Here is a 57,671-nt window from a genome sequence, read left to right as displayed (position 1 = left end):
CTCACGCTCGGCCCGATCCCCCTAAATCCCCCTTAAGAAGGGGGACTTCGATGTGTTTTAGGTTCCCCCTGATAGTCGGGGGACTTTGATACTCTTGTCCCCCCCTTATTAAGGGGGGTTAGGGGGGATCGAAGGCCTAATCGTCAGATAGCAAACTCATGCTACAATCGCCTAAAATTATTTTTATCTCTCGTTTCTCACGCTCGGCCCGATCCCCCTAAATCCCCCTTAATAAGGGGGACTTTGATGCTGTTGTTCCCCCTTAAGAAGGGGGAACTTTGATGCTGTTCCCGAATCGTTGCGGGGAGCCCAAGACGCTCTTGTCCCCCCCTTCTTAAGGGGGGTTAGGGGGGATCGAAGGCCTAATCGTCAGACAGCAGACTCATGCTACATTTGACGTATTTGTTGACACTAATAGCTGGTGCGTGCACCTTACATTGAGAATTTTTGGGCAAGTCTTACATATTATCTTGCAAGGCGATCGTCCTATGAGCCTTCCCCGACAAAAAATCTATCCTTGAGGTTTCCAGACAGTCTCCGAGTCTTGGCCCCAAAAACCCTGATATTTTGTCACCTTAATATCGCCCAAAACCTTAGTCTGACAGGACAAACGACGGTTTGATGCCGCAGAATGGGGAGGAAGCGAAAGCCGCGCTTTTTCGCGCCACTCGGAGTCAGAAACTTCGCCCTCGATGGTGACGGCGCAGGTGCCACAAGTCCCCAAACCGTGACAGTTGATGACTTTGGCGTTGCCGTTGTAGAGATCGATGCCGTTTTTGAGCAAGACTTCACGGAGATTCGATCCGCGATCGCACTCAAATGTTTTTCCTTGCGCTTGTACCTTGACCACAGTAATTTACCCCGATTACATTTATGTTAATTTTCCTATATATTATCGCATTTATTTCAAATAATTTCATCTAATATGATAAGTGATATATTACCAATTGAGAATTGAGAATTCCCCATGAAAAATCGGCTCTGGATCTACGATACCACGCTGCGAGACGGCGCTCAGTGCGAGGGACTCTGCTTATCTCTCGAAGACAAAGTGCGAATTGCTCGACAGCTAGACAGTTTAGGAATTCCGTTTATTGAAGGTGGCTGGCCGGGAGCAAATCCTAAGGACGTACAATTTTTTTGGCAGCTCAAAGAACAGCCATTAATTCAAGCAGAAGTAGTCGCTTTTTGTTCGACCAGACGACCGGGAAAAACGGCAGCTAATGATGAAATGTTGCAGCCTATCTTGTCGGCGGGAACTCGCTGGGTAACGCTGTTTGGCAAGTCGTGGGATTTGCACGTAATTGAAAGTTTGAAGACAACGCTAGAAGAAAATCTGGCGATGATTCGAGATACTATTGAATATTTACGGAGTCAGGGAAGGCGCGTTATTTACGATGCCGAACACTGGTTTGACGGCTACAAACACAATCCCGAGTATGCGATTAAAACTTTAATGGCAGCGGCGAATGCTGGTGCAGAATGGCTGGTGTTGTGCGATACTAACGGCGGTACTTTGCCTGACGAAGTTAGTCAAGTTGTGCGTGATGTGGCAGGAATAATAGAAACTTGGGATATTTCGGAATCGGAAATTCACCCCCCCCAACCCCCCCTTATTAAGGAGGGGAGAAAGTCTAAAATTCAGTTAGGAATTCACACTCACAACGACTCTGGAGTTGCCGTTGCTAATGCTCTGGCTGGTGTGCGGGAAGGGGTGACGATGGTACAGGGAACTATTAACGGTTATGGCGAACGCTGCGGTAATGCTAATTTGTGTTCCTTGATTCCTAATTTTCAGCTCAAGTTGGGTTATGATTGCATTCAAGATGAGCAATTAGCGAAATTAACTCAAGTCAGTCGCTCCGTCAGCGAAATTGTTAATCTTGCTCCCGATGACCACGCTCCTTTTGTCGGTCTTTCCGCTTTTGCTCACAAGGGCGGAATTCACGTATCGGCGGTTGCAAAAAATCCGTTAACTTACGAACACTTGGAACCGGAAAAAATTGGCAACATCCGACGAATTGTGATTTCGGATCAATCGGGTTTGAGCAATGTTTTGGCGAAGGCTAAGACTTTTGGTATTGAACTCGATCGCAAAAATCCTGCTTGCCGCCAAATTCTGGAAAAGTTGAAAGATTTGGAAAGTCAGGGATATCAATTTGAGGGTGCTGAGGCGTCTTTTGAATTGTTAATGCGGGAAGCTTTGGAAAAGCGGCAGCGGTGGTTTGAAATTCATGGATTTCAAGTTCACTGCGATAAAGTTGGCGAAGATTGTACGGCTTTAGCCACTGTGAAATTGTCAGTCAACGGTACAAATATTCTGGAATGCGCGGAAGGAAACGGCCCGGTTTCGGCTTTGGATGCGGCTTTGCGGAAAGCTTTGGTGAATTTTTATCCGGCGATAGCCCATTTTTACTTGACAGATTACAAGGTGCGAATTCTGGATTCCGGTGCGGGTACTGGTGCTAAAACTCGCGTGTTGGTGGAATCGAGCAACCATCAGCAGCGGTGGACTACTGTGGGGGTTTCTACTAATATTTTGGATGCTTCTTGTCAGGCTGTGGTTGAGGGTTTGGAGTACGGTTTGGTGTTGGAAAATCAAGAGGCGATTCCTCTAGTTTGTCGCGTACATTAATTAAGAAGACTGGGCGGGGAGATAAAATACCGGGCGGTTGGAAACCGCGTCTATACAAACCAAACCCGCCGCCGCGGGTTGAAAAAGACCAGGCGGTTAGAAACCGCGTCTATACAAACCAAACCCGCGACTCGATTTCGCGCCGAACACCTCCGCGGGTTGAAGAAGACCGGGCGGTTAGAAACCGCGTCTATACAAACCAAACCCGCCGCCGCGGGTTGAAGATAAAAATACCGGGCGGTTGGAAACCGCGTCTATACAAACCAAACCCGCCGCCGCGGGTTGAAGAGTGCGCGGTTAAAATTACCTTATTCTCTTCAGTCCCTCTGAGCTCGGACTTCGTTTGTGTAGGCGCGGTTTCTAACCGCCGTCTTATCTTATTCAACCGTATTGATTCTCAAGTAACTACAATTTTGTTTAAGGTTCCAAAAAGTCTAAGTGATCTCCGGGAATCGATCGCAATTTTGCAGCAGATCCTTGCAGTTTTAACCTGCCACGCTCTAACATAATAATCCAATCTGCGCGATCGATCACTCGGGGCCTGTGACTGATGAAAATCGTGGTTTTCCCCTGCCGGTACATCAACAGATTTTCCAAGACTTCCGCTTCGCTGGCGGGATCTAGCCCTGCGGTAGACTCGTCTAAAATCAACACGGGCGGGTTATTGAGAATGGCACGGGCGATCGCCAATCTCTGTCTTTGTCCCCCAGAAATATTTGCCCCAAACTCCCCTAAAACAGTTTGATATTTATCCGGTAATTGGCTGATAAATTCATCCGCCCCGGCAATTTTGCAAGCTTTCACAATCTGTTCAAAAGTGACATCGGGACTCCCCAACTGAAAATTATCGAGAATCGAACGGCTCCAGAAATGAGCTTCTTGGGGAACAAGAACCACCTGCTGTCTGAGACAATCGAGAGACAAATCCTGCAAATTGTAACCACCAATTCTCACATTACCAGATTGGAGCGGATACAGACCAGCAATTACCTTAGCTAGGGTACTTTTTCCACAACCAGAATAACCGATTAAAGCAATTGCGTGACCGCCAGGAAATGTCACAGAAAAATTTTCTAACAAGTCAAGTCTGCCTGGGTAGTGAAAATTCACACTCTTGCAAACAATTTCGTCGCGGTCTTGAAGCGTTACCACAGGTTTATTAATATCACTTTTACTTTCTGGTTCGGCGTCTATGACTTCCGAAAGCCGTTGAGTTGCTGTCTGCACGCGAGCCATTTCATCAGTACATTCAACCAAGGAAGTTACCCAAGTAGTAACGTTTTGATTCATGCTAATAAATGCTAGCAACTGACCGATACTCAATGCTTTGTCAATCACTAAGCTGCTGCCCAACCACAGCAGGGTAATGCTGCCCGCTGAAGCAACAAAGCCAGAAAAGATATTATTGAGAATGCCAATTTGTGTAGTGCGAAAAGTAAGACTCGCTAAGCGACCGAAGCGACCTTGAAATTCTTCCCAAAGTTGCTGGGCGCTGCTAGTGGTTTTGACGGTCAGTGCGCCTTTAAAGGTTTCTACTAAAACACCTTGAGTTTCTGCTTCCAGTACAAATAAATTCCGCGTTTTTTGCTGCAATACGGGCAGAAAAACTATTGTAGAGGCAGTCATGAACAAAGCGATGACTGTAGCTGCCAGCGTCAGTTCCTTGCTGTAAAACAACATGACAACAAAAGAAACTACGGCTATAAAAAATTGACTGGGTAAGCTGATCGCAAATTGAGAAACTAATTTATTGATTTCTTGGATATCTTGTAATCTACTGACGATTTCGCCGCTGCGTCTGGTTTCGTAAAAGCTTAAAGGCAATCGCAGGAATTTACGCCCGAATTCCATGACCAATCCCAACTCTAAACGCTGGGAAAATTGAGCAATCAAGTTCGACTGTACCAATCCTAAACTGCTGCTAAATAGATTCATAACTATAACTGCGATCGCCACACTTGCCAAAAGTTGCGTGTCGCCCCGCACCAGAATGTCGTCGGTGAGCAGTTGTACCAGAAAAGGCGAAGCAATCGACAGCAAACCCAACACCACATTCAGCAACAGTGCTTCCATTAAAAGCTGGCGGTAAATCCAAACCCGGCGCATCCATTTTTGTAAGGAATTAGCGGGCGGTTGACCGTCTGCTTCGGCAAAAAATCGATCGGGATCTGGGTCTACTAGCAAGCACAGCCAATCTGTCCAACCTGCCGCTAATTCTTCTTTGGAAATATAGCGCATACCGACAGCCGGATCGCCGATCGCATATTTGTCGCCCTGCTTTCCGTACAAAACAACCCAGTGGTAACCGCTCCAGTGAATAATCGCCGGTAAAGGTGCTTCGTCAATTTTGTCTAAAATAGCAGCCGCTGCTCGCACGGATCGAGCATTAAAGCCCACCGCCTCAGCGCCTTGTTTCAAGCCCAGCAGAGTCGTCCCCTTTTGGCCTGTACCCGCAGATTCTCGCAAACGGCTAATGGCAAAATTCTGTCCGTAAAATTTGGCGATCGAAGCCAAACAAGCCGCCCCGCAGTCTTCTTCGCTCTGCTGGAGTACAACCTGATATTTCTTAAACCTGTTAACTTGTCCGAATAATGGCATTTTGCCGATCAAAGGGATGTTCTTTAACATTTTGGAAAATGAATAATGGTAGAGCATAAAGAAGATTACTCATCACCAACTACCCAATCAGCAAAAAGCACCCATAAAGTTATGGGTGCTTTCTCGATTCCACAGTTATAGAGCTAAATTGACAGCACTAAACTTTATCAGTAGCCGTAGCGAACTACTCTTCTGTATGAACCGTCGCAATTGCGGCGGTACACGACCCAACGGCGCCGGCGGCCACAGTCGCCGCGGCCATAATAGCTATCGCGATAGTAGTAACCGCCGTTGACGCTAGCTGATTCTTCAGAGGTGAGTTCAGTAAACAATGAGTTGTCCTGTGTTTCTTGCATGATGATTTGACTCCATTTACGTTGATGAGATTGAACGAAAACTAGAAATTTTATCTAATTTCGATAGCCTCGTGTAATTACTGACTAATACTTCTCAATGCCTGTGCGCTCATCCGGAATACCACTGAGAAGTTTTGAAAATTCACCCGATCGCACTACCTAACTCACCTATCTAGACTATTAGGCAATACGGTTCACTTAACACTATTTATGGGCCGGAGATCCCCATCGCATCCCCCGCATCGTTGCGGGGACGAAAGAGAGCATTCTTGTCCCCGCCTTTTTTAAGGGGGGTTAGGGGGGATCTGTCTTAAGTGAACCGTATTGGACTATTAGGGTTTTGTAATAAGGGCGATCGCGGCATTCACACCACTAAACTTTATCAGTAGCCGTAGCGAACGACTCTTCTGTATGAACCGTCGCAATTGCGGCGGTACACGACCCAACGGCGCCGGCGGTGACAGTTGTCGCGATCGCCATAGTAGCGTTCGGAATAGTAGTAACCACCGTTGACGCTAGCTGATTCTTCAGGGGTGAGTTCAGCAAACAATGAGTTGTCCTTTGTTTCTTGCATGATGATTTGACTCCATTTAAGTTGATGATATTGAACGAAAACTAGAAACTTTATATAATTTCGATAGCCTCGTTTCAACAGTTGACAGTTGACAGTTGACAGTTGACAGTTTGAGAGCGACTTCTACCTAGGAGGAAGAGGATTGGAGTAATGAATAGTCGGATTTTAATTGCTCCCGAGCAGGCTTGGGGCTTTCAACCAAGTCTTTCTGGTAATTACTGACTAATACTTCTCAATCCCTGTGCAAAGTCAGGAATACCACTGAGAAGTTTTGAAAATTCACCCGATCGCACTACCTGACTCACCTATCTAGACTATTGAGGTTTTGTAATAAGGGCGATCGTGGCATTCACGGCACTAAACTTTACCAGTAGCGGGAAACTGCTCTGAAGGAACCGTCGCAATTCCGGCGGTACACGACGTGACGGCGCCGGCGAGGGCGATCGCAGTCGTATCGATCGTATCGATCGTAATTGTAGCGACGCTCGGAATAAGAGTAGCAACCGCCGTTAACGCTAGCTGATTCTTCAGGGGAGAGTTCAGCAAACAGTGAATTTTGCTTTGTTTCTTGCATGATAATTTGACTCCATTTAAGTTGATAATATTGAACGAAAACTAGAAACTTTATATAATTTCTATAGCCTCGTATGATTACTAACTAATACTTCTCCATGCCTCTGCGATCGCCCGGAATATTACTGAGAAAATTTTAAGATTTATCCGATCGCACTACTTTACTCAGCTATCTAGACCACAAGGGTTTTGTAAGGGCGATTGCGAATCGGATCGTACAGAAAAAGCTGGCTCGGCTGTGGCACGAAAAACAGCGTATTGACGCCATTGCTGCTGCTGTTCTTGGTATCGCTGTTACTGTTATAACTGCTGAAACCGCTGGTAGTGCTGCCACCGCTGACAGTTCCAGATTCTCGATCGGTTAATTCGGTAAACAATGAATTTTGTTGATTGTCCGGCATAAGGAACTCCTATTAAGACATATATAGTGACTTACGTACACATCCCAGAAAAACCGGGTAACAGCGCCAAAAATCATTGCTGAAACGCTCTATTTTCACGACAGTTGCCCGCTGGCTGCACCATTCTTGGTGTTTGAGGAAATTTCCGGGTGGCGAAGGCAAAGCTGTGCGGATTTTGACCTTAACCCTGTGAATTTTGATTTAGACTTCTAAACTTATGCTTGGTGTCCGGAAAGCTCAAAAATAAATGTGACCAAAGAAATAAGCGATCGCTCTCTCTGTTCCAAGTCATACCATTTGAGATTTGAGATTTGAAGTTAGGAAATGACTGATTTAATCAGGGTTTGGAGTTTGCTGAGAGTTGCATTCTTTATTTGAACTGGTATTAAAACTTAACAGCCAAACTCAACAGCCAAACTCAAAAGCCTCCTCCTGGGCCCAACTCAAAACTCAAAATTCACAACGATTCCTCTCACCCCCAATAGCCGCCATGCCTCGCACTACCGAACCCATGCCCGCAGAAACCTTTGATAACGACCAGTTTTTGCCCCCTGTCAGCCGCTGGACGACTTTGGGGGGAATTTTGATGGTGGCAACCTTTGGCGGGGCGATCGCCCTTGCAAGCGTCACCAAATACAGTGCTACAGTCAAAGCAGACGCGATCGTCCGTCCCGCCGGAGAGGTGCGCGTCGTGCAAGCAGCAACCGAAGGAACCATCGAAAGCATTGCTGTCAGCGAAAATCAGACAGTAAAAGCCGGAGATGCGATCGCAGTTGTCAACGCCTCGCGTTTGGGAACTCAAAAAAAGCAGTTCCAAGACACAGTCAATCAGTCTCAAACAGCAGCACAGCAAATCAACCAGCAACTGCGGGACTTGGAAAATCAAATTTTAGCCAGCGGCCAATTTCAAACCATCCAAAATCAAAATTCCGCCGCCCAAGAAGTAGTCGAGTCTGCTCTTGTCAAAATCGCCACATCGCAGCCGGATGTCGCCGAGAGGCTGGGCAGAAGTCGGCGAGTTTTGCTTGTCAAGCGATCGTCCATTCAACAACAATTAATTCAAGCTAAAAAAGAGCTCAATCAAATTCAGTCACAACTCGAAAATAGCGTCATCCGCGCGCCGGCTGATGGTACAATTCTGAGATTGGAAGTACAAAGTACCGGTCAAACAATACAAGCCGGAAGTGCGATCGCCCAAATCGTCCCCAGCGACGTACCCCTGGTAGTCAAAGCCAAAGTGACATCCCAAGACATCGCCCGCATCCAAATCGGCCAACCCGTGCAGATGAGGATTTCCGCGTTACCCTTCCCAGATTACGGGACACTAAAAGGAACAGTCAGCGCGATCGCCCCAGATGCGATCGCCTCTCAAAATCCCGCTAATAATTTAGGTGGATCGTATTACGAAGTTTCGATTAAGCCCGAACAAACCTATTTAACAAAACTCGAATCCGGCAGCCGTCAATTCTCAGGAAAGTCCGAGGCAAATGTCCCCCGCCAGTATTCAATTCAAGCGGGAATGGATGGTAGGGCTGATATTATTACCGGGGAAGAAACCGTCTTGACATTTGTGTTGCGGAAGGCAAGGTTGCTGACAGATTGGTAATCAGTCAGTTGTTATTTTGAGACGGCGGTTTAAACCGCGTCTACACAAACTAAACCCGCCTTCGCGGGTTGAAGAGTGTGCGATTTAAACCGCCGAGTGTAATTATATCTATACTAAATACATAACATCGATCGCCAATATGAAAATCAACGATAAACTCAAGACCATTTTAGCTGAATTGCGATCGCTAATATCAATTAAACACTCCAAATCTTTATAAACCAAAACAGTAACGAACCGCCGATTCAACTTCTAACATTTTTTCTGCGGAAAGTTCCCCTGCTGAATCCGTAGGGAATCGCTCTTTATCCAAAGATCGAATCTGAAAACAGAGGAAAACTGTTTCTATTTCCAAACCACTTTCAGACGCAGAAACACGCACATTTGTTCTATATTCGCGGTGAATATTAGTTCCTTTAGTGCCGACAATGACAGTAACAACTAAGGGTGACTGGTTAATAGTATCAATGGAAAGCACCAAAACAGGTCGCATTCCAGCTTGTTCTCTTCCATGAACTGGGTTAAGATTGACAAAATAAATTTTTCCTCGCTGAATGCTCATAGTCCTTCTAAACCATCCATTTCTGCCACAATAAACTCCTGATCGATCGCAGCAATCTCAACTTGAATATCTGGATCGTTAGCCATCTCTGCTATCTCTACTTCCAGGTATTTAGCATTAGCGAGTTTATTAGCTATGTAAGTTTTCTCCCGCACTCGGCAAGCGATACGTTCCAGCAGCCAAAGTTGTTCTTCTATCGACAGGGAACTAATAGAACGTTCAATTTCTACTAAAGTTTGTGAAATCATTTTAGTTTCCTCTTGTTTTTTGCCCCATCGCAAATCATCGAGATTTTTTTGAATGAGACCGGGCCCATTCCGAATAGATTCATTATTGCGATCGCTTACTTATCTTGTATCTATATTATACGACATAGTGGCGTAGCAGCTTATGACGCACACTCCAACGACTCCAGACGATTCAGCAAGTCGGGTTTCCCCCTTGTTTTCCACTGGCAAAGAATGTAAAATACTAAAAACATGGGTTGTCAGCAATGAACGAACCGCGCCGCGAAGCCTATCAAAATCTGATTGAATCTCTCCTCGCCTGTCCCAGTGAGGAAGAAATTGAGATCCTGCAAGCTAACCTAGAATTAATAGATGATGGTTTTGCTCAATATTTGCGAGAGTGGGCAAATCAAACTATGTCAAAGTTAGATGCAAAGCGAAAATACAATCTTGCTAATATTTTATACAATTTGAATATTACATTCTCAAGTCTTCAACAAGGGAGTAGGGCAAGTAACTTAGAAATTGCTATTGCTTGTCTGGATATAGGATTAACTGTTTTTACCCGCGAAGGTTACTCAGAAGATTGGGTAACAAATCAACAGTGTCTGGGAATTAAATATTTCGAGAGAATCAGGGGAGAAAAGGCGGATAATCTAGAAAGGTCAATCGAATTTTATCAAGCAGCATTGTCCGTTCTCACTTTCACCTGCAAGGTATTTCCTCAAGAATGGGCAACCAATAAAAATGGTTTGGGGGCTGCCTACAGCTACAGAATCAGGGGAGAAAAGGCGGATAATCTAGAAAGGTCAATCGAATTTTATCAAGCAGCTTTGTCTGTTTACACCCGCGACGCATTTCCTGAAGAATGGGCAATAACTCAAAATAATTTGGGGGAAGCTTACCGCAACAGAATCAGGGCAAAAAAGGCGGATAATCTAGAAAGGGCGATCGAGTTTTATCAAGCAGCTTTATCCGTTCGTACCCACGACGTATTTCCTCAAGATTGGGCAGGGACTAACCATAATTTGGCGAATGCCTACCGCGATAGAATCAGGGGCGAAAAGACGGATAATCTAGAAAGATCGATCGCATTTTATGAAGCAGCTTTGTTCGTTTATACCCGCGACACATTTCCTGAACAATGGGCAATAACTCAAAATAATTTGGGGCTTGCCTACAGCTACAGAATCAAGGGCAAAAAGGCAGATAATCTCGAAAGGACGATCGAGTTTTATGAAGCAGCTTTGTTCGTTTATACCCGCGACGCATTTCCTGAACAATGGGCAATAACTCAAAATAATTTGGGGCTTGCCTACAGCTACAGAGTCAAGGGCAAAAAAGTAGATAATCTCGAAAGGACGATCGAGTTTTATCAAGGAGCTTTGTTGATTAGAAACCGCGACGCATTTCCCATCGATCATGCTAAAACCTTATTTAATCTAGGACTTGCCTACCAGAGAAAATCCCAACTCCCAGAAGCTTACAATACCTTTGCCTCCGTCATTGAGATAGTCGAATTAATGCGCGGTGAAATCCTTATCGGTGACGAAACAGACAGGCAGAAACTAGCTGAAGAATGGAATGACCTTTATCAGTCAATGGTAGAAGTTTGCCTAGACAGGAAAAACTCCACTGCCGCGCTAGAATACGTCGAACGCAGCAAAACCAGGAACCTAGTAGAATTGTTTCACAAGGCCCGTAGCCTCCCGGAAAATGTGCAGCGGATTAGTTTTCAGGAAATTCGCAGTCTATTAGGTGAAGATCAGGCAATTTTGGAATGGTACATTACTTTGAACGGCTTTAAAGTTTTTATTGTTACCCGCGACTCCACCCAACCCGATGTCTGGGAATCTTCACTTGAAGACTTGCAAGCCTTAGAGAAGTTTCAGCAGGAGTATATCGACGACTACATCAATCAACCTGAAAATTGGAGAAATCAGCTAGAAACCCGCCTGGAAAAATTAGCTAAAATCTTGCACATCGATAAAATAATTTCTCACCTCCCGAAAAAATGCCAGCGATTGATATTAGTTCCCTTCCGATATTTGCACTTGTTGCCACTTCACGCATTAACCAGCCGAAGGCTAAGGCAGAATGTAGAAGAAACTGGAAGTCTCCTCGAACTTTTCCCAGGCGGTGTGAGATATACTCCCAGTTGTCAGCTATTACAATTATCTCAGCGGGTAAATTCGACTGGGGAAGAGTCATCACCCACAAGATTGTTTGCCATTCAAAACCCGACAGAAGATTTAGACTTCACCGATATCGAAGTTGAAGCAATTGCCAAATCCTTTAATCCTGCCGAAGTTTTGATTCGGGAAAAGGCAAGCAAGACAGGATTGCAGCAACAGCTTGAAGCATTGCATAATGCCGACATCGCCCACTTTTCCTGTCACGGATTTTTCGACTTTCTCGATCCCCGGAAATCAGCCTTAATCTTAGCTGGGGCGAAAATTTCCACCGATAATGTTGACTCGGAGAACAAAAGTTATATTCGTTCTCCCCAAGACGAATTGCTGGACATTGAAAAATGCCTGACGCTGGAAGAAATCTTTGATTTGCCGCTGAGTAAGTGCCGTTTAGTTACGCTTTCCGCCTGCGAAACTGGGTTAACTGATATCCAGAATACCACAGATGAATATATTGGATTGCCTAGCGGTTTTTTATATGCCGGGGCGACGAATATAATTAGCACTTTGTGGGCTGTCAATGATGTATCTACGGCGATTTTGATGATTAAGTTTTACGAACTTTTGCTGTCTGAAACTCGCCCACCCGTAGCGATTGCTTTGCGGGAGTCTCAGTTGTGGCTGCGGAGTGTGACTGTCAAAGGTTTGCTAGAATGGGTGGAAGCGTCGCAGTTGCTGAGTCGCGAACATAAACAGAAAATTCAAGACAGATACAGTCGCGGTTACAAACAGGATTATCAACCTTATCAGTCTCCCGTATACTGGGCGGCTTTCTGTGCAGTTGGACAATAAGCGTTGGTATCAGAAACCGGGTTTCTTCCGAGATTTTCTGTTCCAATTGAGATTTATGATAGAAACCCGGTTTCTTTGACCTTAATAAGTGTTAGTATCAGAAACCGGGTTTCTTCCGAGATTTTCTGTTCCAATTGAGATTTATGATAGAAACCCGGTTTCTTTGACCTTAGTATAATCAACGGAGAAATTAGCAATGACAGATGAACAATTTATTTCTGGTTTCCTAGCAGTCTTTGAAACTCAACCCGAAGTATTTGAACAAGCCGGGGCGGTTGACGATTTAGCAAATCTCAGCAATACAATATCTCAGATGGCGGATAAATCTAACAATGAAATAGCTAACGCCCTTGGCGATTGGTGTGCAAACTATCCTAAAATAACAGATGAAATCAATAAAATCGAGAGAAAACCAGAACCGCAACCTACCAAAAAAGAAGAGCAAGAACCAAGGCTATTAGACCGCTATCCAGAGTTACCCGAAAACCTCAAAAAACGCCTTTCCAACTCACAGCCACCACGCCAATAATATGAGCGATCGCATTTCTGCACCCAATGTTTATTTATACGCTTTCCAACTGCAAAATGACAGTAAGGGCAGCAATAATCCTCTGTGGAAACACTGCGACAAAATCCTCGCCAGCTTCACCAACGAAACGGTGACACCCAATCTAGTTTTCCCGCCAAATTCTCCCAGCTACCGCGAGGATTTGTTACCAAATGTCTTACTGGAATTCAACAGCAATCCACCCATAGAAGGTTTTGCCCAACCGCTGGAAATTCAAGACAGCTATGCTTTATGCTTAAATATAGGTTGCCCGGAAGATGGCACGGCTGATAATGTAGATGTCGATCGCATCCAGCAATTCAACCCAAATCAAGTCTTACTCATCAACGGCGATGACAACTTTTTAGGTCAAACTCTCCTAATTACCGCGTGGCTTCCCGCAAACTCACCAGATAACTTAGATTCCCTCAAACCCCTCGCCGATAAATGTCGCAATGCTTTATTCCAAGGCGACTCGCCACCTGTATTCGATCGATCGAGTAAACTGTTCGGTAGTCCGATTTTTGAATACGGTTCAATTAGCGATATTGCCAATTACCCCCACCTGCTTGTCTGGCTGCTGGCTGACAAACAAACTGACAAGGATTTTAACACTTGCCAAGCAGAAATACTCAACCTGCTATTTCACCGCCACAAAATTATCAAAGCTTTTCAAGACAGCCGCCTGATTTACGACGAACTCGATCGCGAATACCGCATTATTGAGAAAAATATGGAGATATTGCAAGCTCAATTTTCCAGAGGAACCGTCTTAACTGCCGTCCAATTGCAGGAATTTCAGGAACAGCTAAAGCAACTCTTCAGCAAAGCTGTAACTTATACTCACCTGCTGCGGAAACTCGAAGATTATGACAATACAATTGCCCTAAATCTTAACAATTACACTGACATTTTGTCGAAAATTTGTGATATACTAGGAATCGATAAGGAAGAACTATCAATATTAAATAACTTCAGTAGAAAAACGGCTCCTTACGTGCGATCGCAAATAGCAGGCGACTTAGGATATTTCCGCCACGGCACAAACTTAATCGACCAGGCGATCGCCTCAATCCGCGGCATAGTAGAAATAGAACAAGCCAGATGCGATCGCACCAACCAAATCGAACTCCGCAAAAGCGAGGACAAAGAGAAATATCGGGACGATCGCCTAGAGAGCACAGTACAGGCGATCGGTGTCGGTTTAGCAGCCGGTGGTATCGCAGCATCCAGCGGCACAGACAAAGTATTCCAGACAGTCCAAAACCATCAAATCCCAGTGTTAATGCAGTGGCATCCCTTTGTATTTTCCTTTGCTTTGAGTTTTGCGATCGCCCTTTTCGCAGCCGGCATCACTTGGTGGCGCACCAAACCCAAAAACAATTGACAGTTGACAGTTGACAGTTGACAGTTGACAGTTGACAGTTGACAGCGAGATTTTTAAGACGGAGATTTAACCAGATTTATAAAAACAATCCACCTCAAATACCCCGTTAATTCTTCAGTCCGCGAAGGCGGACTTTGTTTTTGTAGAAGCGGTTTCAACCGCCGAGTCTTAATTTTTGTAGACGCGGTTTCAACCGCCCAGTGAATTTCTTTGTTTTTGTAGACGTGGTTTCAACCGCCGAGTGAATTTCTTTGTTTTTGTAGACGCGGTTTCAACCGCCGAGTGAATTTGAACAAAAAGCATCTGAGATCCAAATAACGTGTCAATATAGAGAATGTGACTTCAATTCTATTCTTTCCTCATGGGCAAACAGCGCGTTCTTTCTGGAGTTCAGCCAACCGGCAACCTACACCTCGGCAATTATCTCGGTGCCATTCGCAACTGGGTAGAAGGTCAAAGCGAGTACGAAAACTACTTTTGCGTAGTCGATTTGCACGCCATCACCGCACCGCACAATCCCGCCACCCTAGCCTCCGACACCTACACCATCGCCGCCCTCTACTTAGCTTGCGGCATCGATTTAGAATATTCTACTATTTTTGTCCAATCCCACGTCTCGGCCCACACAGAACTAGCATGGTTGCTCAACTGCATTACGCCGATTAACTGGCTCGAAGATATGATTCAATTTAAAGAAAAAGCAGTTAAACAAGGAGAAAATGTTAACGCCGGCTTGCTAAATTATCCCGTGTTAATGGCAGCAGATATCTTGCTTTACGATGCCGACAAAGTGCCCGTAGGAGAAGACCAAAAACAGCATTTGGAACTCACCCGCGATATTGTTATCAGATTAAACCACCAATTCGGCACGCCTGAAAAACCAGTTTTGAAACTTCCCGAACCGTTAATTCGGACTGAGGGCGCGAGGGTGATGAGTTTGACAGACGGCACCCGCAAAATGTCAAAATCCGACCCTTCCGAACAAAGTAGAATTAATCTGTTAGATTCGCCAGATACAATTAGCAAAAAAATCAAGCGCTGCAAAACCGATGCCGTGCGCGGCTTAACTTTCGACGACCCCGATCGCCCCGAAGCGAGAAACTTGCTGACGCTTTATCTCCTGCTTTCCGGCAAATCGAAGGAAGAAGTAGCAGCCGAATGTGAAAATATGGGTTGGGGAGATTTCAAACCATTGTTGACAGAGAGGACAATTAATGCGCTCAAACCGATTCAGGATAAATACAAAGAAATAATGGACGAACCGGGATATTTAGAATCTGTACTCCGTCAAGGAAGAGAACAAGCAGAAATTATTGCCAACCAAACCTTGAATAAGGTTAAAACTGCTTTTGGTTATTCTCTACCTAATTAGTCAGTAGTTATTAGTTATTGGTTATTGGTTATTGGGAATATTCAAAAATAACAAATAACAAATAACACATAACACATAACAACTGTCAACTGTCAACTGTCAACTGTCAACTGTCAACTAACTATGAACCGTTTTCGCACAGCCTGTACAACTCCCGGAGAATTCATAATTACCGCCGAAGTTGCGCCGCCAAAAGGTGGCGACATGACTCATACGATCGCAATGGCTGAACTTCTCAAAAACAGAGTGCACGCCATTAACATCACAGACGGAAGCCGCGCAGTGCTGCGAATGTGTCCCCTAGCAGTTTCCGCAATTCTATTGCAGCGGGGAATTGAGCCGATTTGTCAAGTTGCTTGTCGCGATCGCAATCAAATAGGCCTGCAAGCCGATCTCATGGGAGCCCACGCCTTAGGCATCCATAATATCTTGGCACTCACCGGCGATCCAGTCAAAGCCGGCGACCATCCCAAAGCCAAAAGTGTATTCGACTTAGAATCAGTGCGGCTGCTGCAAGTCATTCAAAAAATGAACGGCGGCTTTGACTGGAATGACAAAGCTTTAACAGACGGAGTTACCGATTTATTTGTCGGTGCCGCTGTCGATCCGCAAAGCCCCAGTTGGTCGGGTTTACAAAGCCGATTTGAGAAAAAAGTCGAAGCTGGAGCCCAGTTTTTTCAGAGCCAATTAATTACAGATTTTGACGTTTTAGATAAGTTTATGCAGCAAATTGCGATCGGCTGCAACAAACCAATTTTAGCAGGAATCTTTTTGTTTAAATCAGCTAAAAATGCTGAATTTATCAAAAAATACGTACCGGGAGTTCACATACCGCAAGAGACGATCGACCGTTTGGCAAACTCCCCAAAACCTTTGCAGGAAGGCATAAAAATTGCAGCCGAACAAGTCAAACTAGCGCGGCAATTGTGTCAAGGAGTCCACATGATGGCCGTCAAACGAGAAGATTTGATTCCGCAAATATTGGATTTGGCGGGTATCGATCCGCTGAGCTAAAATTGAGTTACTGCTAGCATTTTAAAATCCACAGGAAAGTCATGGTTCGGGAGCATCTCAGTTTTGCATTTACAGTGCAAGCTGTAGCGAACTCGCGCGTACAAGCACGCGAGGGGGGGCAGTACGGAAGATAAAAAATGCTTCTTGCAAAACAGAGATGCTCCCCATGATTCGCACGACCTCAGTCAATATGAGATTATCACTAATATCCGATCGCGATTCGCCCTCTTTAAAAGTGAGCTCCAGCCCTCCGGGAGAAGTCGCACCACAATGATAAAACCGTAGTACCAGCCATTTATACCAGTTTTAAACGAAATAACAGTATTCTTGTCCCCCCCCTTTACAAGGGGGGGCTAGGGGGGGTAGAAGGGTGTTGCACAATTTTATAAAAATGGTATTACTTGCAACAAAGGCGATCGCATTTCTCACTCTCAACTCACAGAATCCCGTTTGCAGCACTGAAATTCTAGGAGTGTCACTCAAATGAGTGTCACTCAAATGAGTGTCACTCGAAAATGCGACTGGGCGATGCTCGGTGCGATCGCTACAACAGTTGTAGATGCTTGGAAACAAAGGGATTGAGATATTCAGGCTTTGTTTATTTGGTACATCAATCAAAAAAAAGCTTCTTTATGGAAAAAATCAAAAATAGATTGAGGAAATATCTTAATAGTAACTTGTAAAAAAGTACAACAGACAATGAATGATTAAACAATTAACCCAAAAGGCTTAGTTGCTCACCTCCTAATATATAATCGTCGAAACTACATTCAAATTAAGGACTTAAGTTATGCCGCGCCCCATAGTTCTCATACATGGTTACTCAGCTAATTCAACGGCTTTTAGTGAGTGGGGAAAAATTCTTGAAGCTCACTACAAAAACAGAGAGATTATAGTCCTCCATACAGCTAGCTATAAATCTCTTACTAATGAGATAACCATCAAAGATATTGCTGAAGCATTTGACCGAGTGCTTCGATCCTATATTGAAGATGAAGAATTTGATGCCATTGTTCATTCAACTGGAATGCTGGTTATTCGCGCTTGGTTAACTACTTACGCCTATGCTGCTAATGTCAATCGTCGCAGTCGCCTCAAACACTTGATTGGATTAGCACCAGCAACTTTTGGATCTCCTTTAGCCCATAAAGGAAGAAGTTGGTTGGGTTCGGTTATAACCGGACATAAAATACTTGGGCCTGATTTTCTCGAAGCTGGAAATCTGATTTTGGATAATCTTGAATTAGGTAGTCGTTTCACTTGGGATCTTGCTCATCTTGACTTAATTGGCTCTGCCCAAAATAAACCCAAAAATGAGCCCTACTATGGCGAAGATAACAAGACGCCTTATGTGTTTATTTTCTGTGGAAATCAGGGATATGACGGATTGAGGGGATTAGCTAATACTGCTGGATCTGATGGTACTGTGAGATGGGCAGGTTGCGCTCTTAACAGCCGCAAATTAATTCTTGATTTGACGCAAGATCCATCTCAAAATAAAGACAAGCCTGTAGAAGAACGAGGCAAACCCGACGAACATCCAGAACACCAGATTGATATTCCACTGGTGCTAGTTGATGGTCACAATCACAATACAATTGTGCATAATCCTAGAAAAAATCCAGATTTTATTGAGTTGGTTCTAGAAGCTTTAGATGTTTCTGATAAAGACAGTTTTGGTAGCTGGACAGCTAAGGCTCAAGCTCATATGGAGAACATGAAAAATACAAAAGGAGAGCAATGGGAAGAATGGCAACAGTTTATTATTCGTGTTGTAGATGAGCGTCTCGATCCAGTTACAGATTGGAATGTTCAGTTTTTGATGAAGGATAAAGACGGCAAACAATTTTGGTTAGATGACAAGTCATATTTAGATGTTCATACCTACACTAAGGACAAAAGTTTGCGATGTTTTCATGTCAATTTAAGTAAACTGAAGCCGGAAAGCCTTTCTGAATTATGTATGAAGTTGATTGTTTCATCTGGAACTAGCCTTGTGGCGTATTACGGTTGTGGAAGTGGAAAAATTACTCTAGAGGGCGAGCCACAACAGTCAGATGGAAGATGGGATGCAGAATTGAACTTAGATCATCTTCTAAATGCAAAAGTTAAATTTTTCTGTCCTTTTACAACTACTCTTATTGAGATTCGTCTGAATCGCGAACCAATGCCAATAAACAGAGCGAAAGAAAATTCTATTTTAACTTTTGTAGAGAAGCCAAAGTAAGGTTTGTAGAGCAAGAAAGCGAGGCTGTCCCGTTACTCTGGTTCTTACCGCAAATATAACGGGACTGCTATTGGTATAATAGACCTTTTGCAAAAGTCCTTCGATCGGGTTCGTAGTGAGGACTTTAGTCCTTGACAAAAGAAGGACTAAAGTCCTCACTACGAACCTTTTTTACTATGGTAATCGATAGGTATTTTTGCAAGAGGTATAATTCAGAAAACTTTAAGCAGCATTTTTTATAGCTTTTGTAAAAATTATATTTGGAATCTGTCCAAATGGCAACAGTATTATTAAATGAAAAATTCGTACTCCGGACGATATTGCATCGGCTCGGAAAAGGTTTTGTCAACTCCGTAGTTGCAGAATTGAGTTGAGTAGAAACCAAAGAAGTAGAATAAAAGATGATGGCGTTGGGTGAAACTATTGAGCAATCGCTTTCCTTATTTACAGAGGAACAAAAGGCCGACGATCGCTTAGCCCACGATCTTCGGGACTCATGAATAAAATTAGCGAATTTGGATGAGGTAACAGTTGATAATAAGTAGGTAAACAGGCAGGAAAATTTATCGTGGAAACAAGGCAGATGGCCGAAGGGAGATGGCCGAAGGGTTTTAGTTAAGTTTACTTTTCGTTACATATTTCTATTTATTGGGGCGTTTCTACTGATGAGGGAATTGCTAGCAGCGAATTGCTGCCTGAGTTAGACTTATCTTTATGGAAGCGCTACATTTTGTTGGCGCCGCCATTGGAACCATTAAAAGAGTTTCGTAAAGGCATTAGTAGCAATGACTGATTCAAATTTGCTCGATCGCGATAATATCAAAATAGTAGAATCGCAAATTTCAGAAGTTACTGTGTACACCGATCGCGCTTTGATAACCCGCCGCGGCACAGTAGCCTTGACGGGAAACGAGCGCGAATTAACTGTAGCCTCTCTCCCCACAACCCTCGAAACCGAGTCAGTGAGGGCTACCGGTGCGGGTACAGTCGCCGTGCGATTGCTGGGAGTGCACACCGAAACCGTGTTTCACAGCGAACCTACGGGCGATCGCATCGCCGAATTAACCGCACAAATCCAAGAGTTAGAAACCCAAAAACGCGCCATAAAAGACCAAATCGCCTCCCGAAAAATTCAACTCAACTTTGTGGAAAATTTGAGCGAAAAAAGCGTCGGTTCCTTTGCTAGCAGCATTTCCAAGCAGCAGATCGGTTTGAACGAAGCCGGCGAATTGCTCAATTTTTTAGGCAGTAATTATAAAAAGTACATAAGTGCGATCGCCCAACACGAAAGACAGCAGCGAGACTTAGACAAGCAAATAGAAGCTTTGCGCCAGCAGTTGCGCCAAGTACAAACTCCCTATTCCCAGCAAAGTTTTAACATCATTGTGGCGATCGAACCCAGCGGCAGCGGCAATTTTGAACTAGAAGTTTCCTATGTAGTAACGCGAGCCCGTTGGACTCCCCTGTACGACTTGCGAGTCAATACTACCAACAATCAAATCAATCTCAATTACCTAGCCGAAGTCAATCAAAACACAGGCGAAGATTGGACAGGAGTAGCACTGACTTTATCCACAGCTAAACCCGGAATGGGAACTTTGCCACCAAAACTCCAACCCTGGTTTATCGATATTGTTCACCCACAATCTCTTCAAAAGCAAAGCTCGATCAGAGCACGGATGCAACGAAGTGCGGAACCAGAAACCTCAGGAGAGTATGACTATGCCGAATCTCTGATGGAAGACGAGGTGCAATTAGCAATGATGGCCGTTGGTGGCAGCGCACCCGAACCCATAGCAGCTCAAACTGCCACAGCAAGAGTATCTAAAGAAGGTAGCACCGTCTCATTTCAAGTAGGAGGAAATACCAATATTCCCAGCGACGGCACGCCCCACAAAGTCACTATTTTCAGCGACAATTATCCCTCTAAACCTGAATACATCGCCATTCCGCATTTAGTCAGTTTCGCTTATTTGCAAGCAATTGTCACCAATCCGACGACAGGTGCAACTCTACTGCCCGGTAAAGCAAATATTTTTCGCGACAATACTTTCGTCGGTAATGTGCAGCTAGAAAATGTTTCCCCAGGTGAAGAATTTAAGCTTAATCTAGGAATAGATGAAAGCTTAAAAATAGAGCGGGAATTAGTGGAAAGACAAGTCGATAAAAAACTGATCGGCAATCAGCGGCGCACGACTTACGCCTATCGGTTAATTTTGAGCAACTTGCAGCAATTGCCTGCTAAGTTGACACTAAAAGAGCAACTTCCAGTCAGTCGAAAAGAGCAAATAAAAGTGCGGTTGACTCAGACTAATCCAAAGATAGTAGCAGGTGAACTCGGACTCTTGGAATGGATAATTTCTCTGCCACCGCAAGCCAAGCAAGAGTTATATTACCAGTTTGTCGTCGAACATCCTCCCGAGTTAACAGTCATCGGTTTAGATATTTAATTAGGATTTACACTGTGGCAATTCTAAAGCATTTGTGTAATTTTTGTAGGAACTTTTTGCCCCGCCTGAAGGAAACCCCAAGCGTAGAGAATCGCCCGATAGATATGGGGTAGGCTTTCGTGGTACTACTCCTACAAATTTTGTGAATCATTTAGGATTGCTGTAGCACTATTTTTCAGAATTGGTATTGGTTAACGAGCAAGCAGCTAATTTTTGCTCAGTACACAACTGCTGAAACAATAAATCTGCGATTGATTCATAGGCTGGGGCTGTGGGGTGTACGCCATCCCGAAAATAACTTTCTACCGTGGTTTTAGGCAATTTTGACCAGGCTGCGTGAGTGTCTGTGAGTGGAATTTTCAAAGCTTTTAGCCGATCGACAAACTGGGATTTAAACCTCGGCTGATTCGGTACCGGCAGTAAATCAGAGCGATCGCAAGTATACAACACAAACAACGGAATATTCGACTCTCGCACCAAAGCCACTATTTGCTCAAATCGCTGCATATTTTCCCTAAACCGTTGCGCTTCCGGCACCGGCACACCCGCCACAGGGGAATTCGGCACAAAAACACTGGAAAGTCGGGGCATAACGTATCTGTCAAACACTTCTTGCATTGCCAATAACGGTTGGCGATTCGGCATCAGGGGGTTATTTTTGACCCCCGCCCTGGTACTTGAAGGTTGTAGCAAATCGTGAGTACCAATTTGCAAAATCACAGCATCGCTTTCAAAAGTGCCAAACTTGCGAATATATCCCAATTGATTGCCAATTCCCCAAGATCCCGCAGAAGCATTGAGCACTTCAACTCGTTTTTTTATGCCCAACAAACGCGCTGCCAACAATTCTGTAATAGTTTCTGCCTGATCCGTGGTATTATTGCCATTGAGAACCGAGTCTCCTGTCATCAAAATTCTGATAGTACCTTCAGGCTTGGCTGAATCAATTTGTTCAGACCGTTGAGAAAATTGATTGTACTGAAGTCTATTGCCAAAACGATATACAAGTTGATTTGGTGCAAATATATACCCAACCTCAGCATCAGCTTGCAGCAAAGCAGGATTTCCGAATCCCAGCAAGCGCAACGCAAGTTCTATCGCACTCAAAAATGCGATCGCACAACTGGGAATCCAATATCTAGCTTTCACAAATCTACCTGTAATTGGTAAACTGCAAAGCCACGGGATAATCTTCTTGCTTCAAGCGCTGAATTACCAACTGCAAATCATCTTTATCTTTTGCCGAAACCCGCACTGCATCGCCTTGAATCGAACCTTGAATCTTTTTGAACTCATCGCGGATTAATTTAGTAATCTGTTTGGCGATTTCCTGAGTGAGTCCTTTTTTAAGTTTAATTTCTTGACGGACGCGACTGCCGCTCGCAGCTTCAATTTTGCCGTAATCAAAAATTTTCAGAGATAAATTCCGCTTGGCGGCTTTTGTTTGCAAAACGGTGTGAATTGCATCGAGAGTAAATTCGCTGTCCGTATTGACAGTAATTGATTCTTCGCCCAATTCCACGGTGGTTTTGGTATCTTTCAAGTCGTAGCGGCTTTGAATTTCCCGCACTGTTTGGTCAACAGCGTTAACTAATTCTTGTCGATCGAACTCGCTGACAACATCAAATGAATAATTAGCAGCCATAAAATTAGTAATTGGTAAATTGGTAATTGGTAATATCATGTCCGTCAATTACCATTATAATAAAGGTTCGTAGTGAGGACTTTAGTCCTTTTTCAATGCGGACTAAAGTCCTCACTACGAACCAATTTTATTGCGATAATTCGAGCGGACATCATATAATTGGAGATTGAGAATCTTTGTTATTAGTCATTAATTAAAGGTTGTTTAACTAATGACTAATGACTAATGACTAATGACTAATAAGAATTAGCCATTAACAGTCATCAAACTGAAATAGAATAAAGAGACTGTGCAAGAAGAACTAATCGCAAACATGAGCGATCGCCCCAGAGGCACATTCAGAATATAGAAAACCGAAAACAACAACCGGGCTACAGGAAAAGCGATCGCCGCCCAGCCTGCCGCCTCCGAATCTACTCCTGTCACAAAAGCCATCAAAGCCGCCGCTGAAAACAGCATAAACGTCTCAAACGAATTTTGGTGAGCCCAAGTTGCCCGCTGAGCGTAACCAGGCAACCTCTCAAACATAGCGCGAGGGGCTGCTTGGTCGTAACCTAGCTGCAAGCGGGCGAGGGCAACCACCAAAAACGGTGCGTAAACCAGCGCAGCCGCCGCCGCAATAGAATCAAGCAGAATAACCGACACAGGCAATCCCAACAGCATCATCAGCCTCGCATTTCAATCAAAATAGAACAGAGTAACAACTTTGCGCTGTTCCTCCGCATCCTGGCAAGTTTTCAGCAAAGTGTGGCTTTCGTGAAAAGCAAAACAGATCAGTTGCTGGCAGCGAGAAATAATCTCCTGATTGCACATGGCGCTGGCTTCCGGGAGAGACAAGCTGTCATTTTTGGGATTTTCTACCAAATGTATGACTTGTTCGAGCTGCTCGCGGGACTCCCGAGGCTGGCGGCTCATGCTTTGTGGCAAAATCACCGTCAGCAGATTAGGATCTGCTCGCATTGCTCCCCGAATTGCGGCTGAATTGGTGCCTGTAGCCCCGGATGTGATGAGCTGGTTGCCTCCCAGAACTAAGGCGTAGCTCAGCATCTCAATTAGCTGCTGGTGGGTAATAGGAACGTGGCGAGAACCCAAAAGAGCAACCCGCTTGGAGCTTGTTTGCTGGATCGCCGCAAGTTCTTGTAAAAAATCATCAACTCTGGGTAGCTCAATTGATTGACTCAAAGAATTTATTAAATTAAATAAAACTACGTTGTGGATTCTAGCAGACTAACTAGCAATTGCCACCAAAAAGAAGTTAAGAATTGCTGATTTACGGTATCTGACTAGAGGAGCGGGAGATTTGAGGAACCCAGAAGGCAGAATGTCTAAAAGCATTCGGCAGCCAGAGCAGAAGGTACGATTCAATAGAAATTGAGAATTTAAGAATTTTGAGTTTTTATTTTATAAACCAAAAATCCTCTCTGCCTTCCTGCCTCTGCCGAATATGTTGTTCGCTGAGTTCCGCCTGCCGAATACCTTCAGCTCCGGTGCCCTTGTTAATGAACTCGATCGCCCAAACCCAATGATCCCATCATGGCCTTAAGGTCAAAGTGTTCTGCCATTAGCTGACTAACGCATTCCACCTTGATCGGCTCGTGCAGGCGGACATTGCCAAAGGTGCTGTCGATAATTTCCACCGTGGTTAAGGTATCCAAATCAACAGATAAAACTGGAATTTCCATTTCTTCTGCTCTGCCGATTACCAAAGGAGAAGGAGGCAAGTGGCCTGTGAGAATTAAGCACTGAGTCGAGCTTTCCAGAGCCGCGAGCTGAATGTCCGTGCGATCGCCCCCGGTGACTACCGCCATATTTCTGGCTTTGCGGAAATACTTCATAGCAGAGCTAACATTCATCGCACCAATTGTCAATGTTTCCACCATCAAATCCAAGCGGTCTCGACGGCAGAGGACATCAGCTTTCAATTGGTGGACTAATTCTTTGACGCTGACACTTCGCAGCAAAGCGCTTCTCGGCAGCATTCCCAAAACTGGAATACCGCTAGCTTCCAGAAAAGGGCGCACAGTCGCGGTTACAGATTCAAGTTTGTCGGAGGGAACGTCGTTGAGCACGACGCCTAGCAAGCGCGAGCCCAAGCGCCGCTTCGCTGAGAGCAAATCGTCTATATAAAGTTCGATCGGGCGCACTACCAGCAGCACAGAGGCATCAACGGCATCAGCGATTTGAGACAAAGACAAGTCAAACAGACTGCCTTCCTCCAAATTAGCAGGGCCCTCCAACAGCACCAAATCTCCGTTGGGATTTTGCAAATATTGCGCCAGAGACTGGCGGTAATCTGTCTTGTCTTCTTGGCGCAAACGCTTGTGAACCGTCTCTTCGTCCAAATACAGCAGTGTTGACGGCATCTGACTTTCTGAGAGTTTAAGCGTCTCTACCGCGAACCGCACATCTTCCTCCGCCACTCCAGCTCCCTCCGAGCTGAAACAGGTTCCCAGCGGTTTGCCGTAGGCGATTGCCATTCCTTGTTCCCGGAGTGCGAGGGCCATCCCCAGGGCGATCGCGGACTTACCGCTGTAAGCTTTTGTCGAACCGATCAGTAAATATTTAGTCAATTTGGGTACGCCTTCTCTCCTCAATTTGGACCTGTCTATTCAAATAAATTTAGTTTATCAGAAAACTGGGTCTAAAACCCCGTCCTTATAGGACGGCTTTAATTCTTCAAAAAATCCCGGATTGATGTCAAATATATGGTAGCATGAGATCGCAGCCAAAAGGTCGAAACAATGCTAGTTTTAGAGTACAAAGTCAAGGCGAAATCAACTCAATATCTGGCGATCGATGAAGCTATTCGCACGGTGCAATTCATCCGCAACAAATCGATCCGTTACTGGATGGACGCGGCCCGGGAAGACAAAATCGATCGGTTTGCTTTGAACAAGTATTCGACAAAACTGCGCCACGAATTCGCCTTTGTTAAAGAGCTTAACGCGATGGCGGTACAAGCTGCTGCCGAGCGGGGATGGCTGTCTATATCTCGGTTCTACGACAACTGTAAAAAAAACCGACCGGGCAAAAAAGGCTATCCCAGATTTGTGCGCTCCAACCGCTCTGTTGAGTACAAAACAAGTGGGTGGTCGCTTCATCCAATCAAGCGGCGCATCACTTTTACCGACAAAAAAGGTATTGGGGAGCTAAAGCTGCTAGGTAAATGGGACATCCATACTTACCCAGTGGCAGCCATCAAGCGAGTGAGGTTAGTGCGCCGTGCTGATGGATATTACTGTCAGTTTTGCGTCGATGTTGAGTGCCGAGATATTCAGCCAAAAACGGGGAAAGAGCTTGGTTTAGATGTTGGTCTGGAGTCTTTCTATACAGATTCTAACGGACATCACGAACCCAATCCGAAATTCTTGAGAAAGTCTGAACCGAGTATCAAGCACGCCCAGCGTCTAATCTACAAGAAACAGAAAGGATCGAACAATCGCCGTAAAGCAAGGATTAAATATTCCAGAAAACATTTAAGAGTAAGTAGGCAGCGGAACGAACACGCCAAAGGGTTGGCGCGCCAGCTATGCAAGTCTAACGACTTAGTAGCCTATGAAGACTTAAAGGTTAGCAATATGCAGAAAAACCACTGCCTAGCTAAGTCTATTGCGGATGCTAGCTGGTATCTGTTTAGGATGTGGATCGACTATTTTGCTGCTAAGTTTGGGAAATTAGCTGTTGCCGTCCCCCCTCACTACACCAGCCAGACGTGCAGTCAGTGCAAGCGAAGGGTCAAAAAGTCTCTGAGTGTTAGGACTCATACCTGTCAGTGCGGTTGCACCTTGCACCGAGATACAAACGCGGCAATTAACATTTTGCTCAAAGCAAGATCTAGGGACGGGCAGTCCCGAAGTAACGCTAATGGAGTTGGAACCTCTACTCTGCTTGGTGAAAGCCTGGTTGAGCAAGTTCTGACGTTGAAATTAGAATCCCCGCGCCTTTAAGGCCGGGGAGTGTCAATCAACAGTATTTCAGCATTGCGAGTCAATTTCGCAATATGCTTATACTTGATTTTGTCACTTTTGCGCCGATTGTTTTTTTGAGGCAAACTTTTATTCATTTATTCGCCACCCTTTTGTTAGCTTTTTTGACATCTTTATTTTCATATTTTTTGCGACTTTAGCCGATAGATCTGCTTTTTATTTCTCCCGATCGCAGTTCTCGCTTTAAACCCATGCTTTCTAGTAACTCCTCAAAATAGAAATAGCGCACCAATAATATAATCTCGCCGTCCCAATGGCATTACATTTAGTGCGCATTGCTTAGGGCCGCAATCAATTACAAACTTTTGGGAGCGCGGGTGCGGTGAAAATTAGTCATCAATTAGTCATCCATACGCATCAGCTTGCGGTAAAACGTTTTAGAAAAATCGACGGTACGAGTCCGCTGAAAAGTCAGGAGTACCTCAATTAAGCAACTGACAAACTCAGAACTTTGCATAGTCACTTCGTAGCTGAGTTCAGCATTACCGTCAAACAACACCCGACAGCGGGTCAAATCCATCGGCAGCGACGAGATATTCCAACTAGCGACAAAGGGTATATCTTCACCTCCGTCAATTTTTCTTGCCCCCTCCAAGCTTTTGAGCTTGTAGAGGCCAATAGCGATCGGCAAGAACTTGCGCCTGGGCTCTTGATAGAAAGGCGAATAAACTTTCACTTCTTTGTCGTCGGCTGGTTTAATTTGAGGAAGAGACATATTTCCGCATCCTGACAGTGGGTTGAGATCATCTGCAAAAACTAGCAGATATTCCTGGTCGATCGCAAGCAAAACTCAGTCTATTTTGGATTTGGGGATTTTAGATTTTAGATTTTAGATTTACAGGAACAGATGAATCTGCTGAAGTGGCGAGTTTGAACAGGAGTCTAAAATTTGGCGTGGCGAATGACTTAAGTCGCTGGCTGGTATCCGTTTTTGGATGAATCATCCCCAATACTCTATGCAATTCCAGTTTAGCAGTGCCGTACTCTTGGGCGATCGCGCACAAACGAGTTCCGGTCAGATTTCGACAAAAGCCCAGAAACTGGTACAGTGGATACTTATCTCTAAAATCAAAAACTATTGGTGGTTGAATCAAGTAACTTATGCAGGAGAGTTCTTGGCCGGAAAACGACGCTCGCAGCGAGCTTAAGTTGGACATCCCCGATCTAGCTCAAGAAGAGCTCAAGAGTTTGACCTCGAACTCCAAGCTCGGCAAAATATTTGCCATACCAGACATTGGCGACAGGGTGTTTGACGCGGAAACTTCATCAGAGCTCCCGGTGGCGGTGTCTGTGCCGGGATCTCCCTCTTTTCCTCAAAATCTGTATCGGGGACGGCGGGGAAAAGCCGCTGCGTTGCTAACTGCAATTTGGGGTGGGACGATCGCCCTACACTTGATTTCTTGGGGTGCGTGGGTAGTGTGGGGTTTGACGGGACTGCTGTGGATGCAAGCATTTCGAGTGTTGTTTGCCCATCCCAACCCCGCACTGCCGCCTCTGGCCGATGAAAATCGAGAGGATTGGCCCTACGTGTCGCTGCTGGTGGCGGCGAAAAATGAGGAAGCGGTGATTGCCCGATTCGTACAATCAATCTGCAATCTAGATTACCCGATCGACCGTTACGAAGTTTGGGCGATCGACGATCGCAGCAGCGACGGCACAGCCCTAGTATTGGAACAGCTAACCAAACAGTACCCGCAGCTCAAAGTATTTAGCAGGGGAGCAAATGCCAGCGGTGGCAAGTCGGGAGCCCTGAATGAAGTTTTGCCGCTGACTCGCGGGGAATTTGTGGGAATATTTGACGCCGACGCGACGGTAACGCCGGATTTGCTGCGCCGGGTGCTGCCGGTGTTCGAGAGAGAAAAGGTGGGGGCGGTGCAAGTCAGAAAAGCGATCGCCAATGCAGCAGTAAATGTGTGGACTCGCGGCCAAGAAGCAGAAATGGCTCTCGATAGTTTTTTCCAACAGCAGCGGATTGCGATCGGCGGCATTGGAGAATTGCGCGGCAACGGCCAATTCATGCGCCGCACTGCCTTAGAAAGCTGTGGCGGCTGGAACGAGGAAACCATTACCGACGACTTGGATTTGACCGTGAGGCTGCACCTAGACCAGTGGGACATTGAATTTCTGGCTTTCCCAGCCGTGTCAGAAGAAGGAGTTACCAACGCTCGCGCCCTGTGGCACCAGCGCAATCGGTGGGCAGAAGGTGGCTATCAGCGTTATCTTGACTACTGGCAGCTAATTTTACGCAACCGGATGGGAACGGGGAAAACTTGGGATTTATTTGGATTTTGGGTATCTCAATATTTCTTGCCGACAGTAGCGCTACCTGACTTTTTGATGTCAATTGCCCTGCGCCGGATGCCGATCGCCAGTCCCATAACTGTAATGACTCTTACCTTGTCAGTGGTGGGAATGTTTGTCGGTTTGCGCCGCACTCGCAAAGAGACTAAATTTGACATTAAAAGAGTTTTTGTCACCTTGCTGCAAACGCTGCGGGGTACTGTGTATATGTTGCACTGGCTGCTGGTAGGGATTGTGACGGCTCGGATTTCGGTGCGTCCCAAGCGGCTGAAATGGGTTAAAACTGTCCATCAAGGCACTGCTAAGTTGACAGTTGACAGTTGACAGTTGACAGTTGACAGTTGACAGTTGACAGTTGACAGTTGACAGTTGACAGTTGACAGAAGGAAGGAGTCAGTTGAGAGTTGAGAGTTGGCAGTTGGCAGTTGTCAGAAGGAAGGAGTCATTAGTCATTATTTATTTGGAAGGAGTTATTTGTTATCCGGAAAAAAGGATAAAATACACGTGACAAGCTTGAAAGCAAGTCGTATTTAATGCTTGATTAGATTAATTTAATTGGAATCAATTGATAATTAGCTCCCAGAAATATCTAGAAACAGTATTGCCAAAACTCCGAAGAAAAAACAACTATAGCGGTTCTCAAGCGTGGTGAAGTATGCCCTATACCCCATGCCCTATGCCCATGAGTACCTCATATGAGAGCTTGAAAGGCTATACTAACCATCTCCCTACTCTGTCCCGCCCGAGCCAGTCAAATCTGGCAATTGTCGATCGCAAAAAAAAAGTACAAACACAGCATAGGCAATAAGTGATATAGCCTTTATCAAAAAGATGAGGTACTCATGGGGATAGGGCATAGGCCAAACCGGGCATAGGGCATAGGGCATACCTCACTTTTCTGAGAAGCGCTATATGCCAGCAATACCAAATAAGTAATCGGCAATATAAAAGTTGAGAATCAAAAGATAAAAGCCATAAATTTTAACTTTCAACTTGACATAAAGCCAATTATTATCTATTAATAATGAATCGCCAAAAACGACGAATTGCTTGTTGCCAAATACCCGTCACCCGTTATTAAAAATGGATTTGTTAGAGTACCAAGCCAAATCTTTATTTCGTCAGATGGCAATTCCGATTTTGCCGTCGCAGCGGATTGACAAACCCGCCGACCTCAAAGGGCTGAAAATTCCTTACCCAGTTGTACTGAAGTCGCAAGTGCGGGCTGGGGGACGAGGCCGGGCGGGTGGCATTAAATTTGTGGAAAATACGATCGACGCAGTTGCTGCGGCTCAAACAATTTTTAATTTGCCGATCGAGGATGAATATCCGCAAGTCCTGTTAGCAGAAGCAAAGTACAATGCTGACCAAGAATTGTACCTAGCCGTACTCCTAGACCCGATCGCCCGCCGCCCGGTACTTCTGGGTTCCAGACAAGGAGGTATGGATGTCGAAGGGTCGATCGACCAAATGCAGCAAGTTGCCGTAGATCAGGAATTTTCGCCTTTCTACGCGAGGCGTCTGATGTTGAAAATGGGATTGCAAGGAGATTTGATTCAATCGGTGAGTACAATTGTCGAGAAAATGTATCGGTTGTTTGTCCAAAAGGATTTAGATTTAGTAGAAATCAATCCTCTCGGCATCAGTCCAACAGGAGAGTTAATGGCTTTAGACGGTAAAGTCAGCGCCAACGACGATGCCTTGGGGCGGCATCCAGACTTGATACCACTTTCGGGTAAAAAGCAAAGCAGTTGGTTGGGAGAGGAGAGGAGAAGTGCCTCTGGGGGCGATCGCCGGAATTCCAACTCAAAGTCGCAGCAGTCGCCGTCGCAGTTTGACTCCAAACCTCAATCCCCAATCTCGAATTCCGCATCTCTGGAATTAGTGGAACTAGAGGGGAATGTCGGGATTTTGTGCAACGGAGTGGGCCTGACAATGGCAACTCTGGATGCTGTAGCTCACCAACGAGGAAAACCGGCTAATTTTGTCAACCTGGGTTCTTTAGATCGTTACCATGCAGTAAATGCCCTGCGCGAGCGCACCGAGTTGGGTCTGGAGTTGGTCGCTCAGGATAAAAGCGTTAAGGTGATACTTGTAAATATTTTGGACAGTGCTTCCAAGAGCGAGGAAATCATCACAGCCATAGCGGGCTATTTGGAACGAAAAGCTCGCGCCAACCGGCACATTCAAGTTGTGCTGCGCCTGGTAGAGATCGATGCTGATGCTGTTAAAAAGCGTTTCGGACAGTTGCCCGTGCAGCTAGCTAGCACTTTAGATGAAGCTGCGACTCAAGCTGTATCATCTGCCAAGTAGCGACAGTCGATCGGCAAAACGAGAACTCTGGACAAAATTATGAAAGCCTTCTGCTTTTGAAAGATTGAGTGTTAACTAGGAAAAAATGAATTTAACTCCTGAAAGCAAAGTCCTAGTACAGGGCATTACAGAATCTCCCGCCTCAACCCGCGCCGCCCTGATGATGAAAGCATACGGCACTAATGTAGTCGCCGGTGTCAGTCCCGGTAGGGGAGGGGAGGAGTTGGAGGGAATTCCTATTTTTGATTTGGTAGAAGAAGCTGTGGCGGCAGTGGGTCATGTTGACACTACGGTAATTTTGGTAGACGCTTACTGGGTGCTGGATGCGGCTCTAGAAGCGATCGCGGCAGGAATTCGGCAAATCGCGATCGTCACTGAGGGAGTGCCTCCTCTGGATATGGTGCGCTTAGTCAGAAAGGCAGAGGCCACAGAAACTTTAGTGATCGGGCCCAACAGTCCGGGGATTATTGTCCCTGACAAACTGCTGCTGGGAACTCACCCCAAGGAATTCTACACTCCCGGCTCGATCGGGGTAATCAGCCGCAGCAGCACTTTGACTTACGAAGTTGCTCTCGAATTGACTGAGGCTGGTTTGGGACAGTCGATGGCGGTTTGTATTGGCTGCGACGCGATTGTGGGTTCTTCTTTTATGCAGTGGCTGCAACTTTTGGACGAAGATGACAGTACGGAGGCGATGGTTTTGATTGGGGAAGTTGGCGGTTGGAGCGAACAAGCTGCTGCTTCTTACATCGCTTCGGCGATCGACAAACCTGTGGTTGCTTATTTGGCAGGCCGCTACGCTCCCAAGGGCCCGTCCTTGGGCCATGCCGGCATCCTGATCAGTTCTCGCGCTGCTGCCCAGAAAGCCTTTGGTGTTACGGTAGAGAACAAAATGGCTGCTTTTGAAGAGGCGGAAATACCCGTAGCTGCTCGGCCTTCGGAGGTTCCCAAATTGCTCAAAAAGTTGCTCAAGAAACATTAATTGCATCTTGGTTTGTAGTGAGGACTTTAGTCCGCAAAAAAAGTCTGAGGACTTTAGTCCTCACTACAAACTTCTTGGTTTGTAGTGAGGACTTTAGTCCGCAAAAAAAGTCTGAGGACTTTAGTCCTCACTACAAACCTGCTATTTTGTCGGAGTTTTATTCGTTGTGTCGCCCTTGGAATCTTGCAGCAGGGTGCTCAGATTTCCAGCCAAACCCTGAATTTTCCCAACAGTCGCAGCAATGGTAGCAACATCTACGTAAACCTCCGGCAGAGGATACTTTTTCAAAATTTCCAGCAGCGACACCTTACCATCGTCGCCGGCTGCCAGAATCAGCGCAGCCCGCATGGCTTTGCCACCTTCTGTGCGGCGCTGAGTCCGAATTGCCTGACCGATTTCGTCAGTAATTTTTTCGCCTGGAGTGCTGTAAACTACCCGGGCGAGATTAGCTGGCTTTAAACCGATTTGTAAACCCATTAACCCCTGGAGTGTTTTTGGATCCATTTTGGAGAACCCGATAATTTGTTTGAGGGTTGGCGTCGTCGTGCCATCTTTAGCAAAGTCTTCCAAGTCGCTGATATTGACGGTTTGCCTGATCGGGCCAAAGGTGAGCACAACTTTTTCGGCCCCGAATGCTCTGCTGCCAGACAATACGCTGGCACTTGTTCCTAAAACTAGGGCAATGCCGATCGATACAAATTTGTTTAACTTCATATTCAGTTTCTGCGATCGATTTGAGCGATCGATTAAAATTATTTTTTCGAGATTTGTACATTATAGATGCAGCAGTTATATTCTACAAGGTCGCGAGTGTAAGTTATTCCCCCCCTCGCACCAAGCATCTTGACCCAGATTTTTTCGCCCTCTGGACTTCAAGAATAACTAACCACATCTACCGCAATATTTTTTCTGATATACATTCTGCCTTCTACATTCTGCATAAGATCCCCTTCTACTTCCGAGTGCCTTCTGCCTTCTACATATAGCCTTTCTCAAAAAAAGTGAGGTATGCCCGCTAGTCTTATGCCCTATGCCCCATGCCCCATGCCCTATGCCCCATCCCTCCGCTTCGCTTCGCCCATGAGTACCTCATCTTTCTGAGCAAGGCTATAAGTGCCTTTTAGAAGTTATGTTTAAAACCAAGCGCAAATCTAAGAAGTCCAAACAAAAGCCCAGCGAAAAAACAACAACGCCCAGCAAAAAAGAACTAGCCGCACAAAAACGCAAAACTTCACAAAAACGCAATGAATTAGTGCAGAGGATCGTCATAAGCTGCTTAATCAGTGTTGCTGTCAGCATCGCCCTGTTGTTCGTGGTTCGCGCTAAGATTGCTATTGCCGGAGGCGCCGCCGTAGCCATTTTGCTGCTTTCCTACAAATACCCCCGTCAAGCTTTCTGGGCTTTTTTTATTTACCTGCCTCTCAGCGGTACTGTCACCTACGCAATTGGCGGCGGGAATGCTGCATTTCAAGTAGCCAAAGACGCTTTCTACATACCAGCCCTCATCGCCCTCATTCAAAGCTGCAAAAAGAAACAGTTGCCTTTGTTCATTCCCAAACAAATGCTTTCTACCTTCAGCATCCTGTTGATGATGGCAATGCTGACTTTAATTTTTGTCAACGGGGAGATGCAGCTCAACCCGATGAAGGGTGACAAACCAATTCTACAAGGAATTCTCGGCTTAAAAGTATTGATAGGTTACATACCGCTGATTGCTTGTACCTATTATCTGCTCCGCACCAAGAAGGATTTGGTATTTTTTGGTAGAATGCACGTAGTTTTGGCGATCGTTTGCTGCGTTCTCGGTTTGATTCAGTACCTCTTGCTGCAAAGTGGAAAATGCGCGGGTACCCGAGGCATGACTGGAGAAGAATTATATAAAGCAACTCTGCAAGCTAGATGTTTTGTCGGCGGTTCTTTAGTATTCAGTCCAGAAGTCAAGTTTATCCGCTTACCGGGAACATTTGTGGCGCCTTGGCAGTGGGCGTGGTTTTTAATTGCTAATGCTTTCTTAACCTTTGCCTCTGCCTTTTGTGACCCTTCCTTCTGGTGGAGAGTTATTGGTTTATTTGGCATGGCATTAGTATTTGCCAATGCAGTTATTTCCGGTCAAAGAGCTGCTTTAGTTATGGTTCCAGTTGCCACGGTAATCCTGCTAATTCTTACAGGTCAATTAGTTAATTTAAAAAGATTTATTCCTGTCGGTGCAGGACTGGCGATTCTGCTATTTGTGGGTGCGGCAGTTAACCCAGGAATTATCGAGCAGCGGTGGGAGAGTTTTGTTAACCGCTGGAATGCTGCACCGCCCCAGCAGTTTTTCTTGAATCAGTTGGAGCAGAGCAACAATTTTATCATTGATAGACCTCTCGGCAGAGGTGTGGGACGAGCGACTAATTCAACGCGAATATTTGGCACCACGCAGCTCATTGAAACTTTCCATCCTAAGTTGATTTACGAACTCGGTTATCCGGGAATGATTGCTTTTCAGATCATGCTTTTACACTTAGCTTTTTTAAGTTTTAGAGCGTACCGTTCTGTCAAGGACAAAAGTTTGCGGAGTTACGGAGCTAGTTTTTGGGTATTTGTAGGATTTATTACGATCAATCCTCAATACTATCCGCTGGATGTAGATCCAGTGTCTGTCTATTACTGGGTTTTGGCTGGGGCGATTTTAAAGTTGCCCAAAATTGACAAACAGGTGCAGGACGAGAAAAATCTGGAACTTGAGGGACATGAATTGGAAGTTCACCAACAATTTAAGGAGAAAAAGATTATTTCATCGGCTCCAATTTGAAAAAAAAGGTACGTTGTTGCGCTTAAGCGCTCTTTTCGAGAATCAACAAGAGCGCTGAAGCGCAACTACATACCTAAGAATTAACCCAAAGGTACGTTGTTGCGCTTCAGCGCTGTTTCCGAGAATCAATAAGAGCGCTTAAGCGCAACTACATACCTAAGAATTAACCCCAAATTTATCCAAAGGTACGTTGTTGCGCTTCAGCGCTGTTTCCGAGAATCAACAAGAGCGCTGAAGCGCAACTACATACCTAAAGATTAACGCCAAATTTATGCGAGTTGTGTAAAGGATAGGATATAAATCGTAATTTTACTGTGGTTTCCAAACTGGGTTCCCAGCATTTAAATCCTTGTCGCTGGTCAATTTATTTAATCCCGAACCGTTGCGATTGATTGCATACAAATTGCTTTTATCGCCTGTGATTTCATTAAAAGTAAAAGCAATTTGCTGACTGTCATAAGACCAAGCCAATTCAGAAATTCCTGACATTCCTAGGCGGGGAGCTAGTTGATTTAGCTGGGAAGTTTCCGCATTTATTGTGTATAATTTTTGCTGGTTGAAGTCTCCGGCAGTGAAGGCGATAAGTTTGCCATCGGGCGACCAGGAAAGTGCATCGTAGTTTTGGGGTTTTTGGGTGAGATTTTTGGCAGTTCCGCTGTTAATGTCGATCGCCCAAATATCCTGCTCTTCCCCGCTCAAATCGCCAGCTTTCCCCTGATAGCAAGCAATCCGGCTACTGTCGGGCGACCAAAATAGCTTGACGTTGTAGACTTGATGTTGCGGGTTGTCAGTCAAATTTCTGAGGTTGGTGCCGTCGGCATTAATCGTGTAAACTTGCTGTTGGGGATAGTTACCGGATAAAAAAGCGATTTTTGTGCGATCGGGCGACCAGACAAGTTCGCTACCGCCGGATGTATACTCGCCGGGACTTTGAGTTAATTTAGTCATGCCGGAACCGTCAGCATTCATTTTGTAGATATTTTTATCCTTGACAAATGCTACCTGCTGACCGTCTGGAGAAAGATAGAAATTAGAGGAAATTTCTGTTTTAGTCTGTTGTCCTCCTACTTCCAAATTCCTAACTAATTTAGTTCCTTTAATACCCGAAGTATCGCTCAAAAAAAGAGATTGACTGCCGGGAGCGTCGGAGGTAAAACCGTCACAAGAACGGGCAAAAACAAGTTTCTGGCTGTTGGAAAACCAAACTATTTCAAAATTAGCTGCTTTGCAAAATTCGCCTGCAAACTGTTTAGTTAGCCCAGAACCATCAGCGTTGACTGTATAGATATCGGTATCGCCGCTAACGAAAGCCAGTCGATCGCCCTTGGGCGACCAAGCTAAGGTATAGCTAACATCTATTTTTGGTGCAAGTTCGTGGCGGGCCAAACTGGTAGCGTTGACGGTAAATAAACTGTTTATGACCTCGCTGCCGCGCTGTTGGAGAGCTGTAAACGCCAGTATGCTTGGTTTTTGGGCTGCGGTTGTCTCATGGCCCTGAAGGCTCGAAAACAGGGCGATCGCGAGTGTGAGGGCAATAAGGGCGATCGGGCTAAATCGCAATAATTTATCCAAACGCATTTTATTAGTCGATCCTCTTGACAACGAAAAGTGGGAAGCAAAAAAGACAGCTCGAATTTTCGCTGTCAACTGTCAACTGTCAACTGTCAACTGTCAACTGTCAACTGTCAACTGTCAACTGTTTAAAGTGTTTGGCGATCGATATGTCGCGACAGCATCAAACTCTGCTTAATTCTACCAATAATTAGCTCGAACATTTTTTTGCGAGACGGATTCTTGCTGCTGGGCGGCATTCCTAACTCGCAACACATCAAATTCAAATCAGCCGCACTCATAGCCGACAATTTTTGCCTCACCTCTAATTCATGACCCTTCTTAGCTTGCAAACGCAGTTCTTCATAAACTTCGAGAACATTGTCAGTAGATAAAGTAGCAGATTTCTCAACATCAGCAACAGCAACAGCAACAGCCGGCAATTCAGAAGTTTTAGAACCAGCAGAAAGCCCTCCCCGCTTGACTTGAGCCTCAATCCTGGTTAATTTTTTAGAAACCTCGCGCAAGATGACCTTAAGTTCGCCAATTTCATCAAGCACCCCCCCAGTTTCTGAATCGCCAGCAGGCAAAATATCTTTTTTAATCATTTCAGATACTCCTCACACTCGCGCCAAAGTAGCTCAAACTCTCTAACTAATTCTCGCGGCAATTCTCCCTCATTAATTGCCCGCTTTAGTCCAACACTTTCCCGAATCGTCGATTCTAAAAATCTCACTTCTATGTTATTGTCTTTTGAGATTTCAGCGCAAAGTCTCTTGACTTCTCTCATGTAAAATTGAACTTCATTTGTCAGCAATCCTCCATAGATTTTAGCTTTATTCATAAACACGGCAATCTTGGGAAACGGGTAAGGCTCAATCCGTTTTTGGAGCGAGTTTAAAACTAAACTCAATCCCCGAGAACCAAAATAATCTGGGTTGACGGGAATCAGTATTAAGTCACAGGAAGATAGTACGCTATAGGTGAGGAGACTGAAGGAAGGCGAACAGTCAAACAGCATCAAATCGTATTTGGGGAGATTGGGAGAGTTAGCGATTTTGCCGCTAAACTGGCGGATGAAGTCTTTAACACTTTTCCCCTCAAATCCATCGAGGTCTAACCAATACAATTCTTCAACTGAAGGGATAAAATGCAACTGTTCGTCAACCTGATAAATGGTGTCGAAACCAACGGGAAATTTAAAGTTTTGTCCGGCTTTTTTAAAGACTTCGAGGGCGTCGTAAATTGTGAGTCTGTGTTTGAGAGATTTTTCGTACCACTTACCAAACTTATCATCTAAATGACCCGTATTTTCGTTAAGCCCGATCGCCTCTGTGAGGGACATTTGCGGGTCTAGGTCTAACATCAAGACTTCTAAGTCTGTTCCTTGGGATATAATATTTCCCAGACTCCAGGTGACGGTGGTCTTTCCGACACCGCCTTTGAAGTTGATCACGGCTATGGATTTGGGACTCATGGCTGGGTTTGTTTAGGTTTGGCTCAATTTTTTATTAAAACATATTGTGGAGGTTAGTTGAAAGGGCGATCGCATACTAGGATCGGGATGTAGCAATTAATCTAAAAAGAAGACTTTGATAATATATCATTCACTAAGTAGAACAACCTAAATAAAAAAACTCAGATACTTGACTGCTTTAATAAATCTTGAATCTAACAGAATGTCATGTCACATCAATTAACTAATTCTTTACAACTGTAGTCGTTGCAACTCCCTACACGCATAACGAAGAGAAGGCAAAGCAATGCGATCGACTCCATGAGGACATATTTCTGAAGCCAATATTTTTGCCGACCTTTTAGCTAATTCAATCCTCTCTTTTGTAGTCATTGTTTTATCTTTATAATCAGTAAGTTCATTGCATTCTTGACCTGACATATGACTATTAATATAATAAAACCACGTTTCAATATTTCGGGCTGGGACAAAAATAGCAACTTTCTCGTTAGGCAGTCGCGGATCTTTGTTTAAATTACCTGCTGTTTCGTCTAATGCTATATTTAAACAACGCATTCGCTCTTCCAAGCTATCTTCATCAGCATCAATCATTACTACTACAGCAATATTTCTGTAGTTACGGCTTCTATAACTTTTAATAAGCTGTGGATAATGCTTAACTATCAAAGCATTGTTATTCTTAATTGTTTTTCCTTTAGGATTACCAAAGTCTTTAATTTTGCGATCGTCCAATCCCCGGCAGATCAAATATTCTCTGATAAATCGCTCTTGGTCAATATCTTCACAGAGAATAGTTACTTCGGGTAAATCATCTCTACTCGTCATAAATCCATCCAAGTTCTATAAGCTTAGCAACTGATAAGCCTTCTTCGACCGTATCAGTAATTCGGCGCACGCGAACAGCTTCATTATCTTCTCGTTCAAACCAATAACCTGAATTGCTTGCTAAGTAATTAATTAATGATGGGTGATGAGAAATTAACATTGCTTGTGCTTCATTTTCCAGACAATAGTCCATCACCCTACGCAACCAAGGTTGTATTTCCGGTAAAGCCAGGAAATTTTCTGGTTCATCAATACACAAAGTAAAATTCTCATCAGGAGAACAATATATTAAGGTATATAGAGCAATTAAAGCTTTTTGACCATGTGATAATTCATTAAGCCTATAAGCAGCCTTGCTGGGACGGGTAAAAAATGCTGACAAAATCCTCACATCACCGGATTTAGAATTTTGAAATGAATCAAATCCTGGGATAATCTTTTGTAATTCCAGCGTTAACTTAAATATTTTACCTTGAGATTCTTGAGATAAATAGCTGTACCAAGCTGCATAATTTGACATATCCCAGTTAGGTGAACTTTCCTCCTTAAGGCTTTCTGATTCCATTATATAAGGATTGATCTGTACAATAAAAAAGTTAGAAATCCGTTTTTTGAACCATGTAAGCTTTAGATTGTCAGGTCTCTCGTAAATAAAACCAATGCCAGAACGCGACCCATCAAAGAACGGTACGAAAGCACCTTCGCGATCGGGATCGTCATTATACAACCTAGCTTGGCCTACAGTTATACCTATATCGCCTGGATCAACCCAGAAATTAAACAGAGGTTGTCCGTCAAAAGTTAAGCTTTCTAGTCGCATTCTAGGAGGTGCATAGTCTCTTTGATGTTCGATCTCTAGGGTATATTTATAAATGCCACCATTTCCTTCAATATCTAATTCAAATTTTTGAATGTTCGATTTTTGCCATCTTGTTAAATCCTTGTTGGTAAACAAATCTGATACTTTATAATCTTGCTCGAAAGCTCGATCGCCTAAAATAAATTTCTGTAATTTTCTTAAAACCTCAAAAACGGTAGTTTTGCCCGATCCATTTGAACCCAGAAAGAGATTTAAGCTATCTACTTGCAATTCAAAATTCACCAGGCATCTAAAATTATTTACATAAATTCTCTTCAGCATAATTTTTATTTATAAAAGTTAGGATAACGATAAACTTAAGGATTGATTATAAATACATCTGTTATCCTACAAGACTTTGCACTTACAAGCCCAAGTCGATTATGTACAGTTTGAAGTTGACACTGATGGCTGGCAAAATTGCCAGCCATCAAGTTATTTTACCGTTTGACCAACTTCTTAGAAACCTTCCGCAAGCGAATTGATTTTGGTGTTACTTCCACCAATTCATCCTGCCCGATGTACTCCAAAGCGCGTTCCAAACTCATATCGACTGGTGCTTGCAATTGCGCCAACTCTTCACCGCCAGATGCGCGGTGGTTTGTCAACTGCTTCGACTTGCAAATATTCAGCTCCATGTCGTCATCTCGGTTGTTTTCGCCGATAATCATCCCTCTGTAAACCTTGGTTCCGGGGGTAATGAAAAATACGCCGCGGTCTTCAGCATTTTTCAGTGAATAAGTAGTCGCAGTTCCTTCTTCAAAGGAAATCAATACTCCGTTGCGACGGGCGACAATTTCTCCACCGAGGGGGCGATAGTCGAGGAAGCTGTGGTTCATAATTCCAGCGCCGCGAGTCAAGCGCATAAACTCGCCTCGGAATCCAATCAAACCGCGAGCGGGGACTGAAAATTCGATTTGGGTGCGACCGGTGCTGCTGACGTGCATATCTTGCATTTCTGCTTTGCGCTGACCGAGGCGTTCGATGCAGCCGCCGACTGCTTCTTCGGGTACGTCTAAGACCAAACATTCAAAGGGTTCGCAGGGACGGCCGCCGACTTCGCGGAAGATTACTTGCGGTTGAGATACTTGGAATTCGTATCCTTCGCGACGCATATTTTCGATCAGGATTCCGAGGTGAAGTTCGCCACGGCCGGATACGAGGAATTTGTCGGGAGAGTCGGTTTCTTCGACGCGCAAGGCGACGTTGGTTTGGAGTTCTCGCATTAGCCGATCGCGAATTTGACGCGATGTTACCAAACTACCTTCTTGACCGCAGAATGGCGAGTCGTTCACAGAGAAAGTCATCTGCAAAGTTGGTTCGTCTACTTTGATTAAAGGTAGAGCTTGCGGGTCGTTGGGACAAGTAATGGTCTCGCCAATATACGCATCAGCAAAACCGGCAACGGCGACTAGATTACCAGCAGAAGATTCTGCGATATCAATCCGCTTCAGGCCTTCAAAGCCCATCAATTTGCTGATTTTTGATTTGACAAGTGCGCCGCTTTCGGTGATCAAAACTGCTTGTTGACCGACTCTAATCGTGCCGTTGTGAATGCGGCCGATGACGATGCGCCCGACGTATTCCGAGTAATCTAAGGTGGTTACTTGCAGTTGCAGCGGCTTGTTGGGATCGCCGACGGGGGGCGGTACGTGGTCGAGGATTTCTTCAAACAGGGGCTTCATATCTACCCCTTCGTCTTCTAGGTGTTTTTTGGCGTAACCGCTTAAGCCGGAACCGAAGAGATAGGGAAATTCGCACTGATCGTCGTCAGCGCCTAGTTCGAGGAACAAGTCCAAGACTTTATCGACGGCTTTGTGGGGGTCGGCTCGATCGCGATCGATCTTATTCACAAAGACGATCGGGCGCAAGCCTTTTTCTAGGGCTTTTTTGAGCACGAACCGGGTTTGCGGCATCGGGCCTTCATTGGCGTCTACGATCAGCAAACAACCGTCTACCATGCCGAGAACTCGTTCGACTTCTCCGCCGAAGTCCGCGTGTCCGGGGGTATCGACGATGTTGATCAGGGTTTCTTTGTACCGCACGGCGGTATTTTTGGAAAGGATAGTAATGCCGCGCTCGCGCTCGATATCATTGGAGTCCATGACGCAATCTGGGACTTCTTCCCCTTCGCGGAAGACCCCGGACTGTCTGAGAAGAGCGTCCACAAGGGTGGTTTTGCCGTGATCGACGTGAGCAATGATAGCAACGTTGCGAATGGGAAGACTCATAATGCGTCTGGGACGTTAAACGGATTTAACTAAAGATTTCTTAATAATTGTAGCGCATGGAGTCAAGGGGCGATCGGGCGCGACTGTAAGATTGGAGTGCGATCGCGGCTAGAATCAAGATTATCGCTCTTTTGTCACTCCAGAAAAATAAAAATTGCAGCCAACTGATGAAACTTATACTCAATGGGCAATCTGGCGATCGCAAACTGATAGGAACCCATACCTCAAGCTCAAAAGGGGAAAGTCTCTCGGTGTAAAAGTTCCAGGTTTTTATATGACGAGAGTGACGAAAGAGCGTTATGCCCACATTCCGCACCTTCAACTGTCACATACTCTATCTGTAGTATTTACAGAAGGTGGAATTATGGAAGTGCAACCCAAGGAAATTGAGAGTTATAGCCAGCCTGACGGCAGAGTTCCTTTTGATGAGTGGTTGGAATCTCTCCGCGACTTTAAGGGTAAAGCCAAGATTGTGAAAAGGCTGGAGCGTGTTAGCAATGGAAATTTGGGAGATTGTCGATCGGTTGGCGAAGGTGTCTCGGAATTGAAAATTGACTTTGGCCCGGGCTACAGAGTTTATTTTGGACAAGTAGAAACAACTATAGTGCTTTTGCTGTGTGGTGGAGATAAAAGAAAGGAAAGATGAAGATATTCGCACTGCTAAGAAATATTGGGAAGAATACAGGAGCCAAGAAAATGCGTAAAAGTGTCCCTTACCATCCGTTTAAAATCAAATCTCTCAAAGATCCAAATTTTTCTCCTGCTTACATCACAGAGATTTTTGAGGAAGAAGAGGGAGATTTGGAATTAAAAATTATGCGAAAAGCGCTGAGGGATGTATTTGAAGCTCTGGGTGAACCAAATATGTCTGCTGATGATGCTAAATTGCATTTGGAAAAGTTAGATGCTTTGTTGTCGGGAGACGGAATTGCGACAATTTATGGTTTGGCTAGTTGGCTGAAGGCTTTGGGATTGAAGTTAACGGTTGCGGTTGATGCAGGGGATGAGGAAATTTCTGCTAATGTTGCTGAGTTGGCGGAAGTTGGTAAGGTTTGATTTTGGGCGATCGCCCATATGATAATAAGCGAGCAAGTGCGATCGACTTTATGGAAGTACAACAAGAGTGAAATTAGACGCTATATTACCCCAGACGGTAGAAATCCTTTCGCAGAGTGGCTTAGTTCCCTGCGAGATTTGAGTGCAGTAGTTAAAATTGAACAAAGGCTCGATCGAGTTCGCTTGGGGAATTTAGGAAACAGCAAGTCTGTTGGCGAAGGAGTCTGCGAATTAAAAATTGATTTTGGGCCTGGGTATCGGGTGTACTTCGGACAAGTTGGGTCAACAATAGTGCTAATCCTCTGCGGTGGAGATAAAAGCACTCAACAACAAGATATCCGTCGAGCTAAGGAGTATTGGAAAGAATATGGAGAACGCGAAAATGCCAACGAGCGATAGTTATCAAGATTATCTGATTGAAGCCCTCAAGGATAAGATACACGCTGCCGCTTATCTAACGGCGCATTTGGAAGACGAAGAGCCTGAACCAGGTTTGCTTGAACTCGCACTTAGCAATGTATTTGAGAGTTTGGGAAAACCAAATATGTCGGCTGAGGATGCTAAGTTACTTTTGGAAAAGTTAGATGCTTTGCTGTCGCAATCTGGGATTGCAACTATTTATGCTTTGGCTAATTGGCTGAAGGCTTTGGGATTGAAGTTAACGGTTGCGGTTGATGCAGGGGATGAGGAAATTTCTGCTAATGTTGCTGAGTTGGCGGAAGTTGGTAAGGTTTGATGGTGGCCGATCGCCTGTACGATCGCGAGGGGTGCAGCGGCTTGTACGAGCAAATATGTTTGTACGGGCGATCGCATGACCGTAGTCAATATGAGATCGTAACTAATAACTTTAGATGCGATCGTGCTATAGCCATCTTCAAAAACCAGATGCACCCGATCGCGAGTAAGTGCGATCTCCTGCCAAAAACAATGAAAAATTCAGATTTACCATCAAACTTGATTGTTTACGATGGGGTAGCAGATCCACCCAAGCTCGATCGCGATCGATCGCTATTACTACTACCCAGTCAGCCCAATGCCCAACCTCTCAGACTCGATCGAACAGTAACTCATCGCTATAACTATATTGAGGGTTACGTGCAGTTAACGCTGAAGTTACAGCCCATCGCAGCCCAACAGATAGTTGTCACCAATCAACTTAGCGAAAATAGCGATCGGATCTTCTTCGCAATGAATGAAGTGATTGAGGGTGTTTATCTACAGCTACTATTAGGGCGAACTTCACGCGAACTCGGGGAAGTCACGAGCAAACCTTACACAGGTATTCAAGTGTTACTACTCGATGTTCAAGAGTATTTCAGTCACCCTATTCACGTGAAAATCGCGACTATCTGCACGCTTAGAGAATGTTTGAAAAATTCCAATCCTATATCCGTTTCCTCTTAACCAAGGGGAGAAAAATTCAAATTACCCCTTTTTGATGGAAATGCCAGGATATACAAACCTAAGGAATCAGAATTAAATAACTTACAATTTTTATTTTTGTTGTGGGATGGGCGTCCCGCCCATCCCCCAAATATGTGTAAATTATTTAATTCACGCTCTTAAGATAGTAAGCAATGAAATTTTTCAAACATCATCTGCAACCATCACTTACAAAATCTTGATACAACCTTTTTCGATTTCAATTTTGGCCTCATTCTTGACTTCTACTTTGCCGCATGGTGTGATAATCACACTGGTTTTACTGTTGCCTTGGATGGTGGCTGCCGAACTTGTTTGGGCATTAAATGTTACTTCTTTTATTAAGCCGTTCATCTCAACTTTCATCACATACTTTTGTGAATCCTTATTCGAGTATTTGATGTAAACATCAGCAAGGCAGAGACTTGGGAAGCAAAGTGTTGGTACTGTTACCATTGCTAGGAACAAGAGTGCTTTTTTCATGTTTGTTTTGTGTTGGATAGTTGGCAAAATTATGGAAAGCTGATTAATTCTACCGTATATAATATTAATCGTAACATGAGGAATATAAAATAAGCAATAGTCTATACTGTTTTTATTTGGTCATCTGAAACTGTCTATTTTTTATTGTAAACCGAGCGCCAAACTGCCTCAAAATGCTTACTTTACTGCTACTAATCATAAATTTTCCGAAGTATTGATATGATAAGTGTTAAAATACTTATCGCCTTTCTCAAAAAGATGAGGTATGTCGGAGTAATAAATTCTTGCCGATTTGCATTGTGAATCAGACGTTTAAAAACCTGCCTGATTTAATCTACGATCGTGAAAGTTTTTTTCTATTTTCTAGCCACAAAACTATGGCAATACCCGCAGTATAAGCAACCAAATCCATCGCATCAAAGCTATTGCCTAAAATAATTATAGCAATCTTGTTGTTTTCCCAGCCTAAAGCATTGAGAATCTTAAAATATTGCAATATTTCAACAACAAAAGAAAAAGTTAGAACCGATAAAGCTACTTTTGTGGATTCTAGTCTTAACCAAGACATTATGAAGCAATAGAGAAATATCACTACCAATAAATCTCCCAGGAAATAACGAACAAACTTATCTGTAAAAAAAACAGCAATAACGATTTCGATCGAAAATAGAATCAAGGCTAGATGAAAATATTTGCGATTAAAATATAACATGGCTCGATAGTTTAATTGTCTAGTGTTGTCTTGCTATCCTTGTGGTGTGTTGAATGCTGAAATTGACGAAGAGTCAAATTACAGACAGGAGGATGAGTCCGCTCATGCGCTGTTGAGACCCCACACTTGGCGACTACACTTAATAGTCGGGTAATGCCCAGCGGTTTTAAAATTAACCAGCGACAGTAGCCGCGTCAACGAGTGCGCCCCCCGACGGACTCCCGACAATCGGAACCAAAATCACAAATTTGAGAGTTGGCGGATGGGACTGGGCGAAGTCAGGAAGATATCATATATTCTCAGCGGGAATTGTAGCTGTGCGATCGCCCAGATCGATATACAATTTGTAACGTTGAGCCTTATTGAAGTGCAGGAGTGGAGCTGGCTTGGATAACGCTAGTCTGTCGAGAAAAACCCCGCAAGCCTCGGAGCTTGCCGCTGACGAAATTCCAGAAGCAGTACGAGACCACCCATATCTAGAAGCAGGAGGGAGTCAGTCCAAGAAAAAAGGACTGATTTGGAAACTGGTAGGATTGGCCGCAGTCGCCTTTGGCGTCAGCATCTGGCTGCACCTCAACTTTAACTTTTTCCCAGCCACCAGTCGGGCACAGCCAACTCAAAAAAATCCAGCAGCAGCGAGTTCAGCCGCTGGTAATGCCCCGAGTCCAGCTACCAACTCAAAACCCGCCACCCCAGACAATCTCCTGGGACACTTGCCTTACCCAGAAGCACCAGCCGCCGACTTGGTAAATGTCACCTCCGACGGTAGCATCAAACTCCGCACTTCAGCAGCAGCAAAATATCAGGAAATGGCCAACGCTGCCGCCGCCGCCGGAATCTATTTTGCTCCCATATCAGGCTTTCGATCCGTAGACGACCAACAACACGTATTTTTTGATGTAAAAGCTGAACGCAGGCAAAATGCCAGCAAACGAGCCGAAGTCAGCGCTCCTCCAGGTTATAGCGAACATCATACCGGTTATGCGATCGACCTTGGTGACGGTTCCTCCCCGGATACCAACCTCAGTCCCAGCTTTGAAAATACCCAAGCATTCAAGTGGCTAGAAGCCAATGCCACCGCTTTCAGCTTTGAAATGTCCTTCCCCAAAAACAACCGCCAAGGCGTCAGTTACGAGCCTTGGCACTGGCGGTTTGTGGGCGACAGGCAAAGCCTGGAAACTTTCTACAAAGCTCATTCCATCAAAAAGTAGAAGATAGTTGACAGTTGACAGTTTACAGTTGGCCGTTGACAGTTGGCCGTTGACAGTTGGCCGTTGACAGTTGGCCGTTGACAGTCAGAAGGAAAAAGGAAAAAGGAAGATTTTTCACATCTCTCCCTCTCCCCGTCTCCCGTCTCCCGTCTCCCCCGTCTCCTCCGTCTCCCCCTCTCCCCGTCTCCCGTCTCCCCCTCTCCCGCCAAACAAGTGATTGCAATCTATCCAGGCAGCTTTGACCCCATTACCTTCGGTCACGCAGATATTATCGAGCGGGGATCTAAACTGTTCGATCGCATAATTGTTACCGTAGTCAAAAATCCCAGCAAAACCCCTCTGTTCACCGTAGAAGAAAGGATCGAGCAGATCCTGCGCTCTACCAAACACCTGCCCAACGTAGAAGTAGACAGTTTTGAGGGTTTGACAGTAAACTATGCTAAGATTCGACAAGCCAAAGTGCTGCTGCGGGGACTCCGGGTATTAACGGATTTTGAAATGGAACTCCAGATGGCCCACACCAATAAAACCCTTCTGGGGGAAATTGAAACAGTTTTTTTGGCAACTTCTAACGAGTACAGCTTTTTAAGTAGTAGTGTAGTTAAAGAAATCGCCAAGTTTGGTGGCTCCGTAGATCATCTTGTTCCGAAACACGTCGCCCTAGATATTTACAAATGTTACGCCAGCAGGAACCAAATCGCATCGAACCCGACACTACCGGACGCAGCACTGAGAACGAATCACCTCAGAACACCGCCGCCTTCGGAGACGAGACCAGAACCGCAGGAGTAGACATCCAGCGGGAATTGAACCGGCTTGAGGAAATTGTTCTCGACAGCCCGCGCATTCCCATGACCAGACGCACTCTGGTGGATGAAGAACAGTTGCTCGATCAGTTAGACTTGGTGAGGCTAAATTTGCCGATCGCCTTTGGGGAAGCTGAAACGGTCATCCGGCACAAAGAGGAACTGATCCAAGAAGCCCAACTCTACGCTCAAGAAGTTATAGAAGCAGCAGAACAGCGAGCAGCAGAACTTTTAAATGATATGGGCCTGCTCCAGCAGGCGAAGATAGAAGCAGATCAGTTGCGACAGCAAGTTTTGCTCGACTGCGAAGCAATTCAGCAGGCGACGCTGGCGGAAGTGGAACAAATTCGCTACCAGGCTCAAGAGGAACTGGAAGAAATGAGAGCCAGGGCGATAGCTGAATGCGAGGAAATTCAAAATGGCGCCGACGATTATGCCGACCAAGTGCTCGATAATATTGAGCACAAGCTGAGCGATATGCTGCGCGTGATCCGCAATGGGCGAGATCAATTGGATAGTGTTTCTGCGTCGCACATCCATCACAACAACGGTTAGTTAACTGCTTTAATCAAAGTGTGAGTTATCGGTAATTTTGTGAATTTACGGGCGATCGGACGATCGCATGGCAGGGAAACGGTATTCCCGCCTCCGACCTACTTGGCGCGACATCGGGCGAGTGTTAGGGAAACGGCACGGTGGAGTGTCCGATGCGGAGCTCTGTGAAGGTGATAATTTTAATAATTGTTATGAGATTGAGGATTGTAGCAAGACTTGTTTGAATATTAATAATTTTTGTGAAGATAGGAGCAAATATAGCATTTTTTGCTATGGTGAAAATCCATCAGGCAGAAAATTTCTGATTTGACCATAATTTTTGCAATCTACTATTTACCATGCAAAAAGCTTCTAATCGGTTTGCAGAATTTGACTTGATCCGAGCTTTAGCCATAGTCAGTGTTGTGATTACTCATGCTGGGTTTGCCTCATTTCGCGATCGCCGAATTTTGTTTGTCTCTATCGATACCTTACAACTCTTCTGCGTACCAGCTTTTTTACTCCTGAGCGGTTTTTTCCTCACTAACAAACTCGACAATCAAAATAATCCCGGACAGGTAGTCAAAAAAAGACTGTCAAGAATTATACCACCCTACCTGTTTTGGTCTGTAGCTTTGTACATCTTAAATAATTTGGGATCGCTCCAAAAATTTGATTTACTGTCATTGCTCAGAAATATTCTGACAGGTTCCGTGATGCCTCCCTATTATTTCATCGTTGTAATTATTCAATGCTACGGTTGGTGGTGGCTGCTAGTGAAATTAAGAGTTTTAGAACCCAGAAAAATTTTAGCTTTGGGTTTAACAATTCAAACAATTTTTACCGTATTCTTTTACTTAACCGCTCTCAAATACATATCAATACCTCTACCTTTGATGGAGCGCTGGATTTTTAGTTGGATTTTGCCATTTTCAACAGGTCTATTTTTGGGCGCAGTCTATGACAAAATTCAACCACTTCTCGAAGGCCGAAAAATTCTAGTTTTAGGAACAACAGTCCTCTTTTTTCTAGCAAGCATTTGGGAATATTACCTGCTTACCGGAGTTACTGCCGAGGGATGGTTTTTCCGCTCGTTTTTTAAACTATCAGCCCAAGGATACGCAATTTTTTTCGTCTTGTCGATCCTCGCATTTTCTAAAAATATTGCGCTTCCCAGTAGAGTTTCGTCGTTAGTCAAACTCTTGGCTGCGTATTCATTCCCGATATATCTGCTGGATTCAAAAGTCGTGCAATATGTATTGTTAGTGTTTTATAAATTTATCGATCCCGTACATCCGCTGCTGAAGCTCAGCTTTTTAGTTACAGGCACTTTGTGCGGTTGTTTGGTGATTATTTACCTGTTGCAGAAAGCTTTGCCCAAAAAATACAGCCAGTACATTCTGGGAATTTAATCTGATTTTGTGTTTCAGCGAATGTCTTCATAAAACTGCTTGAGATACTTCGCTGAAACGCCAAACCCCCACAAAAAACCGATCGCAAGATAGATGGCAGTTGCTTTCAATTCGCCCCAATGCGCCACTCGGCGATCGCTACTTTCTACGACACGATGAACTAACTTAATTTTACCACCACGTCGCACTAACTTTAAACACAAATCCGCTTCCTCCATAATTGGCAGTGTGCCGTCGAAACCATCACATTCCCAAAAATCTGTACGCCTGCAAAAAATAACTTGATCTCCAAACAGCAGGCGCAATCCTTTAAGAAATAAATGAGGCCGAAATAACAGCGGCGCGTAGTAAGTTTTCAGATAATTGTGCAGCGAAAAACCCCATCTTGTCTGCTGCGAACCAGCCATCAGGGAGATAAACCCGCCTCCGACAATTTCGGTATCGGATAATGTCTTTTGGATGACTGTTACGATGTCGTCGGGAACTAGAGTATCGGCGTGGAGGAAGCACAAGATTTCGCCTGTGGCGGTTTTTGCACCTAGATTCATTTGCACGGAACGTCCCGGCATACTGCTAACAATAACACGGGTTGTGGAAGTAAGGGCGATCGCCACTGTGTCGTCTTGACTGCCGCCGTCTACCACTAACACTTCCCAAGCGGGAGGATTGAGGATACTCAGTCGGCGGAGGGTTCGTTGTAGACAAGTCGCTTCATTCAGGACGGGGATGATAATAGAAACGCTAGCCATCAGGTTGAAATTTATGCCAAAACTATTATAATAAAAAACTGTGGCGATTCGCAACTTGAGAAAAAATAGAACTTGCACGCGCGGATTCATAAACCCGGTTTCTGGCTGCGAACTTGTCACGAAACCTCGGATTTTTATCATAAATCTGGTTTCTTGGCATCAGTCCTATAAAATCAAGAACAACGGGCGGTTGAAACCGCATCTATACACACAAAACCGGAGGAGTGCAGGTTGAAGAGTGGCTGGTTAAAATTACGCTATCTTCTTCAGTCTGCGGAGGCAGACTTCCTTTTTGTAGACGCGGTTTCAACCGCCGTCTTATCTGATATTCCACTAACTAATCAGGACTAAAAAAATCGTGCAGAAAACAGAAGTAAAAAACGATTTAGAATTTTACGATGAAAATGCTGATAATTGGTGGGACGAAAATGCTAAAATCTATGCTCTCTACCATCTAAACAAACCCCGATTTGAGTTTTTTGACAGACACGCGACCAATTGGCGAGGGCTGAAAACCTTAGATGTTGGGTGCGGCGGCGGTTTTTCCTGCGAGTTTATGGCCGAGAGGGGCGCTGTGGTTTCGGGAATAGATCGATCGCACAAATGTATTGTAGCAGCCCAGAATCACGCAGTTACCAGCGGTTTCGAGATAGACTACAGACAAGGCTTTGCCGAAAATATGCCCTACGCTAACAATGCCTTCGATGTGGTAATCTGCGTGGATGTTTTAGAACACGTTGCCGATTACAAACAAGTTGTGTCAGAGGTTCACAGAATTCTTAAGCCCGGGGGAATGTTCTTTTTCGATACAATCAACCGAACTTTTTCCTCGCAAATTGTGATGATTGGACTAATGGAAAATACCTTGCAGGAAATTAAGCGAGGCGTTCACGATTGGGAAAAGTTTATCACCCCGGAGGAACTGTCTGCGGTAATGCGGGATACGGGTTTCGACAAGATTGAAATTAAAGGTTTTGATATGTTTGGAGAAATGGGGGCTGTTTTAAGCGAGATGCACGGTTTTTGGGAAAATCTTACCAGTGGAAAGCAGATATTGCCTTCCCTGGCAAGTGTCCAACAAGTTTCTCAAGTGCTGTTGTCTAATATCGCTAACTATGTTGATTACAAAAAATCTGGGTTGTTTAAAATCAAAATTAATGAGGATATATCGATTATGTATGTTGGGGTAGGGGCGAAGAAGTAGAAGACTCGGCGGTTGCAACCGCCGTCTTACTCCGCGCCTTGTGGCTATTTAGAACGGAACAGCCGCATCCCATTGGCGGTAACAATTAACGAAGTTCCGGTGTCTGCCAAAACTGCCACAGCTAACCCTACAAACCCAAAGGTTCCCAACAATAAAAACAGTGCTTTTGTGACTAACGAAAAAATTACATTCTGCTGAATAACACTTACTGTGCGGCGGCTCAAATCGACTGCATAGGCGAGTTTTCTCAAATCGCTACCAACTAGCACTACATCAGCGGTTTCTAGGGCTATATCAATGCCGCCAACTGCAAAGCTGATATCGGCGGCTGCTAAAGCTGGGGCATCGTTAATTCCGTCGCCCACCATTCCTACAGCCCCAAATTTTCGCAATTCTTGAATTGATTGGAGTTTGTCGAATGGTAGCAATTCTGCTTTATACTCAGATAAATTGAGTTGTTGGGCTATTTGCTGAGCTACAAAAGTGCGATCGCCCGTAAGCATCACCAGATTGTTCAAACCCATCTGTTTGAGCAAATGTATGGCTTCGGCAGCTTCCAGTCGCAAGCCGTCAGCCAAAGCAATCACTCCCAACAAACCGCGGCTGCTGCCGACTAAAACGGGAGTTTGCCCTAATTTCTCGATATCATCTAGCAGAGAGACTGCTGATGTTGGCAGTTCGATATTTTGGTCGGCAAATAAGCGGCGATTTCCGACAAGATAGAGGTTGTTTGCAAAATTAGCAGCAATTCCTTTACCCGGATAAGCCGTAAAATTTTCGGGAGTTTCTAACTCGATTCCTGCTTCCTTCGCTTTGGCAATAATTGCCTTAGCTAAAGGATGTTCCGATTTTTGTTCCAAAGAAGCTGCAATTAACAATACCGTGCTGGCGCTCAATTCTCCCAAGTCGTAAACCTTTTGCACAACGGGTTTACCTTCAGTCAAAGTTCCGGTTTTATCAAAAGCCAGACTCTTAATTTTTCCAGCATTTTCTAAGCCGTTTCCGCCCTTAAATAACACGCCTTGGCTGGTGGCTGCACCAATGGCGCTGACAATGGAAACCGGAGTGGAAATTACTAAGGCGCAGGGACAGGCTATGACTAACATTACCAGGGCTCGGTAAAACCAAACGCTGAAGGGTTGACCAAAAATTAAGGGCCCAATTAGTGTAAGCGCGATCGCACTTACAATCACAATAGGAGTATAAATCTCTGCAAATTTGTCCACCCACTGCTGAGTTGGGGCGCGGCTCGACTGCGCCGACTCGACTAAGTGCACAATTTTCGCAACCGTGGTATCATTCGCAGTGTGAGTAACTTTGACTTCCAGAAAGCCAGTTTGATTTAAGGTTCCGGCAAAAACGCGATCGCCCGTTTCCTTATCTTCGGGGATAGATTCGCCCGTAATTGGCGATTGGTCGATCGCCGAATTCCCCGATACCACAACTCCATCTAATGCTACCCTTTGCCCGGGACGAATTGTCAGAATTTCTCCAACTTGAATTTCCTCAACCCGCAGCGTCACTTCACGATTATTGTCGCGCTTGACAGTTGCAGTCGGTGGTGTTATGTCCATCAAACTAGCAATAGCATGGCGAGTGCGGCTGAAAGTGAAAGTTTGCAAAGTTGTTCCCAGACTAAACAGGAATACAACTAATGCTGCTTCAAACCAATCGCCTAAAGCCACCGCGCCAATTACCGAAATTGTCATCAACAAATTCATGTCGGCGCGGCGCAAGCGCAACTCCATCAGGCCGGCGCGGGCGATCGCAAATCCGGCTACAATAATACCGATACCGTAAAAAGCCCGCGATATCCAAATTGTCAGGGCTAAATGCTGAGTTAGCAATCCCAGAATTAATCCTATTCCAGCTAAGATGACACTTTGTCCCCGGCGATTGCGAAGCCAGAATTCCCAGTTAGTTGGGTTGGTTTTTTGAGTTTTCTGGACTGTAGAATGCTGGTGATGGTGTTCGTGATGGTGTTCGCCCGAACAACACTCCTCCTTCGAGGATACTGCTGCGGAGGGCTGTTCGATAGTGTAGCCTAAAGTTTGAATGCGATCGAAAATAGCTTTTTCTGTTACTTGTTGAGGGTCGTAATTTAACCGCAAACTTTCTGTTGCAAAAACTACATTGATGTCAGTAAGTCCAGGCAGTTTTTGCAAGCCTGCTGCTACGGTTTTGGCGCAATTGCCGCAGTCCATTCCGCCAATTTTAGTTTGTAGCGTTTTGAGGGAAGGAGTTTGAGTCATTATTCAGTATCCTTTTGAGATTTTAGAATGATTATAACAATTATTGAACATATATTCAGATGTCTGAGTAAATGGTATCCTAATTTTCTGGGATTTGCGAACAAGATTTTTTTTAATTAACCGCAGAGGCTGCATATGGCGCAGAGAAAGAGAGGATAAGAAAGAGGAAGAGGGAAGGAGAGGGACTGAGGGTGATTGCTGTTGGTAGTGAGGACTTTAGTCCTCATCTTAGGACTAAAGTCCTCACTACGAACCTTTTTGATTCCGGGTAATTGAGCGAACATGAGATTAATGGCAATTTGCAGAAACTGGTTCTTCTGCGGGTGCGGATTTATCGGCATTTACCCACAGATAAATCTCCGTAGCATCGTCGCTGCAACTGTGACATCCGCCGCACTTTTTCGCTTCTGCCATTTTACTGATGCGGCCTTTACGGATGAGGCGATTCAGCATTCCGCGCAAAGCATCGCCGTCCATGCGAAAATGGAGTTTCAAATCAGCGAGAGAGGCTCTTTTATTTTGGGAAATAAACTGCTGGATTTCGCTTAAAATCATGTTTTTTCTCCTTTGTTATAGTAGGAAGTGCTGTCCCCGCTCGCGAGGATATGCAGTGCGACTGACTACTGACTCATCACTTCGCGCCGTTTGTGGCGTTTTGAACCAGCAATTTTTAATCCGAAAATGGCGGCAGCCATAGTTACCGCCAGTCCTCCAATCCAAGCAATAGATGATGCTGGATGCTCTACAAATGTGGCAATTTGATAGTATTCAACTGCCGTAAAATAAGCTAAACCTGTAGTCCAAGTACAGGCAAATACTGTCCAGCCAAAATTAGTTTCGCGGTAAAGTGCTGCGGTTGCGGAGACGCACGGGAAATACAGCAATACAAACAACAAATAAGCAAAGGCCGCACTATTAGAACCAAAGCGTTTAGACATTTGTCCGTAGGTGCTACCAGAAATACCTTGAGCATCTGCTGCTGCTTGTTTGTCTGTAATATTGGCCGAACTTAAACCGAGGGGGTCAAAAAGTTGGCCTGGAAGTTTTGTGAGATTCTCTGGAATAGTGAGAAATGCTTTGCTGATACCACCCCACAAGCTAAATTCTGCTTTTTCAGGTTCTGCACCTGCTGCTTTTTGTTCCTCTCCTAGTTGGGTGTAGAGAGAGTCTAAGGTGCCAACCATTACTTCTTTGGCAAATACTCCTGTTAGTAAACCGACGCTAGCGGGCCAGTTTTCTTGGGTGACTCCCATCGGAGCAAAGACGGGTGTGACTGTGCGGCCAACTGCACTCAGAATTGAATCTTGGCTGTTTTCTTTGCCGAAGGAACCATCAGTACCCACGGAGTTCATGAATCCCAGTACAATTACCATGATGACGATCGCAATTCCTGCCTTTTTGATAAAAGCCTGCAATCTGTCCCAAGTCCGCAGCAGCACGCCTTTAAGCTTAGGAATGTGGTAGGGTGGCAGTTCCATCACAAACGGTGCAGCTTCTCCTTGCAGGATGGTGTTTTTTAAGATTAGTCCAGTAATCACTGCTGCTAAAATGCCTAACAGGTAAAGCCCCAACACCATGTTTTGACCGCCCACTTGGAAGAATGCGCCACAAAACAGGGCGTAAACTGCTAATCTGGCACTACAAGACATGAATGGATTCATCATAATCGTCATCGTGCGATCGCGCTTATTTTCTAATGTCCGCGTCGCCATGATTCCCGGAATATTGCACCCAAAACCGATCATCATCGGTACAAAGGATTTACCGGGAAGTCCCACAAATCGCATTAATCTGTCCATCACAAAAGCTGCCCGTGCCATGTAGCCGGAGTCTTCGAGAGCCGACAAGCACAAGAACATCATCCCAATTTGGGGAATAAAAGTAGATGTGGTTTGAATCCCGCCACCAGCACCTTTTGCAAGCAGTCCGATCAACCATCCAGGGGAATCGATACTTTCTAAAATATCACCGAAACCGTCTACAAAAATTGTCCCGAAGAATTGGTCAAAGAAGTCGATAAACACTCCCCCAACGTTAATCGAAATGGTGAACATTAAGTACATCACCATCAAGAATACGGGAATGCCTAACCAGCGGTTGAGTACAATTTGGTCAATTTTATCGGAAAGATTGGCCTTGACTTCTCTGGAAGATTCGGCGACGCCTTGGGTGAGGGTGTGGATGAAGGTGTAGCGGCTGTCGGCAATGATAATATCTAAGTCGTCATCGAGGGTTTCGTGGACTCGGCGGCGGTGCGGGACGACTATTTTTTCTAACTCTGTATCGGCGAGTTCCGGGGCGACTTCATCCTGGTATTCTAGGAGTTTCAGGGCTGTCCAGCGGGCATCGATACTGCGGTTTGGGCTATGCTGTTGGATATGCGGGATTAGTTGGGCGATCGCATCTTCGATGACAGCCGGATAAGCTACATAGCTAGATGGTACGATCGGCTTAACCAGCGCCTTATTCACAGCATCGCGCAACAAAGGCACCCCGTCATTTGACGTAGCACTCATCGGCACTACCATACAGCCGAGGCGTTCTGCGAGTTTGCTAACATTAATTCGGATGTCTCGTTCCTTGGCAACATCCATCATGTTTAGCGCGACTATCATCGGCACGCGCATCTCTAAAATTTGCGTTGTGAGATACAAATTTCGTTCTAAGTTGGAAGCATCAACAATATTCACAATCACATCAGCTTCGCCAGATAGCAAATAATCTCGCGCTACCAATTCATCGAGTCCGGTATCTCCGTCTTCGGCATCGATAGAATAAACTCCCGGCAAGTCAACAATCGTAATTGCTAAACCGTCGTGAGCGTATTTTCCCTCTTTGCGTTCAACTGTTACTCCAGGCCAATTACCTACTCGTTGATTAGCACCAGTCAGGGCATTAAATAAAGTAGTTTTTCCACAGTTGGGGTTGCCCACCAATCCAATAATTTGCTTAGTCATTATTTCACTTCTTCTACAAATAGAGTTTTAGCTTCATCTTTGCGTAAACTGAGTTTAAAACCCCGCACCAGGATTTCTATCGGATCTCCCAAAGGTGCATAGCGAGTAACAGTAAACTCAGTTCCCGGTGTCAGCCCCATTGCCAACAATTTGCCCTTATAAGCGCGGGCTGTTTTCTCATAGCCAATAACGCGGCCGATTGCGCCGACAGCCAAATCCCCTAGTTGTTTTTTCTCGTTCATCAGTTGTTTGAATGCAGTCTAAATTTGAACAAATTAAATTCCTGAATCTAGCAACCCTTTCAAAATGTGCGAACACCTCTCTTTACTCTTCCTCTGCGCCCTCTGCGCCCTCTGCGGTAAAAAAAAGAAAATCTTTGTCACAAATCAAATAAAA

The 57,671-nt window shown here is 44.9% G+C and carries 53 protein-coding genes; 24 read left to right on the top strand and 29 right to left on the bottom strand.

Features of this window, described 5'->3' with window-relative positions:
* Window positions 1-511: 511 nt before the first annotated feature.
* On the bottom strand, window positions 512-850 hold the full coding sequence (locus tag QZW82_RS11570) for a 2Fe-2S iron-sulfur cluster-binding protein (RefSeq protein ID WP_293148139.1): 339 nt from the start codon (window positions 848-850) through the stop codon (window positions 512-514).
* A gap of 117 nt (window positions 851-967) precedes the next feature.
* On the opposite strand from QZW82_RS11570, the gene cimA reads away from it, so the two are divergent.
* Window positions 968-2,635, top strand: a complete 1,668-nt coding sequence (gene cimA / locus QZW82_RS11565; protein ID WP_293131820.1) for a citramalate synthase — start codon at window positions 968-970, stop codon at window positions 2,633-2,635.
* A 417-nt stretch (window positions 2,636-3,052) separates the two neighbouring features.
* On the opposite strand, the gene QZW82_RS11560 is transcribed toward cimA, so the two are convergent.
* From QZW82_RS11560 to QZW82_RS11540, 5 genes are all read right to left on the bottom strand, one after another.
* A complete protein-coding gene (locus tag QZW82_RS11560; protein WP_293148137.1) occupies window positions 3,053-5,263 on the bottom strand; it encodes a peptidase domain-containing ABC transporter in 2,211 nt (736 codons plus the stop codon).
* Between the two features lie 137 nt (window positions 5,264-5,400).
* Window positions 5,401-5,589 (bottom strand): hypothetical protein, encoded by a 189-nt coding sequence (locus QZW82_RS11555; protein ID WP_293148136.1) that lies wholly within the window; start codon window positions 5,587-5,589, stop codon window positions 5,401-5,403.
* 382 nt (window positions 5,590-5,971) lie between these two features.
* Window positions 5,972-6,163 carry a hypothetical protein gene (locus QZW82_RS11550; protein WP_293148134.1) on the bottom strand — a complete coding sequence of 64 codons (192 nt, stop codon included), beginning with the start codon at window positions 6,161-6,163 and terminating at the stop codon, window positions 5,972-5,974.
* Window positions 6,164-6,520: 357 nt separating this feature from the next.
* Complete coding sequence (locus tag QZW82_RS11545) at window positions 6,521-6,709, bottom strand: hypothetical protein (protein ID WP_293148132.1); 189 nt, start codon at window positions 6,707-6,709, stop codon at window positions 6,521-6,523.
* A gap of 200 nt (window positions 6,710-6,909) precedes the next feature.
* Window positions 6,910-7,137: a secretion protein HlyD gene (locus tag QZW82_RS11540; protein WP_293148130.1), complete on the bottom strand. Its 228-nt coding sequence runs from the start codon at window positions 7,135-7,137 to the stop codon at window positions 6,910-6,912.
* A 490-nt stretch (window positions 7,138-7,627) separates the two neighbouring features.
* On the opposite strand from QZW82_RS11540, the gene QZW82_RS11535 reads away from it, so the two are divergent.
* A complete protein-coding gene (locus QZW82_RS11535) occupies window positions 7,628-8,743 on the top strand; it encodes an HlyD family efflux transporter periplasmic adaptor subunit (RefSeq protein ID WP_293148128.1) in 1,116 nt (371 codons plus the stop codon).
* A 214-nt stretch (window positions 8,744-8,957) separates the two neighbouring features.
* Here QZW82_RS11535 and QZW82_RS11530 read toward each other — a convergent pair whose 3' ends face one another.
* Both QZW82_RS11530 and QZW82_RS11525 read right to left on the bottom strand, forming a co-directional pair.
* Window positions 8,958-9,305, bottom strand: a complete 348-nt coding sequence (locus tag QZW82_RS11530) for a type II toxin-antitoxin system PemK/MazF family toxin (RefSeq protein ID WP_293148126.1) — start codon at window positions 9,303-9,305, stop codon at window positions 8,958-8,960.
* Window positions 9,302-9,553 carry a hypothetical protein gene (locus QZW82_RS11525; RefSeq protein ID WP_293148124.1) on the bottom strand — a complete coding sequence of 84 codons (252 nt, stop codon included), beginning with the start codon at window positions 9,551-9,553 and terminating at the stop codon, window positions 9,302-9,304. The genes QZW82_RS11530 and QZW82_RS11525 overlap by 4 nt, the downstream gene beginning before the upstream one ends.
* A 245-nt stretch (window positions 9,554-9,798) precedes the next feature.
* Between QZW82_RS11525 and QZW82_RS11520 the strand changes: the two genes are divergently transcribed.
* The 7 genes from QZW82_RS11520 to QZW82_RS11490 all read left to right on the top strand — a co-directional run bounded on the left by QZW82_RS11520 (window position 9,799) and on the right by QZW82_RS11490 (window position 21,513).
* Complete coding sequence (locus tag QZW82_RS11520; RefSeq protein ID WP_293148123.1) at window positions 9,799-12,516, top strand: CHAT domain-containing protein; 2,718 nt, start codon at window positions 9,799-9,801, stop codon at window positions 12,514-12,516.
* Window positions 12,517-12,712: 196 nt separating this feature from the next.
* Window positions 12,713-13,045, top strand: coding sequence for a hypothetical protein (locus QZW82_RS11515; RefSeq protein ID WP_293148122.1), 333 nt, complete (start codon window positions 12,713-12,715; stop codon window positions 13,043-13,045).
* Window position 13,046: 1 nt separating this feature from the next.
* A complete protein-coding gene (locus QZW82_RS11510; protein WP_293148120.1) occupies window positions 13,047-14,450 on the top strand; it encodes a hypothetical protein in 1,404 nt (467 codons plus the stop codon).
* 361 nt (window positions 14,451-14,811) lie between these two features.
* Window positions 14,812-15,822 (top strand): tryptophan--tRNA ligase, encoded by a 1,011-nt coding sequence (gene trpS, locus QZW82_RS11505; protein ID WP_293148118.1) that lies wholly within the window; start codon window positions 14,812-14,814, stop codon window positions 15,820-15,822.
* A 123-nt stretch (window positions 15,823-15,945) separates the two neighbouring features.
* Entirely contained in the window at window positions 15,946-16,836 is an 891-nt protein-coding gene (locus tag QZW82_RS11500) for a methylenetetrahydrofolate reductase (protein ID WP_293148116.1), read from the top strand.
* Window positions 16,837-17,626: 790 nt separating this feature from the next.
* Window positions 17,627-19,063, top strand: a complete 1,437-nt coding sequence (locus tag QZW82_RS11495; protein WP_293148114.1) for a hypothetical protein — start codon at window positions 17,627-17,629, stop codon at window positions 19,061-19,063.
* 785 nt (window positions 19,064-19,848) lie between these two features.
* Window positions 19,849-21,513, top strand: a complete 1,665-nt coding sequence (locus tag QZW82_RS11490; protein ID WP_293148112.1) for a mucoidy inhibitor MuiA family protein — start codon at window positions 19,849-19,851, stop codon at window positions 21,511-21,513.
* 168 nt (window positions 21,514-21,681) lie between these two features.
* On the opposite strand, the gene QZW82_RS11485 is transcribed toward QZW82_RS11490, so the two are convergent.
* The 5 genes from QZW82_RS11485 to QZW82_RS11465 form a co-directional block, all read right to left on the bottom strand.
* Window positions 21,682-22,662, bottom strand: coding sequence for an SGNH/GDSL hydrolase family protein (locus QZW82_RS11485; protein ID WP_293148110.1), 981 nt, complete (start codon window positions 22,660-22,662; stop codon window positions 21,682-21,684).
* Window positions 22,663-22,666: 4 nt separating this feature from the next.
* Window positions 22,667-23,158 (bottom strand): YajQ family cyclic di-GMP-binding protein, encoded by a 492-nt coding sequence (locus tag QZW82_RS11480; protein ID WP_293148157.1) that lies wholly within the window; start codon window positions 23,156-23,158, stop codon window positions 22,667-22,669.
* A gap of 246 nt (window positions 23,159-23,404) precedes the next feature.
* Complete coding sequence (locus tag QZW82_RS11475; protein ID WP_293148155.1) at window positions 23,405-23,821, bottom strand: MAPEG family protein; 417 nt, start codon at window positions 23,819-23,821, stop codon at window positions 23,405-23,407.
* 15 nt (window positions 23,822-23,836) lie between these two features.
* A complete protein-coding gene (locus tag QZW82_RS11470) occupies window positions 23,837-24,340 on the bottom strand; it encodes a DNA recombination-mediator protein A (protein ID WP_293131869.1) in 504 nt (167 codons plus the stop codon).
* 314 nt (window positions 24,341-24,654) lie between these two features.
* Window positions 24,655-25,752, bottom strand: a complete 1,098-nt coding sequence (locus tag QZW82_RS11465) for a phosphotransacetylase family protein (protein ID WP_293148108.1) — start codon at window positions 25,750-25,752, stop codon at window positions 24,655-24,657.
* 147 nt (window positions 25,753-25,899) lie between these two features.
* Here QZW82_RS11465 and QZW82_RS11460 point away from each other — a divergent pair, with 147 nt between their 5' ends.
* The gene (locus QZW82_RS11460) at window positions 25,900-27,105 is read left to right on the top strand and encodes a transposase (protein WP_293148106.1); all 1,206 of its coding nucleotides are present in this window, start codon (window positions 25,900-25,902) and stop codon (window positions 27,103-27,105) included.
* Window positions 27,106-27,484: 379 nt separating this feature from the next.
* Here QZW82_RS11460 and ebsA read toward each other — a convergent pair whose 3' ends face one another.
* Together ebsA and QZW82_RS11450 are read right to left on the bottom strand one after the other, a co-directional pair.
* Window positions 27,485-27,859 (bottom strand): type IV pilus biogenesis protein EbsA, encoded by a 375-nt coding sequence (ebsA, locus tag QZW82_RS11455; RefSeq protein ID WP_293148104.1) that lies wholly within the window; start codon window positions 27,857-27,859, stop codon window positions 27,485-27,487.
* 100 nt (window positions 27,860-27,959) lie between these two features.
* The gene (locus tag QZW82_RS11450; RefSeq protein ID WP_293148102.1) at window positions 27,960-28,238 is read right to left on the bottom strand and encodes a hypothetical protein; all 279 of its coding nucleotides are present in this window, start codon (window positions 28,236-28,238) and stop codon (window positions 27,960-27,962) included.
* Window positions 28,239-28,245: 7 nt separating this feature from the next.
* On the opposite strand from QZW82_RS11450, the gene QZW82_RS11445 reads away from it, so the two are divergent.
* The 3 genes from QZW82_RS11445 to QZW82_RS11435 all read left to right on the top strand — a co-directional run bounded on the left by QZW82_RS11445 (window position 28,246) and on the right by QZW82_RS11435 (window position 32,740).
* The gene (locus QZW82_RS11445; RefSeq protein ID WP_293148100.1) at window positions 28,246-29,769 is read left to right on the top strand and encodes a glycosyltransferase family 2 protein; all 1,524 of its coding nucleotides are present in this window, start codon (window positions 28,246-28,248) and stop codon (window positions 29,767-29,769) included.
* Between the two features lie 759 nt (window positions 29,770-30,528).
* Window positions 30,529-31,758, top strand: coding sequence for a succinate--CoA ligase subunit beta (locus tag QZW82_RS11440; protein WP_293148098.1), 1,230 nt, complete (start codon window positions 30,529-30,531; stop codon window positions 31,756-31,758).
* Window positions 31,759-31,843: 85 nt separating this feature from the next.
* Window positions 31,844-32,740: a CoA-binding protein gene (locus tag QZW82_RS11435; protein WP_293148096.1), complete on the top strand. Its 897-nt coding sequence runs from the start codon at window positions 31,844-31,846 to the stop codon at window positions 32,738-32,740.
* Between the two features lie 141 nt (window positions 32,741-32,881).
* Here the strand turns inward: QZW82_RS11435 and QZW82_RS11430 are convergent, their stop codons facing one another.
* Window positions 32,882-33,454 (bottom strand): alpha/beta hydrolase, encoded by a 573-nt coding sequence (locus QZW82_RS11430; protein ID WP_293148094.1) that lies wholly within the window; start codon window positions 33,452-33,454, stop codon window positions 32,882-32,884.
* Between the two features lie 415 nt (window positions 33,455-33,869).
* On the opposite strand from QZW82_RS11430, the gene hpsL reads away from it, so the two are divergent.
* Window positions 33,870-35,534, top strand: coding sequence for a hormogonium polysaccharide biosynthesis protein HpsL (hpsL, locus tag QZW82_RS11425; RefSeq protein WP_293148092.1), 1,665 nt, complete (start codon window positions 33,870-33,872; stop codon window positions 35,532-35,534).
* A 309-nt stretch (window positions 35,535-35,843) separates the two neighbouring features.
* Here hpsL and QZW82_RS11420 read toward each other — a convergent pair whose 3' ends face one another.
* The 6 genes from QZW82_RS11420 to typA form a co-directional block, all read right to left on the bottom strand.
* A complete protein-coding gene (locus tag QZW82_RS11420) occupies window positions 35,844-37,112 on the bottom strand; it encodes a DPP IV N-terminal domain-containing protein (protein WP_293148090.1) in 1,269 nt (422 codons plus the stop codon).
* A 122-nt stretch (window positions 37,113-37,234) separates the two neighbouring features.
* The gene (locus tag QZW82_RS11415; RefSeq protein WP_293148088.1) at window positions 37,235-37,693 is read right to left on the bottom strand and encodes a hypothetical protein; all 459 of its coding nucleotides are present in this window, start codon (window positions 37,691-37,693) and stop codon (window positions 37,235-37,237) included.
* Window positions 37,690-38,562: a ParA family protein gene (locus tag QZW82_RS11410; protein ID WP_293148086.1), complete on the bottom strand. Its 873-nt coding sequence runs from the start codon at window positions 38,560-38,562 to the stop codon at window positions 37,690-37,692. Before QZW82_RS11410 ends, QZW82_RS11415 begins: the two co-directional genes overlap by 4 nt.
* Window positions 38,563-38,793: 231 nt before the next feature.
* A complete protein-coding gene (locus QZW82_RS11405) occupies window positions 38,794-39,387 on the bottom strand; it encodes a hypothetical protein (RefSeq protein WP_293148085.1) in 594 nt (197 codons plus the stop codon).
* Complete coding sequence (locus QZW82_RS11400; protein ID WP_293148084.1) at window positions 39,377-40,528, bottom strand: AAA family ATPase; 1,152 nt, start codon at window positions 40,526-40,528, stop codon at window positions 39,377-39,379. The genes QZW82_RS11405 and QZW82_RS11400 overlap by 11 nt, the downstream gene beginning before the upstream one ends.
* A gap of 158 nt (window positions 40,529-40,686) precedes the next feature.
* Window positions 40,687-42,477 carry a translational GTPase TypA gene (gene typA / locus QZW82_RS11395; protein WP_293148082.1) on the bottom strand — a complete coding sequence of 597 codons (1,791 nt, stop codon included), beginning with the start codon at window positions 42,475-42,477 and terminating at the stop codon, window positions 40,687-40,689.
* A gap of 154 nt (window positions 42,478-42,631) precedes the next feature.
* Between typA and QZW82_RS11390 the strand changes: the two genes are divergently transcribed.
* Genes QZW82_RS11390 through QZW82_RS11370 form a run of 5 tightly spaced genes read left to right on the top strand, consistent with a single transcriptional unit; the run spans window position 42,632 to window position 44,937 of the window.
* Window positions 42,632-43,123: a type II toxin-antitoxin system RelE/ParE family toxin gene (locus QZW82_RS11390; protein WP_293148080.1), complete on the top strand. Its 492-nt coding sequence runs from the start codon at window positions 42,632-42,634 to the stop codon at window positions 43,121-43,123.
* Between the two features lie 50 nt (window positions 43,124-43,173).
* Window positions 43,174-43,533, top strand: a complete 360-nt coding sequence (locus QZW82_RS11385; protein WP_293148078.1) for a transcriptional regulator — start codon at window positions 43,174-43,176, stop codon at window positions 43,531-43,533.
* 18 nt (window positions 43,534-43,551) lie between these two features.
* Entirely contained in the window at window positions 43,552-43,932 is a 381-nt protein-coding gene (locus QZW82_RS11380; RefSeq protein ID WP_293148076.1) for a type II toxin-antitoxin system RelE/ParE family toxin, read from the top strand.
* Window positions 43,916-44,269, top strand: coding sequence for a transcriptional regulator (locus QZW82_RS11375; protein WP_293148074.1), 354 nt, complete (start codon window positions 43,916-43,918; stop codon window positions 44,267-44,269). Before QZW82_RS11380 ends, QZW82_RS11375 begins: the two co-directional genes overlap by 17 nt.
* Window positions 44,269-44,937 (top strand): hypothetical protein, encoded by a 669-nt coding sequence (locus QZW82_RS11370; protein WP_293148072.1) that lies wholly within the window; start codon window positions 44,269-44,271, stop codon window positions 44,935-44,937. The genes QZW82_RS11375 and QZW82_RS11370 overlap by 1 nt, the downstream gene beginning before the upstream one ends.
* A 207-nt stretch (window positions 44,938-45,144) precedes the next feature.
* Here QZW82_RS11370 and QZW82_RS11365 read toward each other — a convergent pair whose 3' ends face one another.
* Both QZW82_RS11365 and QZW82_RS11360 read right to left on the bottom strand, forming a co-directional pair.
* Entirely contained in the window at window positions 45,145-45,438 is a 294-nt protein-coding gene (locus QZW82_RS11365) for a hypothetical protein (protein WP_293148070.1), read from the bottom strand.
* 334 nt (window positions 45,439-45,772) lie between these two features.
* Window positions 45,773-46,150 (bottom strand): DUF2809 domain-containing protein, encoded by a 378-nt coding sequence (locus tag QZW82_RS11360; protein ID WP_293148068.1) that lies wholly within the window; start codon window positions 46,148-46,150, stop codon window positions 45,773-45,775.
* Between the two features lie 386 nt (window positions 46,151-46,536).
* Here QZW82_RS11360 and QZW82_RS11355 point away from each other — a divergent pair, with 386 nt between their 5' ends.
* The 4 genes from QZW82_RS11355 (at window position 46,537) to QZW82_RS11340 (ending at window position 50,113) form a co-directional block, all read left to right on the top strand.
* Window positions 46,537-47,361: a M15 family metallopeptidase gene (locus tag QZW82_RS11355; RefSeq protein ID WP_293148066.1), complete on the top strand. Its 825-nt coding sequence runs from the start codon at window positions 46,537-46,539 to the stop codon at window positions 47,359-47,361.
* Between the two features lie 213 nt (window positions 47,362-47,574).
* Window positions 47,575-48,153, top strand: coding sequence for a pantetheine-phosphate adenylyltransferase (gene coaD / locus QZW82_RS11350; RefSeq protein WP_293148064.1), 579 nt, complete (start codon window positions 47,575-47,577; stop codon window positions 48,151-48,153).
* Window positions 48,036-48,722 (top strand): DivIVA domain-containing protein, encoded by a 687-nt coding sequence (locus QZW82_RS11345; protein WP_293148062.1) that lies wholly within the window; start codon window positions 48,036-48,038, stop codon window positions 48,720-48,722. The genes coaD and QZW82_RS11345 overlap by 118 nt, the downstream gene beginning before the upstream one ends.
* A gap of 338 nt (window positions 48,723-49,060) precedes the next feature.
* The gene (locus QZW82_RS11340) at window positions 49,061-50,113 is read left to right on the top strand and encodes an acyltransferase (protein ID WP_293148060.1); all 1,053 of its coding nucleotides are present in this window, start codon (window positions 49,061-49,063) and stop codon (window positions 50,111-50,113) included.
* 14 nt (window positions 50,114-50,127) lie between these two features.
* Here the strand turns inward: QZW82_RS11340 and QZW82_RS11335 are convergent, their stop codons facing one another.
* Entirely contained in the window at window positions 50,128-51,003 is an 876-nt protein-coding gene (locus QZW82_RS11335; RefSeq protein WP_293148058.1) for a TIGR04283 family arsenosugar biosynthesis glycosyltransferase, read from the bottom strand.
* A gap of 217 nt (window positions 51,004-51,220) precedes the next feature.
* On the opposite strand from QZW82_RS11335, the gene ubiG reads away from it, so the two are divergent.
* Window positions 51,221-52,066: a bifunctional 2-polyprenyl-6-hydroxyphenol methylase/3-demethylubiquinol 3-O-methyltransferase UbiG gene (gene ubiG, locus QZW82_RS11330; RefSeq protein WP_293148056.1), complete on the top strand. Its 846-nt coding sequence runs from the start codon at window positions 51,221-51,223 to the stop codon at window positions 52,064-52,066.
* Between the two features lie 44 nt (window positions 52,067-52,110).
* Here ubiG and QZW82_RS11325 read toward each other — a convergent pair whose 3' ends face one another.
* From QZW82_RS11325 to QZW82_RS11310, 4 genes are all read right to left on the bottom strand, one after another.
* Window positions 52,111-54,318 carry a cation-translocating P-type ATPase gene (locus QZW82_RS11325; protein WP_293148054.1) on the bottom strand — a complete coding sequence of 736 codons (2,208 nt, stop codon included), beginning with the start codon at window positions 54,316-54,318 and terminating at the stop codon, window positions 52,111-52,113.
* Between the two features lie 288 nt (window positions 54,319-54,606).
* On the bottom strand, window positions 54,607-54,873 hold the full coding sequence (locus tag QZW82_RS11320; protein ID WP_293148052.1) for a FeoC-like transcriptional regulator: 267 nt from the start codon (window positions 54,871-54,873) through the stop codon (window positions 54,607-54,609).
* Window positions 54,874-54,938: 65 nt separating this feature from the next.
* Window positions 54,939-57,275: a Fe(2+) transporter permease subunit FeoB gene (gene feoB, locus QZW82_RS11315; RefSeq protein ID WP_293148050.1), complete on the bottom strand. Its 2,337-nt coding sequence runs from the start codon at window positions 57,273-57,275 to the stop codon at window positions 54,939-54,941.
* Window positions 57,275-57,517: a FeoA family protein gene (locus tag QZW82_RS11310; protein WP_293148048.1), complete on the bottom strand. Its 243-nt coding sequence runs from the start codon at window positions 57,515-57,517 to the stop codon at window positions 57,275-57,277. Before QZW82_RS11310 ends, feoB begins: the two co-directional genes overlap by 1 nt.
* Between the last annotated feature and the right edge of the window lie 154 nt (window positions 57,518-57,671).

This window comes from Microcoleus sp. bin48.metabat.b7b8b9.023, from assembly GCF_013299185.1.
Classification (GTDB): Bacteria; Cyanobacteriota; Cyanobacteriia; order Cyanobacteriales; family Microcoleaceae; genus Microcoleus.
Note: the sequence above shows the minus strand (reverse complement) of the source record. Positions and strands in the feature narration are given on the sequence as shown.

Coding starts and splice junctions, on each gene's coding strand:
- cimA (WP_293131820.1), top strand. CDS start 968: ATGAAAAATCGGCTCTGGATCTACGATACCACGCTGCGAGACGGCGCT.
- QZW82_RS11560 (WP_293148137.1), bottom strand. CDS start 5,263: ATGTTAAAGAACATCCCTTTGATCGGCAAAATGCCATTATTCGGACAA.
- QZW82_RS11555 (WP_293148136.1), bottom strand. CDS start 5,589: ATGCAAGAAACACAGGACAACTCATTGTTTACTGAACTCACCTCTGAA.
- QZW82_RS11550 (WP_293148134.1), bottom strand. CDS start 6,163: ATGCAAGAAACAAAGGACAACTCATTGTTTGCTGAACTCACCCCTGAA.
- QZW82_RS11540 (WP_293148130.1), bottom strand. CDS start 7,137: ATGCCGGACAATCAACAAAATTCATTGTTTACCGAATTAACCGATCGA.
- QZW82_RS11535 (WP_293148128.1), top strand. CDS start 7,628: ATGCCTCGCACTACCGAACCCATGCCCGCAGAAACCTTTGATAACGAC.
- QZW82_RS11530 (WP_293148126.1), bottom strand. CDS start 9,305: ATGAGCATTCAGCGAGGAAAAATTTATTTTGTCAATCTTAACCCAGTT.
- QZW82_RS11525 (WP_293148124.1), bottom strand. CDS start 9,553: ATGATTTCACAAACTTTAGTAGAAATTGAACGTTCTATTAGTTCCCTG.
- QZW82_RS11520 (WP_293148123.1), top strand. CDS start 9,799: ATGAACGAACCGCGCCGCGAAGCCTATCAAAATCTGATTGAATCTCTC.
- QZW82_RS11515 (WP_293148122.1), top strand. CDS start 12,713: ATGACAGATGAACAATTTATTTCTGGTTTCCTAGCAGTCTTTGAAACT.
- QZW82_RS11510 (WP_293148120.1), top strand. CDS start 13,047: ATGAGCGATCGCATTTCTGCACCCAATGTTTATTTATACGCTTTCCAA.
- trpS (WP_293148118.1), top strand. CDS start 14,812: ATGGGCAAACAGCGCGTTCTTTCTGGAGTTCAGCCAACCGGCAACCTA.
- QZW82_RS11500 (WP_293148116.1), top strand. CDS start 15,946: ATGAACCGTTTTCGCACAGCCTGTACAACTCCCGGAGAATTCATAATT.
- QZW82_RS11495 (WP_293148114.1), top strand. CDS start 17,627: ATGCCGCGCCCCATAGTTCTCATACATGGTTACTCAGCTAATTCAACG.
- QZW82_RS11490 (WP_293148112.1), top strand. CDS start 19,849: ATGACTGATTCAAATTTGCTCGATCGCGATAATATCAAAATAGTAGAA.
- QZW82_RS11480 (WP_293148157.1), bottom strand. CDS start 23,158: ATGGCTGCTAATTATTCATTTGATGTTGTCAGCGAGTTCGATCGACAA.
- QZW82_RS11475 (WP_293148155.1), bottom strand. CDS start 23,821: ATGCTGTTGGGATTGCCTGTGTCGGTTATTCTGCTTGATTCTATTGCG.
- QZW82_RS11460 (WP_293148106.1), top strand. CDS start 25,900: ATGCTAGTTTTAGAGTACAAAGTCAAGGCGAAATCAACTCAATATCTG.
- ebsA (WP_293148104.1), bottom strand. CDS start 27,859: ATGTCTCTTCCTCAAATTAAACCAGCCGACGACAAAGAAGTGAAAGTT.
- QZW82_RS11445 (WP_293148100.1), top strand. CDS start 28,246: ATGCAGGAGAGTTCTTGGCCGGAAAACGACGCTCGCAGCGAGCTTAAG.
- QZW82_RS11440 (WP_293148098.1), top strand. CDS start 30,529: ATGGATTTGTTAGAGTACCAAGCCAAATCTTTATTTCGTCAGATGGCA.
- QZW82_RS11435 (WP_293148096.1), top strand. CDS start 31,844: ATGAATTTAACTCCTGAAAGCAAAGTCCTAGTACAGGGCATTACAGAA.
- QZW82_RS11430 (WP_293148094.1), bottom strand. CDS start 33,454: ATGAAGTTAAACAAATTTGTATCGATCGGCATTGCCCTAGTTTTAGGA.
- hpsL (WP_293148092.1), top strand. CDS start 33,870: ATGTTTAAAACCAAGCGCAAATCTAAGAAGTCCAAACAAAAGCCCAGC.
- QZW82_RS11420 (WP_293148090.1), bottom strand. CDS start 37,112: ATGCGTTTGGATAAATTATTGCGATTTAGCCCGATCGCCCTTATTGCC.
- QZW82_RS11415 (WP_293148088.1), bottom strand. CDS start 37,693: ATGATTAAAAAAGATATTTTGCCTGCTGGCGATTCAGAAACTGGGGGG.
- QZW82_RS11410 (WP_293148086.1), bottom strand. CDS start 38,562: ATGAGTCCCAAATCCATAGCCGTGATCAACTTCAAAGGCGGTGTCGGA.
- QZW82_RS11405 (WP_293148085.1), bottom strand. CDS start 39,387: ATGACGAGTAGAGATGATTTACCCGAAGTAACTATTCTCTGTGAAGAT.
- QZW82_RS11400 (WP_293148084.1), bottom strand. CDS start 40,528: ATGCTGAAGAGAATTTATGTAAATAATTTTAGATGCCTGGTGAATTTT.
- typA (WP_293148082.1), bottom strand. CDS start 42,477: ATGAGTCTTCCCATTCGCAACGTTGCTATCATTGCTCACGTCGATCAC.
- QZW82_RS11385 (WP_293148078.1), top strand. CDS start 43,174: ATGCGTAAAAGTGTCCCTTACCATCCGTTTAAAATCAAATCTCTCAAA.
- QZW82_RS11380 (WP_293148076.1), top strand. CDS start 43,552: ATGATAATAAGCGAGCAAGTGCGATCGACTTTATGGAAGTACAACAAG.
- QZW82_RS11375 (WP_293148074.1), top strand. CDS start 43,916: ATGCCAACGAGCGATAGTTATCAAGATTATCTGATTGAAGCCCTCAAG.
- QZW82_RS11370 (WP_293148072.1), top strand. CDS start 44,269: ATGGTGGCCGATCGCCTGTACGATCGCGAGGGGTGCAGCGGCTTGTAC.
- QZW82_RS11365 (WP_293148070.1), bottom strand. CDS start 45,438: ATGAAAAAAGCACTCTTGTTCCTAGCAATGGTAACAGTACCAACACTT.
- QZW82_RS11360 (WP_293148068.1), bottom strand. CDS start 46,150: ATGTTATATTTTAATCGCAAATATTTTCATCTAGCCTTGATTCTATTT.
- QZW82_RS11345 (WP_293148062.1), top strand. CDS start 48,036: ATGTTACGCCAGCAGGAACCAAATCGCATCGAACCCGACACTACCGGA.
- QZW82_RS11340 (WP_293148060.1), top strand. CDS start 49,061: ATGCAAAAAGCTTCTAATCGGTTTGCAGAATTTGACTTGATCCGAGCT.
- QZW82_RS11335 (WP_293148058.1), bottom strand. CDS start 51,003: ATGATAAAAATCCGAGGTTTCGTGACAAGTTCGCAGCCAGAAACCGGG.
- QZW82_RS11325 (WP_293148054.1), bottom strand. CDS start 54,318: ATGACTCAAACTCCTTCCCTCAAAACGCTACAAACTAAAATTGGCGGA.
- QZW82_RS11320 (WP_293148052.1), bottom strand. CDS start 54,873: ATGATTTTAAGCGAAATCCAGCAGTTTATTTCCCAAAATAAAAGAGCC.
- feoB (WP_293148050.1), bottom strand. CDS start 57,275: ATGACTAAGCAAATTATTGGATTGGTGGGCAACCCCAACTGTGGAAAA.
- QZW82_RS11310 (WP_293148048.1), bottom strand. CDS start 57,517: ATGAACGAGAAAAAACAACTAGGGGATTTGGCTGTCGGCGCAATCGGC.